The organism is Pikeienuella sp. (assembly GCF_046290545.1).
Classification (GTDB): Bacteria; Pseudomonadota; Alphaproteobacteria; order Rhodobacterales; family Rhodobacteraceae; genus Pikeienuella.
This window is the reverse complement of record NZ_JBKAGV010000016.1, coordinates 1-56,145: the sequence shown is the minus strand read 5'-3', so window position 1 is coordinate 56,145 and position 56,145 is coordinate 1. Positions and strand designations below refer to the sequence as shown.

Here is a 56,145-nt window from a genome sequence, read left to right as displayed (position 1 = left end):
CCGGTGCAGGAGATCGCCGCCTATCTCGACCGGAAGATCGAGATGGCGCGGGATTTCCCCGCCGAATCCCGCCTCTTCGCCAACGAGATGCTGCGCGGCGCGCCGAACATGATCGACGTGCTGGAAGGCGACCTTCGCGCGCTGGTGCGGGAAAAGGCGCAGGTGATCCGCGCCTGGTCCGCCGCCGGCAAGATCGCGAAGGTGGACCCCTATCACCTCATCTTCGCGATCTGGGCGACGACGCAGCACTACGCCGACTACGACGTTCAGGTGCGCGCCGTGCTGGGCGACGACGGGGAGGGGCGGTTCCATGACGGCGCGGCCTTCCTGCGCCGGCTCTTCCTCAACGGATTGAGGCCGCGCTGACTTTACCTCGCGGGTAATTGGCGCGCGGGGCGGGGCCCGATAGCCGGGGCGCGGATCGACCATCGAGAGGACACCATGACGCCGCTTCGCCTCTTCCTCGGCCTCCTCTTCGCCGCCATCGTGATCTACACGGCGCCGGTGGCGCTGGCCTACGGGGTGAACATCCTGCCGCTCTTCTTCGGAGAGATCTTCGCGATGAGCTGGCAGGGGCAGTTCAACTTCGATTTCTTCCTGATGCTGCTCCTCTCCGGGTTCTGGACGGCGTGGCGGAACGAGTTCTCGCCGGCGGGCCTCGCGCTTGCCGTGCTGGCCGTGTTCGGAGGGATCAGCTTCCTCGCCGCCTATCTCCTCACCCTCGCCATCCGGCTTGACGATGATGCGGCGGCGATGATCCTCGGCCCGCGACGGGCGGCGGCGCTGCGCTCGGGCGCCTGAGGTCAGCGCGAGAGGAGGCGCGGCGCGGGGCCGAGGGGGACGGGGCCGATCCTTGCGCGGCCTCCCTCGAAGACGAGCGTGACGTCCAGCCTGTCCTCCGCGCCCGAAAGCCGGGCGACGAAGCCGAGCCCGGCCTTCAGCGTCTCCGCAAAGGCGGGGGCGAGGACGCCGGCGGCGACCCCGGCGTCCAGCATCTCTCGCCAGTTCTCGGCGCTCACGTCGAATTCGCCCTCGGCGAAGCCCGCCGCATCCGCCTTCATCGCGCCGGTGACCGAGAGGCGGAGCGCGCCCCATTCGGCCCGCGCCTCCCGCAGCGAGAGCTGCGCGAGCTGCGGCGGGCCCGCGTCGATCGCGAAGCGGTCGAGCGGGCGGTCGAGCGCGGCGCGCCCCTCGAAGACCGCGGCCTCCATCGCCGGGGGGAGGGCGCCGGCGGGATCGAGGATCTCCCGCATGTAGTCGGGGAGGCGGAGCCGGAGCGCGTCGGCGCGGAACTCATAGGCGTTGTCCGGCCCCGCGTCGGGCGCGGCGCGGAGATGGACGGTCAGCCGTTCCACGCCCGCCGTCCAGCCCGCCTCCGCCGCCAGCGCGGCGCGTCCGATATCGAGCGAGGCGCGTTCGAGCGGGAGGGCGCTCGCCGTCCTCGTCTTGAGGCTGGCGCGCATCCCGTCCGTCCGGAGCGTGGCGCGCGCGCCGGGCGCGGCGAGGAGCTGCTCCGGCGGCCAGGAGATGACGAAGAAGGTCGGCTCGTAGATCACCTGCGCGATCTCGAGGATGGGGGCGGACCAGGCCCAGCCCGAACCCGGGTCCGCCAGCGCGGGCTCGGTCAGAGTGAGGTCGAGCCGGGAGGGGAAGCCGCGGACGGAAATCTCCGCCTCCGCCTGCCAGCCGGCGGCGCGGCGCGTATCCAGCCACGAGGCCAGCGCCGCTTCCTGCGCCCGCGCGGCGATGAGCCACCACACCCCCGCCGCCACCATCACGGTGACGATCAGCCCGGCGAGCAGCTTCAGTTTCCGCATGTGCGTTCTCCGACTGGCGGCCCGGATTGGCGCGCGTTAGAAGCGGACGATGACCGACGAAGCCGCCGATCTCTGGGTCTTCGCATACGGCTCCCTGATGTGGAAGCCGGGTTTCGCCTTTGCGGAGCGCGCGCGGGCGCGGCTTCCGGGCTATGTGCGGCGCTTCTGCCTCGATTCGATCACCTATCGGGGGACGCCGGATTATCCCGGCCTCGTCCTCGCGCTCGACGAGGCGCCGGGCGCGGCTTGCGAGGGCGTCGCCTATCGGGTGCCGGCGGAGAGCCGGGCGGAGACGCACGACTATCTCCGCGCGCGGGAGCTCGTGACCTATTCCTATCTCGAACGCGTCCTCCCGATCCGGATCGAGGACGGGCGGGAGGCGCGGGCGCTCGCCTATGTGATGGACCGCTCGCACGCGCAATATCGCGGCGGGCTCACGCCGGAGCGGCAGGCCGAGGTCATCGCCCGCGCGGCGGGGCCGGCGGGGACGAATCTCGATTACCTGAAGGAGACCGCGGCGCATCTCGCCGCGCTCGGCGTCGTGGACGAGGAGATCGAACGGCTGAGCCGCCTCGTCTCCGCGCTTGAGGAGGGGCAGACCGGATGATCGTCGTGACCGGAGAGATCGAGTTCCACCCGGAGGACGCATGGCCGGCCATGGCCGCCGCGCTCAAGATGATGGAGGAGACGGCGAAGGAGGACGGCTGCATCATCTACCGTTTCTATTCCGACATCGTGAACCCGCGCCGGTTCCGCATCTACGAGGAGTGGCGGGACGAGGCGGCGCTCGCCGCGCATTTCGACACGCCGCACATGAAGGTTTTCCGCGAGAAGACGGGCAAGCTCCGCGTGCTGGAGCGGCGGCTGGTGAAGATGAAGGCGACGGACGTGACGCCGCTCTGAGCGGATCAGAGCGCGGTCCAGCCCCCGTCCACCGAGATCGTCGTTCCCGTCACCTGCGCCGCATCCTCCGAGCAGAGGAAGGCGACGGTGCCGCCGATCTGCTCAACCGTCGCGAATTCCTTGGAAGGCTGGCGGGCGAGCATCACGTCGCGGATCACCGTCTCCCGGTCCTTCCCGTATTCCTTCATGGTCGCCGGGATCTGGGCCTCCACGAGCGGCGTGAGCACATAGCCGGGGCAGATGGCGTTGCAGGTGATGTGCTGGCCGGCCGCCTCCAGCGCCGTCACTTTCGTCAGCCCTACGATCCCGTGTTTCGCCGCGACATAGGCCGACTTGAAGGGCGAGGCGGTGAGGCCGTGGGCGGAGGCGATGTTGACGATCCGGCCCCAGCCCTTCTCCCGCATCATCGGCAGGGCGATGGCGGTCGTGTGGAAGGCGGAGTTGAGGTTGATCGCGATGATCCGGTCCCACATCGCCACGGGAAAGTCCGGGATCGGGGAGACATGCTGGATGCCGGCGTTGTTCACGAGGATGTCGACGCCGCCGAACGCCTGCGCAGCGGCCTCCACATAGCGCCGGCAATCCGCGCCGTCGCTCATGTCGGCCGGGATGTAGCGGACGTCCGATCCCGTCTCCGCCGCGATGGAGGCGGCGAGGTCGTGATCCTCCTTACGGTCGGTGAAGGAGTTGAGCGCGACCGCCGCGCCCCGTGCGGCGAGGCCGCGGGCGATGCCGAGCCCGATGCCGGAATTCGATCCTGTGACGAGGGCGATCTTGCCGGAAAGCGGGCGGTCGGTCATGTCGGGCCTTGAAGCTGGTCTCTGTCGCGGCGCACCATAGCGGCGGCGGCGCGAAGCGCAATTCGGAGGGCAGGCCAAAAAAAAACGCCCCCGCAAGCGAGGGCGTCAGTGCATTGAGGCAGGTTTCATACAGGCAAGAAACCTATCGAGCAGTGAGGTGAAGATGCGTCATCGGGGCCGCTTTGGCAAGCGTGAAAATCGCGGGACGATGGCTTCGCGTATGGGTTGCAAATTCCGAAAATCCTTATGGATTCTGGCGCTATGCGCCGTTCCTTTCGTGATGGATTCACCTTCCGCCGCGGGGGAGGGCGGGCTTGCGATGCACGGCGAACCGGCGCTGGCGCCCGGATTCGCGCATCTCCCCCATGCGAATCCGGAGGCGCCGAAAGGGGGCGCGATTCGCTTCGGGGAGGTCGGCGGCTTCGACAGCCTGAACCCCTTCATCGTGAAGGGGACGGCGCCCTGGCTTCTCCGCGGGCGGCTCTACGAATCGATGATGGGCCGGAACTGGGACGAGCCCTTCACGCTCTATCCGCTGCTCGCCGAAAGCTGGGAGATCGGGCCGGGGGGCGCCTGGGTCGAGTTCGCGCTGAACCCGGAGGCGCGGTTTTCCGACGGCTCCCCGGTGGAGGCGGAGGACGTCATCTCTTCCTTCGAGACGCTGGGAACGAAGGGGCGGCCGAATTTCCGCTCGATCTGGGCCAATGTGGCGCGCTGGGAACGGACGGGGGAGCGGGCGCTCCGGTTCCATTTCGAGCGGCCGGAGCGGGAGGCGCCGCTGATCCTCGCGCTCATGCCGGTCTTTTCGCGGGCGGGGCTGAGCGGGGATTTCGCGGAGACGAGCTTCGCGCCGCCGCTCGGCTCCGGCCCCTATACCGTCGGCGCCTTCGAGCCCGGCCGCCGCATCGCCTTCCGCCGCGACCCGGACCACTGGGCGCGGGCGCTGCCGCTGATGCGCGGGCAGCATAATTTCGACGAGGTGATCGTCGAGTATTTCCGCGATTCCAACGCGGTCTGGGAGGCGTTCAAGGCCGGGGCGATCGACGTCTACAAGGATGACGACCCGGCGCGGTGGGAGACGGGATACGATTTCCCCGCGGCGCGCGACGGGCGGATCGTCCAATCGGAAGTCCCCCACGGGCGGCCTTCGGGGATGCGCGGTTTCGTCTTCAACACGCGGCGCGACCTTCTTGCGGATATCCGCGTGCGCGAGGCGCTGACGCTGGCGCTCGACTTCGAGTGGATCCGGCGGACGATGCTTTCGGGCGCCTATGAACGGATCGAAAGCTATTTCGGCGGCTCGCCGCTCGCGCATTCCGGCGCGGCGGAGGGGCGGGAGCGGGCGATCCTCGCCCCGTATGCCGGCGCGCTGCCCGAGGGCGCGCTCGACGGCGCCGTTTCGCAGCCCGTCTCCCGCGGGGACGGGCGGAACCGGGAGAATCTCCGCCGCGCTGCGGAATTGCTGGCGGCGGCGGGCTGGCGGGCGGAGGGGGGCGTGCTGAAGGATGCGTCGGGCCGGCCCTTCGCCTTCGAGATCCTCCTCGGCCGGTCGGCGGACGAACAGGTCTCGGGCGCCTGGGCGGAGGCGCTGAAGCGGCTCGGGATCGAGGCGCGCATCCGGCTCGTCGACTCGGCGCAGTATCAGGCGCGGCGGAACGACTACGATTTCGACGTGATGGTGAACGAATGGGCGCTCTCGCTCTCGCCCGGCGTCGAGCAGCGCTTCTATTGGGGGGAGGCGGGCGTGGAGACGCCGGGCACGCGCAACTACATGGGCGTCGCCAACCCCGCGGTGGAGGCCGCGCTCGACGCGCTCGACGCGGCGGAGGACCGGGAGGGCTTCGAGGCGGCGGTCCGCGCGCTCGACCGGGCGCTCACGTCGCTCCGCCTCGTCGCGCCGTTCTGGCATGCGCGGACGAGCCGGATCGCGCATGATGCGGGGCTGCGCTTTCCGGAGCGGACGCCGCTCTATGGCGACTGGATCGGGTTCCTGCCTGAAGTCTGGTGGCGGGAGGGGTAGGGCGCGCCGCACATCGCCGCCAGCCGCGGCAGCAGCGCATCGATCACGGCGTGCGCGCGTTCGTCCGTCGCCCTGTCGCGATGCGCCGCGATTGTCGCGGGCGTGCGAAACAGTAGCGTCGCATCCTCGACAAGCGCGGTTGCAGCGGGAACCGCGTGGGCGGGAACGATCTCAGAGAGAACGGCGGACAGGTGCGCGCTCAGGTCCGCAGCATGGGCGCGGACGAGGTCCATATGGTCTCGCGCGAGTTCGAGATAGGCCAGAAACAGCGCCGGGTCATGGTCGAACCGCGCCCGTTTCATTCTCAGGGTCGCAAGGATCATGGTGCGCAGTCGCTCCTGCGCCGGGGCCTCGGACCGAGCGATGCGCTCGCACTCCGCTTCCACCGCCTCGAACCAACGCGATGCAAGGGCGCGGATCAGGTCCGCCTTGGTCGGAAAGAACCGGTGAGCATAGGATTGCGAGAGCCCCGTGCGGGCCGCAACGTCAGAGAGAACGAGCCGCCGCCCGGACGACTCGATCAGGAGCCGTTCCGCCTCCTCGATCATACGGCTCCTGATCTCGTTTGCGTCGGTCTTCGGTCTGGCCAATCAGATCCACCGCCTCACGCGCCAGGCATAGTCGTCGTAGGTCTTTCCGAAAGCGCGCCGCAACGCAGCCTCCTCATGAGGGATGTACCACAGGTTTGCTGCGACGAAGAAGGCCAGCGGCGCAAGCAGAGCGCACCAATGATTCACAAAGAACGCCGCCGCAAGGAGCAGCAGCAGAAAACCAAGATACATCGGGTTGCGCGTGAAGCGGAAAAGGCCGCCGGTGACCAGCCCTTTTGGCTCACGAAAGGTGTTGATCTCTGCGCCGGCGCGGCCGAACTGGATTCGGGCCATCAGTAGAGCCGCCAGCCCGAGCGGCAGGGGGACGTCCCAAGGCATCGGTCTGTCGGCCCGCATCGGCATTCCCTCTGGATGGTACAACCAGAGCAGGGCGAGTGGGGCGAGCAGCAGGACGAACAGAAGCGGGGGAAGCAGGCGCGGCATCGACGGCTCCATCAATTGATTCGAGATAAAAAATATCTTTTATTACTTCTAACGCAGCGTCAAGGGTGCTTCCGCGGCGGCACGAGACGAGCCTTCGGGTGTGTCAGGATCAGTCCACCAGCTCCGGTCGGCGCACGGCGAAACCGGCCTCTACCTCGGCGGTGGAGGGCGGGGAGACGAGGCCGGCCGAGATGACGAGCTTCGCCGCCTCCTCCACGGTCATGTCGAGGTAGACGACATCGGCCTTCGGCACGAAGAGGAGGAAGCCGGAGGTCGGGTTCGGCGTTGTCGGCAGAAAGACGCTCACCATTTGCGGCGTTCCGGCGCGCGCCGGGATCTCCCCCTTCGTGTCGGTCGAGACGAAGGCGATGGCCCAGAGATCCTTGCGCGGATACTCGATCAGGCAGGCATGCTTGAAGGATGTGGCGGACTGGCTGAGGATCGTTTCGGAAATCTGCTTCAGCGCGTTGTAGATGGAGCGGATGATCGGCATCCGCGCCACCATCCCCTCCCCGGCGCGCACGATCTGGCGGCCGAAGAAGTTCTTCGTCAGCCAGCCGATGAGCGCGGTAAAGGCGAGGAAGACGATGACGCCGAAGCCCGGCACGTCCGAGCCGAGATAGGTTCCCGGGTTGTAGCGCGCCGGGACCCACGGGACGATCGACTGGTCGATGAAGGTGATGACCGTCCACGCAAGATAGACGGTGAGGCCCACGGGCGCGACCAGCACGATCCCGGCGAGGAAATTGCCGCGCAGACGCTGAAGGATGCTCCGCCTCGGGGGGCGCTCGATCAGTCGCGGTTTGCCGTCGGGCCCCGTGGCCATTTCGCCTCCTTCGCAGATGCGGAATATCTAGTATCCGCGCGCCGGGTTAACAATGTTGAGGAGCGGTTCGCCGCGGATCATTCGCCCGATTTGCTCCACAACCACGTGCGCCGCATCCTCGGGCCGCGTCTCCGCCGCGATGTGGGGCGTGACTGTGACGCGGGGATGGCGCCAGTAGAGATGTTCCGCCGGAAGCGGCTCCGTCACGAAGACGTCGAGCGTCGCATGGCGGACCTGCCCGGAGGCGAGCGCGGCGAGGAGCGCGTCATCGTCGATCAGCGGCCCGCGGCCCGGATTGACGATGCAGGCGCCGCGGGGGAGGAGCGCCAGCGTCTCCGCGTTCAGCACATGCCGCGTCTCAGCCGTCGAGGGCAGGATCGTGACAAGGATTTCGGAGCGGGCGAGAATCTCCCTGAGTCCCGCCTCGCCGTGGAGGCAGAGCACGCCCTCCACCGCCTTCGGCGACCGGCTCCAGCCCGCCACGTCGAAGCGGAGCCGGGCGAGCATGGCGGCGGCGTCCGCCCCGAGCGCGCCGAGGCCGAGCACGCCGACCTTCCGGTTGCGGGAGAGAGGCGGCACGCTCGGCTCCCACCGCCCCTCGGCGCTCTGGCGGATATGGCGGTCGATGTCGAGGTGATGGCGGAGGACATGGCCGCAGATGTAATCGGTCATGCCCTCGGTCAGCCCCGGCTCCACCATGCGGCAGAGGACGGGCCCCACGGGCAGGGTCGGGTTGCCGAGAAAACTCTCCACGCCTGCCCAGATGCTCTGGATCACGCGGGCGCCGCCATAGGGCGCAAGGTCCTTCATCCCTTGAACCGGGTTCAGCACCAGCATCTCCACCTTCTCCGGCGGGATCGCCGCCGCGTCGAGATGCAGGGTGAAGGGGATGGAGAGTTCCGCCCCGATCCGCGTCAGGTGCGGCGCCCAGGCCGCCGCCTGTTCGGGCGAGGTGGAAAAGAGGACATGCGTCAAGACGTCAGCTCCTGCGATGGATATGCGCGCTCTGGATGAGGCCGAAGGCGAAGAGGAGCACAAGCATCGCCGAACCGCCATAGGAGACGAGCGGAAGCGGCACGCCCACGACCGGCATGAGCCCCACCACCATGCCCACGTTCACGGCGAAATAGAAGAAGAAGGTCAGCGTAAGCCCCCCGGTCAGCAGGGCGCCGAACCGGTCCCGGTTCGAGGCCATGGAGGCGAAGCCGAAGATCAGCACCAGCGCGTAGAGCGCGAGGAGAGACCCCGCGCCGATGAAGCCGAATTCCTCCGCCAGCGTGGTGAAGATGAAGTCGGTGTGCTTCTCGGGGAGGAAGTTGAGCCGGCTCTGCGTCCCCTCCATGAAGCCGCGGCCGGAGACGCCGCCGGAGCCGAGCGCGATGGTCGATTGCGTGATGTGATAGCCGGCGCCGAGCGGATCCTGGGAGGGGTCAAGAAAGGTCTCGATCCGGCGGAACTGATAATCCTTCAGGAGCTGCCATTCCGTCCCCCGCGAGGCGAAGACGACCGAGACGAGCCCGGCCGCGCCCGCGGCGCCCGCCGCGAAATACCAGAGCGAGACGCCGGCGAGGAACATCACGCCCACGCCCCCCGCCGCGAGCAGGATCGCCGTGCCAAGGTCCGGCTGCGTCAGCACCAGCGCCATCGGCGTGAGGATGAGGAGGAGGGGCGGCAAGAGCCAGAAGGGGCGGGAGACCTTTTCCGCCGGCAACCAGGCGTAATAGGCCGCGAGCGCGAGGACGAGCGCGACCTTCATCACCTCCGAAGGCTGGAAGCGGAGCGGCCCGAGCGCGATCCATCGCTGCGCGCCCATCCCCGTCACGCCCACGAACTCCACCGCGGCGACGAGCGCGAGCGCGCCGGCGTAGACGAGCGGGGAGACGGCCTTCCAGAACCGGATGTCGATCATCGCGACGATCAGGAGCCCGGCGAAGCCGACGGCGAAGCGCAGCATCTGCGGCCGCGCCCATGGCTCGAGGCTGCCTCCGGCGACGGAAAAGAGCATCAGGAAGCCCACCGCGGCGATGGCGGCGACGAGAAGCAGGAGCGCCCAGTTGAGGCGCAGAATGCGCGCCCAGAGGCCCAGGCGCTCCCCCTTTCGCGCGGGTCGGAGGGCGAGGCTCACGCGCGGTTCCGCGGCGTCTCGGCCGCGTCGTCCGGCGTGAGCCGTTCCTGTTCCCGCCGCTCCTCGATCTCGCGCCGCTCCTCGGGCGGATAGGCGCGGAGCGGCGGCTCCCCGCCATAGAGCGCGCGCATCATGATGTCCCGCGCGATGGGCGCGGCGGCGCGGGAGCCGCCGCCGCCATGCTCCACCACCGTCGCGATCGCGTAGCGTGGCTGCTCCCAGGGCGCGAAGGCGACGAAGAGCGCATGGTCCCGCCGGTTCCAGGGCAGGTCTTCGTTGCGGGTGACGCCGCGGGCGCGTTCCGCCATCGTGATGCGGCGCACCTGGCTCGTGCCGGTCTTTCCGGCCATCAGCATCGCCTCGTCGGCGATGCGGCTGCGCCAGGCCGTGCCGCCGGGTTCGGAGGAGACGGCGAACATCCCCTCCCGCACCAGCCGCAGATGCGCGGCGGAGACGCCGAGCGGCGCGGGCTCCGGCGCCGGCGCGGGCCGGCCTCCCACCGTGCGTACGAGCCGCGGCGCGACCATCCGCCCGTCCCCCCCCAGCCGCGCCGTCATCACCGCCAGCTGGAGCGGGCTGGAGAGGACGTAACCCTGCCCGATGCCGACATTGAGCGTGTCGCCGAGCTGCCAGCTCTCGCCATGCCGGGCGAGCTTCCACGCCCGCGTCGGCGCGAGACCGTCGCGCACCGCAGTCATTTCCAGCGCCGGCGCGGGGCCAAGGCCGAAGCGCACCGCCATTTCCGAGATCCGGTCCACGCCGACGCGCCGGGCGATCTCGTAAAAATAGACGTCGCAGGAGGACTTGATCGCTTCCTTCAGGTTCACGTGGCCGTGGCCGCCTCGCTTCCAGCAATGGAAGATCCGGTCCCCGAGCTTGTAGCCGCCGTTGCAGAAGACCGACTCGCCGGGGCCAGCGACCCCGGCCTCGAGCGCGGCGAGCGCGACGATCATCTTGAAGGTGGAGCCCGGCGGATACTGGCCGGAGACGGCCTTGTTCGCGAGGGGGCGGTATTCGTCCTCCAGAAGGGCGCTCCATTCGGCCTGGCTGATCCCGGTCACGAACTTGTTCGGGTCGAAGCCGGGGGTGGATGCGAGGGCGAGTATGTCCCCGCTCTCGATCTCCATCACCACGGTCGCCGCGCTCTCCCCCTCCATCCGTTCGAGAGCGTAGCGCTGGAGGTCGAGGTCTATGGTGAGGCCGATATCGGCGCCCGGCGCGCCGGGCCTGCGGTCGATCTCCCGGATCACGCGGCCGACGGCGTTGACCTCGATCCGGCTTGCGCCCGCGGAGCCGCGCAGCATGGGCTCGAGCGCGCGCTCCACGCCGTTCTTGCCGATGTGGAAATCGGGTATCTGGAAGAGCGGGTCGTCCGCATCCTCCCGGTCCTTGTCGACCTCGGCGAAGCGGGCGACGTAGCCGAGAACATGGCCGAGCTTGCTCCCCTCCGGATAATGGCGGCTGAGGCCGACTTCCGGGGTCACGCCGGGCAGGGCGGGGGCGTTGGCGTTGACGCGGGCGAAGGTCTCCCAATCCAGATTTTCGGCCACGGTGACCGGGACGAAGGCGCTCTTCGAGCGGATCTCGCGCAGGGCGCGGCTCCGCTGATGCGGCGGGATGTCGATGAGACGCGCCAGCTCGTCCAGCACTGCCTCCACGTCCCCCGCCTGCTCGCGCACCAGCACGACGCGGTAGTTCTGCCGGTTGAGCGCGAGGGGGCGGCCCTTCCGGTCGAAGATCTCGCCGCGCGCCGGAGGCAGGAGGCGGACGTTGATCCGGTTCTCCTCCGCCATCAGGAGGTATTCGTCCGCCGAATCGATCTGCAGCGCCTTCAGCCGCCAGAAAAGCGCGCCCATCAACGCCGCCTGCGCGCCGAGGAGGAGGGCGCCGCGGCGGCTGATGCGGGGCGGGGCGCCGGGGCGCGACGCGTCCTTCCTGAAGGAGAAGCGGCTCATCGCGCGCGCCCGATCAGGCGGTGATTCTCCACCGACTCGCCGCCGATCCGCAGGAGGTGGACGAGAAGCACACGGATCGCCAGCGCCGCCGCGAAGGTCGAAACCGCGCCGAGCGCCAGAACGGAAAGCGGCGGCGAGGGCGCGAAAAGCGCCGTCATCGCCACGAGATGGGCGAAGGGGAGGAGCAGCGAGAAGGCCGCCAGAGCCCCCGCCTCGGCGAGCGGGGAGCGGATGAAGCGATCCCGATGAAAGCGGAGATATTCCGCCGCCGCCCAGAGCGTGAGCGCGCCGAGCCCGGCCGGCCCGCCGCCCAGCACGTCCCGCACAAGGCCCAGCGCGAGGATGAGCGCCGCGGGCGAGGAGGACGGGCGGCGCACGACGAAACAGGCGACGACGCCGAAGAGGAGATCGGGCGCCGGCCAGGCGGCGGCCCGCGCGTCGATCGGCGCGAGGCCGATCAGGATCGCCAGCCAGCCGAGCGCGGCGAGCGCGGCCATGCCGGCGAGGCGGGCGGGGCGAGACGCGCTCATCGCCATCAATCCGCCCCCGCCTGACCGAGCAGGGGCGAATCCGGCGCGCCCGGCGCCGCGCCCTCCGCGTCGCCCGGCTCCGCCGGGCTCTCACGGGGGGCGATCAGCCCGCCCGGCGTGTCGATCCGCGTCGAGGGGCGGTAGAGAAGGATGCGCACGAATTCGAGCCGCTCGTAATCCGCCGCGACCTGCACCCGCGCGCCGTATTCGCCGACGACGGCGACGCGGCCCACGGGCAGGTCCGGCGGGAAGACGCCGCCATCCCCCGTCGTCACCACCTGGTCGCCGGGCGCGACGCCGGCGAGCGCGTCGAGAAAGCTTAGCCGGGGCGAATCCGAGTTCTCGCCCGAAAGAATCGCCCGCCGCCCGGAGGGCAGGACCTTCACGGGAACGCGGCTGTTGAAGTCGGTGAGGAGGAGCACGCGCGAGGCCCGCCGCCCGACGCCGACGACGCGGCCCACGAGTCCCTCCCCGTCCACCGCCGCGGCGCCGTCTATCACCCCGTCATCGGCCCCGATGTTGAGAAGCGCCGATTGCGCGAAGGGGCTGCCGCTGTCTGCGATCACCTCGCCGGCGACGAAGCCGGTGCGCGAGCCGAGGCGGAGATTGTTGAGCGCGCGGAGCTTCGCATTCTCCTGTTCGAGCTGCTGGGCCGTCTCCCGCCAGGCGCGGAGGCGCTGGATTTCCGCGCGAAGCTCCCGGTTGCGCTCATGGACGCGCGTGAAATCCCGGAAGTCCGCCGCCATGTCGGAGACCGCGCCGATCGGGTCCGCCGTCATCTCGACCGAGGGCGTGGCCCAGTCCGCGAGGTTCATGCGCAGGCGTTCGAGCCGCGGGCTGTCCGCCCGCCACAGGACGAGGAGCGCAAGCGAGAGGAGGATGAGCGCGACGATCAGGCCGCGGCGAAGGAGCCGCCCGAATTCCGCTCCGATGTCCTCCCGCTCCCGCGCGGCCATCCCTGTCCCTCCCGCGGGGCGCTTCGGCGCCCGGCGTCAGACGCTGTCCCTCAGAACATGCCTCAGCGCGGCCCGATGCTCCAGCGCCTTGCCCGTGCCGAGCGCGACGCAGTTGAGGCATTCCTCCGCGATGGTGACGGCGAGCCCCGTCTGCTCCCTGAGCGCGCGGTCGAGATCGCCGAGGAGCGCGCCGCCCCCGGTGAGCATCACGCCGCGGTCTACGATGTCCGCCGCCAGGTCGGGCGGGGTCGCCTCGAGGGCGACCATCACGGCCTCGACGATCTGCTGAACAGGGTCCTGAAGCGCGTCAGCAATCTGCGCCTGGGTGATCTCGATCTCCTTCGGGACGCCGTTGATGAGATCGCGCCCGCGAATCTCCATCGACTTGCCGCGGCCGTCATCGGGCGTGCGGGCGGTGCCGATGGCCTTCTTGATCCGCTCCGACGTGGCCTCGCCGATCAGGAGGTTCTGCTGGCGACGGAGATAGGAGATGATCGCGTCGTCCATCTTGTCCCCGCCCACGCGGATCGAGCGGGCGTAGACGATATCCCCGAGCGAGAGGACGGCGACTTCCGTCGTCCCACCGCCGATGTCGACCACCATCGAGCCGGTCGGCTCGCCGAAGGGCATCCCTGCGCCGATGGCGGCGGCGACGGGTTCCGGAATCAGCGCGGCCTTCCGCGCGCCGGCGGAGAGCACCGATTCCATGATCGCCCGCTCCTCGACCGCCGTCGCGCCATAGGGCACGCAGACGATGACCTGCGGCGCGGTGAAGAAGCCGCGGCGGTGCACCTTCCGGATGAAGTGCTTGATCATCGCCTCGGCCACGTCGAAATCCGCGATCACGCCGTCGCGCATCGGGCGGATCGCCTGGATCGAGCCGGGCGTGCGCCCGAGCATGAGCTTCGCATCCTCGCCGACGGCGAGAACCTCCTTCTTCCCGTCCTTGATGTGATAGGCGACGACCGAGGGTTCGTTGAGGACGATCCCCTTGCCCTTCACATAGACGAGCGTGTTGGCGGTGCCGAGGTCGATGGCCATGTCCGAAGAGAACATGCCGAAGAGGCCGTTGAACATTCTTGCTCGCCTTTTGGCCCCCGGGTTCGGGGAGCGGTTTCGTCGGTCGGCTTATAGGACGCATGCCAGGGGAGAGAAAGGGCCGCTCGCCGCCCCTCGACCCCGCCTTCGATCCGGCGCGTCCGCATCCGGCGCGTCACGGTATCGCAAGGAGAGTTAACAGAGTTTGACCAAGCGCGCCATTGCGCTGAAGGCTCCTCAGGCGAAGCGCGCAGGCAGTGCGGCGAGGCCGATCTCGAACAGGGCGCCGACGAGTTCGTCCGCCTGGCGCTCTTGCCCCTCCGGCGGCTCGAACCGGGCCGACCAGTAGACGTGGCAGCCGCCGTCTTTCTCCGCCACGCAGGCGAGAATCGCTCGGAAATCGGAGAGGGCGAGCGGACCCTCGACCGTCTCATAGGCGTAGCGGAGCGGCCCGGTCTCGATCAGACGGTCGAAATACTGCTCGCCCTCCGTCGTCGTGATCCGGCGATAGCGCTCTCCCTCGATTTCGGTCGCTTCCGATGAGGCGAACGCGGGATGCCAGCCCGCCGCATGCTCGAAATCGCCGATCTCGCGCCAAACGGTTTCCGGCGGGGTCGCGAGGCGGATCATCCGGGTCACACGGTCATGGGAACTGTCGGTCATCCGTGCAGCATAGCATGTCGCAGACGATTCCCCGAAGGATTCAGCCGCGCGCCAGCGCGTCCATCTTCCGCGCGAGGGCGAGGTCGAGCTGGGTGAGGCCGTTCGCGTCATGCGTCGTCAGCGTCACCTCGACGGTTCCGTAGACATTGGACCATTCCGGGTGATGGTCCAATTTCTCGGCCTCGAGCGCCACCGCGCTCATCCAGCCCCAGGCGCGCACGAAACTCTTGAAACGGAATGTCTTCTTCAGCGCGTCCCGCTCCGGTTCATGCGCCCAGGAGGCGGCGGCGAGGGCGGGGAGGGCGGCCTCCCGCTCGGCTTCACTCAGCTTCGCGGCCATGTTCGTCTCCCTTCCTGAAAGGCCCCCGGCTTCGCAGGTATTCGATCTCCTCGTCAACCGCCGCCCGCTCCCGCCCCAGATAGTCGGAGACGGCGCGGCGGAAGCGCGGGTCCGTGATGTGGTGCAGCGACCAGGTCGAAGTCGGAAGGTAACCGCGGGCGAGCTTGTGCGCGCCCTGCGCCCCGGCCTCGACGCGGGTGAGGCCGAGCTCCAGCGCGGCGTCGATGGCCTGGTAGTAGCAGGTCTCGAAATGCAGGAACGGGTGATGCTCCACGCAGCCCCAATAACGGCCGAACAGCGTCTCACGCCCGATGAAGTTCAGTGCGCCGGCGATCCAGCGGCCGCCCCGCTCGCACATGACAAGGAGCGCGTCATCCCTGAGCCGCTCCTGCGCGAGGTCGAAGAAGCGGCGGGTGAGATAGGGGCGGCCCCATTTCCGGCTCCCGGTGTCCTGATAGAAATCCCAGAAGGCCGCCCAGTGCTCCTCCCTTATGTCGTCCCCCGTCAGCCGGTGGATGCGCACGCCGTTCTCCACCGCCTTCGCCCGCTCTTTCCGAAGGTTTTTCCGCTTGTCGCTGGCGAGGTCGGCGAGGAAGTCCGCGAAGGTGGAGTAGCCCCGGCTTTCCCAGTGGAATTGCTGGTCCTGCCGGCGGAGGAGGCCGTATTCGCCGCCCCGCCGCCATTCCGCCTCGGTGCAGAAGGTGACGTGAAGCGAGGAGAGGCCGTTGGCCTCGGCCAGCCGGATCGCGCCTTGGAGGAGGGCGAGATCCGTCTCCGCCGGCGCACCGGGCGCGGTCAGCAGCCGCCGGCCGGTGGCGGGGGTGAAGGGCACGGCGCCCTGGAGCTTCGGGTAATAGTCCCCGCCCGCATGTTCGAAGGCGTGCGCCCAGTTGTGGTCGAAGACATATTCGCCCTGGCTGTGCGTCTTGCCGTAGAGGGGCATCACGCCGGCGAGCCGCCCGTCCGGCGTCGTCGCCTTCAGGTGCCGCGGCAGCCAGCCGGAGCGGCCGCCGACGCTGCCGCTTTCCTCAAGCGCGAGGAGGAAGCGGTGGGTGGTGAACGGGTCTTTCGGGCGCCCCCCGTCCATGGCTTCCGGCGCCGCGCATCCGTCCCATGCGGCGGCGGGGATGGCGGCGATCGCCGTCTCCACGTCGATGGAGAAGGCCGGCTCCTCGCTCAAGCCCGGTAACCCTCGAACGTCACGCTGTCCGCCACGCGGCGCGCCGCCGCCTCGTCCTCCGGCGAGCGAATCGTCCAGCAGAGGATCGGGAGCCCTTTCGCCTTCACGCGCGCCACCTCGTCATCGCCCAAGTCGTTGTGCTGATGAGAGATGAAGCCGCATCCGAGCGCGTCAAGGTCGTCCATCCGCGCCAGTTCCGCCCGCCGCTCGGGCGCGAGGCCGGACCAGTATTCCTCCCGGAACGAGCAGGTCGTCCGCCCGCGGGGAATCTCTGGCGCGGCGTCGCGGAGCGCGGCGACGGAATGGGGGTTGAAGGACATCACCGCCTTTTCGCCGTCATAGGCGGAGAGCAGCCGCGCCGCGCGCCGCTCCAGCCGCCCGTCCACCGGGCCCATGACGAGGCTCTGGTCCTTCGCCTCGACGAGGAGCGGCGCGCGGCCCGCGACGAGGGAGAGGAATTCGGCCAGTGTCGGGATCCCTTCGTCAGACCCCGTGAGCCGGATGCGGGAAAGCTCCCGCGCCGTCCGCTCCCGCACCGGCCCCGTCTCCCCCGTCAGCCGGTTCAGCTCATCGTCATGGAAGACCATCGCCTCCCCGTCCGCCGAGAGCTGAAGGTCAAGCTCGATGCCGTAGCCGGCCTCGATTGCGGCCTCCGCAGCGGCGCGGGAATTCTCGATCACGCCCGCCGCCCGATCATGCAGGCCGCGATGGGCGAGCGGGCGTTCGATGAAGGCCCGGGGAAGGGGCGGAGTCATTCGACCTCGATGATCGCCTCGACCTCGACGGCGACGCCGAAGGGCAGGTTGACGACGCCGACGGCGGAGCGGGCGTGGCGGCCCTTGTCCCCGAACACCTCGACGAGGAGGTCGGAGCAGCCGTTGACGACTTTCGGATGGTCAGGGAAGTCCGGCGTCGAGTTGACCATGCCGAGGAGCTTCACGACGCGCTTGACCTTGTCGAGATCGCCGGTCGCCACCTTCATCTGTTCAATGAGTTTGATCGCACAAGCCCTTGCGGCCTTGGCGCCATCCTCGGCTGTCATGTCCGCGCCGAGCTTCCCCTTGATGAGGCCGGACGCATCCTGGCTCACCTGGCCGGAGATGAAGACGAGGTTCCCCGTCCGCACGCTCGGCACGTAATTGGCGGCGGGGGCGGCGGGGGTTCCGATCTCGACGCCGAGATCGGCGAGGCGCTTTTCGATGGTTCCGGGCATTGGTCTCTCCTCCTTGGATTCGCTGGCGGAGACTTGCACGGGCGCGGGCCGGCGCGAAAGCGGAAAGGGCGCGGCGTTTCCGTCGCCGCGCCCGCTGTCGCTATGTCCTTCGCAGGCCGGCGCTTCAGGCTGCGGCCCGGCGGCGGCGGCGGGAAAGGCCGCCAAGCGCGCCGATCCCGGCGATCAAGAGCCAGGCGCTGGCCGGGAGCGGGACGGCTCCGACATTGCCGCCGCCCGCTGTGGAGAACCCGAGTGTGAGGCTGTCCCCATTCAGAAGCGTAAGCCCGCCGACGTCGATCAGCACATATTCTCCGCCGGCTGCGTCGCTGCCGGCCAGCAGCGTCGCCAGAAGGCCCGTCGGAGACGCCGGAAACGCGAAGTTGGCGAGCGCGTCGGTTCCGAACTCCGCGCCAGTCGCAAGGTCAAATGACCCGAAGCCTCCAGTCGCCGTTCCGAGGGAAAGGCCGGAGATGGTCGATCCGTCGCTGAAGTTCAGGCCGGCGAGCAGCAGGCAGTTGCAGGAATCGTCAGCGCCCGGGCTGCTCTCCGGACCGACTGGAAAGAATGTCGCGCTGAACTCATAGGTGAGGGTGACCGAGGATGCGTTGACATCGACCATGAAGCGGTCGCCAAAGCCAAAGCGGAATGCGTCCGTGGCGTCATCCGTCACCGTCAGCGGACTGGAGACCTCTGCGGTCGGTTCGATGGTCGTGTTCGGGAAGATCGCGAAACCGCTGATCGCATCGCCGACGAGTGTCGCGGAAGATGCGTGAGCGGCGAAGCCCAGACTGGCGCCGGCAAGCGCCGCCGCACGTAGAAGTCTCTTCATTGATATAACCCCCAAATTGCTGCAGTTGACACACAGACGCTCGCGCCAGATGCTCGTCACGAGGCAGGGCTCGACGCCAATTCTCTGAATTTCAGGATTTCGTAGCGGGCCGTAACTGGAAATCAAAGCATTTTATGCAGCATCTCCATTTTGGAGAGGCTAGAATGGGCATATCTTATTTACAGCTTAAGCGATACTTAATGAATTTGACCTTGGCGAAAGTCGCTCTCTCCGATCTGGAAAGGGGCCGGGCTCAGCACTCAGCCGCCCAGACTTGGGAAACGACGCCTTCCACCGGTCCTGTCTCGCAATAGCTGCGAATCAGCCGGTCGATCGCGCTTCGCGTCAGTCGATTGTGTTTGTCGGAGATTCCCAGCGAGGCCACCATTTTCCAGTGGCCGTACATGAGGCTCACGAAGAGAAAGGAAAGCTCGTCCGCCGACCGAAGGCTGAGCGCTGGATGCGCGAGCCGGAATTCATGCGAGATGACCTGACCGAGAAGCGTGTACTGCGAGCGGAGATTGGCGCGGACCGGCTCGGAGCCGGTCGCAAGGCTCATCATCGCGTCATACACCGCGTCATCCGCGGGCTTTGGCGAGCCTTCCAGAAGGTCGAAATAGAAGTCGAGGAACATTTCCAGCCGCCTTGGCCCGTCCAGCCGGGCAGCGTTGTCTATCAGCGCCTGACGATAGGCCTCGGCCAACCGGTCGCAGACAGCCAGCATGAGCGTATCGGCGTCCGGAAAATGATAGCGGACGGATTGCCTTGTCAGACCCGCAGCTCCGGCGATTGCGTCATAGGAAACGGGCGGCAACCCGGATCTTTGAATCACGTCTATCGCCGCAGAAACGATCATGGATTTTGTATCGCCGGATTGTTTCATCCCGAAACTCCAAGAATTACGTCCGTATCGAGAATTTTATAGTGACAGGGGCGTGAGTCCAGATCGCCTATTCGCTCTTGTTCCATAGGGGCTCCCTCGCCGCGGCCAGCGGTTCGGCGGATCGGGCGGGCTGGCTGTTCGGGCCGACCGGTCATGGCTCCCGTCTCTTGCGCCGCCGCGCATCCGGGTATTCGGTGCTGAGGCGAACGGAGAGGGCGAAACGATGCTGGACGCGGCGTCTGCGATGTCGGGGGTTTCCCTCGGGGTCTTTCTCGGGGCGGTGGTGATCCTGTTCGTCACGCCGGGCCCGAACATGATGTTCACCATCGCCTGCGGCCTCGCGGGAGGGCCGCGCGCCGGGCTTGCGGCCGGGTTCGGCGGGGCGGCGGGGATGATCGTCCACACCGCAGCGGTCGCCGCCGGCCTCGCCGCGCTCCTCCACGCCGCGCCGGGGCTCTATGACGCCGTACGGTTCGGCGGCGCGGCCTATCTGGTCTGGCTCGCGGTGGAGGCCTGGCGGGCGGGCGACGCGCTGGAGGCGCGGCTCGGGCGCGACGTTCCCTGGCGGGCCTTCCGCCGCGCCTTCCTCACATGCCTCCTCAACCCGAAGGTGGCGATCTTCATGCTCGCCTTCCTGCCGCAATTCGTGGACCCGGCGGCGGGGCCGGCTGCGCCGCAGATCGTGGTCCTCGGGCTGATCGTCGCCGTTTTCGCGCTCCTCTTCGACGGGGCCTACGGGCTCTTCGCGGGCGTGGCGGCGGACCGGCTGCGCCGCGCCTCGAAGACGCTGAATCGCATCAGCGCGATTGTGTTCGGCGGCCTCGCCGTCCGCATCGCGCTGGACTGACGGGGAGTCGCATGCCCGAGTTCGAGATCGCGACGCTCCTCGCCTTCCTCCTCGCGTCCGTCGCGCTCTACGTGACGCCGGGGGCCGACATGATGTTCATCAGCGCCAGCGGCGCCGCGGGCGGCGTGCGCGCCGGCCTCGCCGCAGCGCTGGGCGTGAGCCTCGGCAGCCTCTTCCATGTCGGCCTCGCCGCCGGCGGCGTCGCCGCGCTGATCGCTGCGTATCCGGCGGCCTATGACGCGCTGCGCTGGGCGGGGGCGGCCTATCTCCTCTGGCTCGCGTGGCGAAGCTGGCGCGCCCGGCCCGCGGCTTCGGGCGAGGGCGCGGGGCGCGCCCGCGCGGCCTTCGCGCGGGGGGCGCTCACCAACATGCTCAACCCGAAGGTCTCGCTCTTCGTCCTCGCCTTCCTGCCGCAATTCGCTGACCCGGCGCGCGGCCCGGTCTGGCTGCAGATCGCCCTTCTCGGCGCGCTCTTCGCCCTCGCCTCGATCCCGTTCAACTGCCTCTGGGGCGCGCTCGGCGGGGCGCTGGCGGCGCGCGTCCGCAGGGCGGGGCGGGCGCTGAACCGCATCGTCGCGCTCGTCTTCGCAGGGCTTGCGGCGCGGCTCGCTCTCGGCTGAGGCGCGCCGGGGCCACGGGGCGCCGCTTTCCGGCTGGACGGCTCGGCCCGGCCCGCGATAGAGCGGCGTCGACCCGAAAGGACTGTGCATGAAACTCTCGAACCGCATCCTGACGCTCGATGGCGGCGGCCCGCGCGGCGACGGCTGGTCCGTCTATTATCGCGCGCAGGACATGCTGGCGGCGGGGGAGCCGGTGACCATGCTCTGCATCGGCGAGCATGACCGGAAGACGGCGCCCTTCATCCTCGACGCGATGGAGGCCTCGGCCCGCGGCGGCAACACCGGCTATGCGCTCGCGCTCGGCCAGCCCGGCCTGCGCGACGCCATCGCGGAGCGCGTGACGCGGGAGACGGGGGTTCCGACAGGGCGGGCGAACGTGATCGTCACCACGGGCGGGCAGGCCGCGCTCTTCGCCTCCATGTGCGCGGCGCTCGACCCGGGCGATACGGCGCTGCTCGTCGATCCGTTCTACGCCACCTATCCGGCCACGGCGCGCGGCGCGGGGGGGCGCGTGCGCACGGTGAGGGCGCGGCCGGAAGCGGGATTCCAGCTCGAGCGCGCCGCGCTCGACGCGGCGGCGGAGGGCGCGCGCGCGCTTCTCATCAACACGCCCCATAACCCGACTGGCGCCGTCTATTCGCGGGAGACGCTGGAGGGGATCGCGGAGGTCTGCATCCGGCATGACCTCTGGCTGATCTCGGACGAGGTCTATTCCGGGCAGGTTCACGACGGCGAGCACATTTCCCCCCGCGCGCTGCCGGGCATGGCCGAGCGGACGCTCGTGGTCGGTTCGCTCTCGAAGAGTCACGTGATGACCGGGTTCCGGCTCGGCTGGGTGGTCGGGCCGGAGGCCGCCATCGAGGCGATGCGCTGTCTCGCCAACGGCACGACATATGGCGTCCCGGGCTTTATCCAGGACGCGGCGGAGACGGCGTTGCGCGAGGGTGCGGCGGAAGAGGTGGAGGTCGCCGCGCTCTACACCCGCCGCCGCAACCGGGCCGTCGCCGCGCTTGCGGGCTCCGCGGTCGCCGTCTCGCCGCCGCAGGGCGCGATGTACGTGATGCTCGACATTCGGGCCACGGGGATGGACGGCGAGGCCTTTGCGATGGCGCTGCTGGAGCGGGAGCGCATCGCGGTCATGCCCGGGGAGAGTTTCGGGGAGGCGGCGGCGGGCCATGTCCGCGTCGCGCTCACCATCGAGGACGATGCGATGGTCGCGGCGCTGAGCCGCCTCGCGCGGTTTGCGGAAAGGCTGAGGGAGGCGGCATGACGATCACGATTCTCGACGGCGGCATGGGGCAGGAGCTGATTGCGCGGGCCGGCTCCACGCCGACCCCGCTCTGGGCGACTTCGGTGATGCTGGAGCGGCCGGAGCTCGTCCGCGCCGTGCATGACGATTATTTCGCCGCGGGCGCGGAGGTCGCGACCGCGAACAGCTACGCTGTGCTGAGGGATCGTCTCTCCCCCCATGGACTCGAACACCACTTCCGCGACCTGCACGAGACCGCCTGCCGCATCGCGGCGGAGGCGCGGGACGCGCACGGGGCGGGCCTCGTCGCGGGCTCCCTCGGGCCGATCGGCGCATCCTATCGGCCGGAGCTCGCGCCGCCGGCGGATCAGGCGGCGGAGGTCTATGCCGAGATCGCGCGCATTCAGGCGCCCTTCGTCGATCTCTACATCTGCGAGACGATGGCCTCGGTGGAGCAGGCCCGCGGAGCCGTGATGGGCGCCTCCGTCGCAGGCAAGCCGGTCTGGCTTTCGATCACCGTGGCGGATGCGGACGGCGCCCGGCTTCGCTCGGGCGAGCCGGTGGAGGCGATCCTGCCCGTCGTCGCCGAGCTTTCGCCCGCCGCGCTGTTCGTGAACTGCTCGACTCCCGAGGCGGTGAGCGCCGCGCTGCCGCGACTGGCCGGGGCGGGCGTTCCGCTCGGGGCCTACGCCAACGGCTTCACGCATATCGCGGAGGCCTTCCTGAAGGACCGGCCGACCGTCGCCGCGCTCACCGCACGGCGCGATCTCGACCCCGCAGCCTATCTCGCCTTCGCCGAGTCCTGGGCGGCGGCGGGGGCGGAGATCATTGGCGGTTGCTGCGAGGTCGGGCCCGCCCATATCCGCCTCCTTTCCGCGACGCTCCGCCGCGCCCCGGAGCCTGCTGCAGCCTGAACAGTTTTCGCCGACGCTCTCGCATGCACGTATTGCGTGTGGTATCCGGCGACGCAGCTGCCGGGCGTATTGGCGAGGGGCGATGGGCGAGAGACAATTGCGGGACATTCTGGAGCGGTTCGAGACGCGGGTCTGGACGGAGCGAGACCCTGCGGCGCTCGACGAGCTTCTCGCCGCCGATGCGGTGGTGGACGGGCTCGACACCGAGGCGCAGGAAAGCGCCCGCGCCTTCGACGCCGTGCGCCGGCTCCTCCTCGAACAGTTCGACGACATTCGCGTGGTGATCGACCGGAGCATCGAGGAAGGCGAGTGGATCGCCGCCACAGCCGCCATTCTCGCCCGTCACCGCAAGTCGGGGAAGGACGTGGCGACGCGCACGCAGATGATGGTTCGCATCCATCAGGGCCGCGTCGTCGAGGGCCACAACATCATCGACTTCATGACCGCCTTCGAGCAGATCGGCCTCCTTCCGGAGCGGTCGCTCGATTTCTGCCTGATGGGCCGGCGCCCCCGCTTCTGAAGCCGTTCAGGCGCCGTCCTCCCGGGGCAGCGCGCCGCCGCAATGCGGGCAGATTCCAGACCCGGCAAGGCGGGAGGCGGCCTCTGCGTGCACTTCGGCCGCATCGTCGGTCGAGAGCCCGTATTCCTTTCTCCGCCGCTCCAGAGCCGGCGCGTCGCCCAGCGCGACGCGGCCGTCGAGCAGCGCCGCGAGATAGTCCCGCCGCATCGCGGCCCGGCGCGCCGCCATCTCGGCGGTGATTCCGCCTGCGAGGATGCCCGCCGGCAACGCCGCGATGCCGATGCCGATGGCCGTCACGAAGCCGCCGAAGACCTTCCCCGCCGCGGTCACTGGCGTCACGTCCCCGTAGCCGACCGTGGTGAGCGTGGCGATGGCCCACCACATCGCCGCCGGAATGGAGCCGAACGCGTCCGGCTGCGCCTCCCGCTCCACGAGATAGGCGCCGGTCGCGGTGAGAACGAGGAGGACGAAGAGGATCGCGAAGCTGACGAGAAAGGCCCCCGCCTCCCGATGCAGCACATGGACGATCATCGTGAAGGCGGGCGAATAGCGGGAAAGCTTGAAGATACGGAGCAGGCGCACGACGCGAAGCGCCCTGAGATCAGCCCCGAGAAAGAAGAGGAGATAGAACGGCGCGATCACGAGGAGGTCGATCAGCGCGCCCGGCGTGCGCATCCATCGCAGCCGCGCGCGCCATGGCGGGCCCTCCGCCCCCGGCGCCTCGACGGAGGACCAGAGCCGGAGCGCATATTCCGCCGTGAAGATGGCGATGGACACGGCCTCGAACGCGGCGAAGCTCGCCTCATGGTCCCGGTAGATCGAGGGCACCGTCTCGACGACCACCGCCAGCACGTTCACGAGGATCAGGCAAATGAGGAAGACGTCCACGATGCGCCCGGCCCTTTCGCCGTGGCGCGGCTCCAGCAGTTCGTAGCAGCGCCTGCGGATCGTCATCGCCGTTCCCTCCCGGGTCTATCCCCCGCCGAGCGCCGTGTTGACCGCCTCCACGGCGTCCATCGCGGCGCGCATGTCATCCCGGGTCATGTCGAACTGGCCCATCGTGACGCGGATGACGTAGCGCCCTTCATGCATCGTCTGGGTGAGGTAGGTCCGCCCGTCGGCGTTGATCGCCTCCAGCAGCGCCGCCGTCCGCTCGTTCCCGGCCTTGTGCGCGAAGGTGAAGAGCGCGAGGCGGCGGCCGGTGACGATCTCGAGCCCCTCCATGCCCGCGATCCGCGCCTCCGCCTCCTCCGTCCATTCCACGTGATCGCGGATGCGGCGACGGAGCCCTTCGAGCCCGTAGGCGCGGATCAGGAACCAGAGCTTCAGCGCGCGGAAGCGGCGACCGAGGGGAAGGGTCCATTCGGAATAGTTCACGATCCCGTCCGCCCCGCCCGTCTCCAGATAGGAGGGGCGGAGGCCGAGGGTGCGGACCTGTTCCGAAGGGTCCTTCAGGAACTGAACGGAGCAGTCGAAATTCGCGCCTAGCCACTTGTGCGGATTGAAGACGATGCTGTCCGCCCGCTCCACGCCCGCCCAGAGCGGGCGGAATTCCGGGCAGATCATCGCGGAGCCGGCCCAGGCGGCGTCAACATGGGTATAGAGCCCCTCCTGCTCCGCCACGTCCAGAACGGCGGAGACCGGGTCTATCGCGCCAATGGAGGTGCCGCCGACGCAGAGGACGATTCCGGCGGGCGCGAGGCCCGCCGCCCGGTCCGCCCGGATCGCCTCGCGGAGCGCGTCGGGGCGCATCCCGTAGTCGGAATCCGTGCCGATCTTCACGAGATTGTCCTGCCCGACGCCGGCGATCCAGCAGGCCTTGTCCACGCTCGAATGGGTCTGGGCGGAGGCGTAGATGCGCGGCTTCGCCTCCCCCGCCACGCCGGAGCGGATGCCGCGCCAGCCCATCGACCGCTCCCGCATCGTCAGCACGGCGCAGGTGGTGGCGGTGGAGGCGCTGTCCTGGATCAGGCCCTTGAAGCCCTCGGGGAGGCCGAGCGCCTGCCGGAGCCATTCCACCATCCGCGTCTCCATCTCCGTGCCCGCCGGGCTTCCTTGCCAGATCAGCAGGTTGGCGGAGATCGCGTTGGCGAGTTGCTCGGCGAGGATTGAGGCGGGGGCGGCGTTGGAGGGGAAATAGGCCATGAAGCGCGGATGCTGCCAGTGGGTCATCCCTTCCGGCACGATCCGCTCGAAATCGGCGAAGATCGCCTCCATCGGCTCCGCCGCCTCGGGCGGGCTTTCGGGGAGCTTCGCCAGCGTCGCGCCGGGGGCGAGCGGCGGGCGCACCGGCCGGTCGCGGATCGTGCGGTGATAGTCCAGCGTCCAGTCCACGGCGCGGCGGGCCCAGGGCCCGTAAGAGTCGAAATCCATCGCGCGTCCTCCTCGCGTGGTCCTAGCGCCGGCGTGAAGCCAAGTCACGCGGGGCCGGTTTGACATCGCGGCCCGGGCCGCTAAGGCTCCGCGCAATCCTTGTCACGGTGACCATGACAGCGCCCTATCGCCCGCCCGCGCCGAAGCCGAAATCCGCCGCCGCGGCCTTCGCCTCCGCCCTCCTCCTCGGCCCGCGGGATGTGCTCGCCCTCCTGCCCGAGCCGGCCTATGAGAGCTTCGTGAGCCGGGCGCCGATCGGCAAGCGGCCGATCTATATCGTCAATCACCCCAATCTCGCGCGCCAGGTGCTGGGCGAGCGCGTCGCCAATTATCCGAAGAGCGACCTGATGGTGGGCGCGCTGACGCCGCTGGTGGGGGAGGGCATCTTCATCTCGGGCGGGGAGACCTGGGCGCGGCAGCGCCGGATGATCGACCCGGCCTTCGCCCATATGCGCATCAAGTCCGCCTTCGACCAGATGGCGGAGGCGACGGGCGCCTTCTGCGCCCGGCTCGACGGCGCTTCGGGCGCGCCCGTCACGCTCGACGAGGAGATGAGCCGGCTGACCGCGGACATCGTCTTCCGCACGATCTTTTCAGAGCCGATAGAGGGGGCGGACGCTTCGGCCGTCTTCCACGCCTTCGCCGAATACCAGAACGCGGTGCCGCAGATCGAGCCGAAGGTGATGCTGGAAAGCCCGGCCTGGAGCCGGATCGAGCCGCCGGCCCGCGTCACCGCCATGTGCCGCGAGATCCGGGAGCGGCTCGGCGCGATGATCGACCGCCGTCTCGCGAGCGGGGAGCGGCGGGACGACATCGCGGGGGACGTGATCGCCGCGCGCGACCCGGAGACGGGGGAGGCGTTCGACCGCGAGGCGCTGATAGACCAGATCGCCGTTTTCTTCCTCGCCGGGCACGAGACCTCGGCCAGCGCGCTGACCTGGGCGTTCTTCATCCTCTCGCAGCAGCCCGCCCATCTCGCCCGCATTCGGGCGGAGGCGGAGCGCGTTGCGGGCGAAGGCCCGGTTCGGTTCGGGCATGTTCGGCAGCTTACCCATGCGCGGAACGTGTTCCGGGAGGTTCTGCGGCTCTATCCGCCCGTCTCGTTCATCACGCGCATCGCGCTCAAGGATGATGTCATCGGGCGGGAGACGATCCGGGCGGGCGGGCTCGTCGTCATCTCGCCCTGGCTCCTTCACCGGCACCGAAAGTTCTGGCGGCGGCCGGACCTCTTCAACCCGGACCGGCACCTGCCGGGGCGGATGAGCCGGGCGGCGGGGCTCGCCTACATGCCCTTCGGCCTCGGCCCGCGCGTCTGCACCGGGGCCGCCTTCGCGACGACGGAGAGCGTCCTGATCCTGGCCGAGACCTGCCGGCGCTTCGACCTCGAGGCGCTCTCCCCCGGCCGCGTCATGCCCGTCGGCAAGCTGACGACGCGGCCGAAGGAGCCGATCCGGATGCGGTTCAGGAGGCGCGGGTAGCGGGCCGGGCGAAAGCGCTTGAGCCGAGCGGCGCGGTCGGCCATCCTCTCGCCCGGAGTTCAAGCGGGCAAGATCATGCGTGTGATCCGTGGGACCATTGCGGCCTTCGCACTCGCCGGGGCCTTGCCCGGCGGCGCCGCCGCAGCGGCGGAGCCCTCGTTCGATTGTTCCGGCGTCGACGAAAGTAGCGCGGAGGCGATGATCTGCTCCGACGAAGCGCTCGCCGCGCTCGACCGTGAAGTCGCGCGACTCTACGCGAAGATTGAGGCGCAGACGACGGCGGAGGATTTCCGCACGATCCGCACCTATCAGCGCGGCTGGATCAAGGGGCGGAATGAAGCCTGGAAGGCGGCGGACCCGCGCCTCCATATCGAGACCGCGTATCGGGACCGGATCGCGGTTCTCTCGGTCCAGGCCGGCGAGGTCGAGGTTCCGCCGGCGGTGAGCTACAAATGCGACGGGGGGGAGTTCGAAGCGCTCACGGCCGTTTTCTACGACACCGAACCGCCCGTAGGCGTCTTTACACGGACGCCGGGAGGCGACTGGCCGCAATACATCGCCGCCGGGTGGGACGAGGATGGCGCTGTTCACTACAACATCGGCGGGCTCGACTTCATCGAGCGCGAAGGCGTGGCGGAGATGATCTGGGCCGGCCAGCCGATGCGTTGCGCGCGGCGCTGACGTTTCAGGCGGGCTTCCGCGCGCGGAGATGGCTCGGGCGGTGCTCGCCCCTGTCGAGGACGACGATCATCGCCTTCCATGTCACGATCTGCCGGGCGATCTCCTCCGGCCCGAGCGCCCCCTCGAAGGTCGCGCGCTCAGGGCCCTGGAGGCGCGCCAGTTCGGCGCGCGCCACCTCGCGATACCACGGGTTCCGGTCGGTGACGGATATGTCCGCGAAGCCCGCAGCCTCCAGCGCGGCGCGGTAGCGGGCGGGCGAGGCCATGCCGAAATCCAGCGCCTCCGCCTTCAGATAGGCTTCCATCTCCGGCGAGGGCGGGCCGTCATGGCCGATCAGCCAGTCCGAGGCGGCGAAGACGCCGCCGGGCCGCAGCACTCGGAAGACGTCGCGCGCAAGCGCCTCCTTGTCGGGGATGTGGACGATGGAATCCTTGGAGAAGACGAGGTCGAACGCGGCGCCGGGGAAGGGCAGGGGGCCGGGTTCGACCTGGATGATCTCCACCCGGTCCGACAACCCCGCCGCCTCCGCCCGCCTCCGGGCCGCGGCGCAGACCGGGGCCTCCACGTCGATCCCCGTCACCCGCGCCGCGCCGTAGTCTCGCGCGAGCGCGACCGTGATGCCGCCCGAGCCGCAGCCGATGTCGAGCGCCTCCAGCCCTCCGAGGTCGAGCCCCGCCAGCACGCGCGCCACCTCCTCGGCGCCGCCGGGGGAGAGGTAGCCCTCGCCCCAGAGCGCCTCGAGAAAGGCGATGTGCCGGTCGTCATAGAGGTCGCCGCTTTCGGACATGGGTCGCCTTTCTTCAGGATGCGGAGATAAGCTCGCCCGCGCGCCTTGCGGCGCCGAACCCGTAGCGCGCGACAAGGTTCCCGGCGAGGGCGAGCGAATCCCCCGGCCCGGACCAGACGGGGGTGAGATGGGCGCGGAGCCAGAGGCCGTCCGACAGGGCGTCGATCGCCGCCGCCATCTCCGCCCCCGCCGCCCGGTCGCCCCCCGAGAGCGCGGCGCAGGCGAGCGCGAGCGCCTCTCCGCGCTCCCGGTCATATTCCTGGCTGATGTCGGCATAGAGCGGCCTCGCGGTCGAATCGCCCCAGTAGGCGTGCCAGACGGCCAGCGATTGCCGGTTGAACACCGCCGGATCGAAATCCGCGCGCACGATGGCGGCGACCTGCGCCGCCGGGTCCGCGCCCGCGCCCTCGAAAGCGGCGCGCCATGTCTTCCGGTAAATCTCGTAGTGGTGCCGAAAGGCGGCGGCCAGAAGCTTGTCCTTGCTCTCGAAATAGAAGACGGCGACGCCCTGGCTCAGCCCCGCCTCCGCGCTGACGCTGGCGAGCGTGGTGCGCGCGAGGCCGTAACGGGCGACGGAGCGGAGCGTCGCCTCGATCATCTGGAGGCTGCGTTTCGCGGCGTTCTCCGCCCGCGGCTTTCTCGCCTTCGTCTGCATCGCCTCCCGCTCCTGGCCGGGGCCTCCCTCTCGCAGAGTCTACACTTCAGAGCGGACGCGATTGCAATGGGCGCTTTAGTTTATTTGAGCGCTCAGAAAAATATTGCGCGCCTGCCTGCCTCCCCGCTAGATGCCCGGGCGGGGGAGAGACGGATGAGTCAGGCGCGGAGCTACGACGCGATCATCGCCGGCGGCGGCCATAACGGGCTGACGACCGGCGCCTATCTCGCGCGGGCGGGCCTTTCCGTGCTCGTCGTGGAGCGGAGCGACATTGTGGGCGGCGCCGCGGTGAGCCGGGAGCTGGAGCCGGGCTGGACCTATTCCAACTGCTCCTATGTCTGCTCGCTCCTGCGCCCCGAGGTCGCCCGCGACCTCGACCTCGCGCGGCACGGATTGCAGGTCATTCCCTATACGGGCGGCGCGAGCTTCACCAAGGGCGGCGAGTATTTCGCCTATCACCACGATCACCGCGCTCTGGAGCGGGAGATCGCCCGGCTTTCGCCCCGCGACGTGGAGGGCTACGAGCGGTTCGCGCGGGCGGTGACGCGGCAATGCCGCTTCGTCCGCCCGCTCCTCCTGCGCTCGGCGCCGGACCCGGCCACCTTCCATCCGCGGGACCTCGGGGAGTTCCTGTTCCTCCTGCGAAGGCTCCACGACCTCGGGGAACGGGAGATGGGCGAGGCGATCCGGTTCTGGACGGCCTCGGTCGGCGATTTTCTCGACGGGTTCATCGAACACCCGCTGATCAAGGCGCATCTGGCGGGGAGCGGGATCATCGGCACGGGACTCGGCGTCTATTCGCCGGGGACAGCCTATGTGCTGCTGCATCACTACATGGGCGATCTCGACGGCGCGATCGGCGCCTGGGGCTTCGCCCGCGGCGGGATGGGCGCCGTCTCCGCCGCGCTCGCGGGGGCGCTCCGCGAGGCGGGGGGCGATATCCGGGTGAATGCGGAGGTTGAGCGCATCCTTGTGAAGGACGGGGTCGCCGCGGGCGTCGTGCTGAGGGGCGGGGAGGAGATTTTCGCGCCGCTCGTCGCCTCGAACATGGATGCGAAGCGCACCTTCCTCGGCTGCGTCGAGCCGGGCGCGCTGCCCGACGACTTCCTCGAAGCGATCCGCCGCTTTCGCATCCGCGGCTCCTCGGCGAAGCTCAACCTCGCGCTGGACGGACCGCCGGCCTTCCCTGCGGTGGCGGGGGACGCGCCGTTTCTCTCCGGCGATCTCCACGCCTCGGAGAGCCTTCTCGAGCTTGAAGCCGCTTATGACGACTGGAAGGAGGGGCGCTTCTCCGCCGCCCCCTATTTCGACATGCTGATCCCGAGCCGGATCGACCCGACGATGGCCCCTCCCGGCGCGCACATGGCCTCGATCTTCGTGCAATACGCGCCCTATGACCTTGAGCGGGGCGGCGCGCGAGACCCGGCGCATTGGGACGATGCGGCGCGCGAGGGGCTGAAAGCCGCCGTGCTCGACAAGATCGAGGCGGTGAGCCCCGGCTTCCGCGCGCTCATCCGCCATTGCGAGCTGCGGACGCCCGTGGACATCGAGCGGGAGGTGGGGCTCACCGAGGGCAACATCTTCCAGGGGGAGCTGACCTTCGACCAGCTCCTCTTCAACCGCCCGGTTCCCGGCTGGGCGCGGCATCGCTCGCCGCTTCCCGGGCTCTGGCTCGTCGGCTCCTCGGCGCATCCCGGCGGCGGCGTCATGGCGGCGGCGGGGGCGAATGCGGCGCGGGAGATCCTGCGCGACATGAAGCGCGGCGGGCGGGACGAAGCCGCCTTCCGCGCGGCGTGAGGCGAGGATGGCGGACCGTTTGAAGGCGGCGGTGATCGGGGCGGGCGTCAACGGCCTTGTCGCTGCGGCGGCGCTCGCGCGCGGGGGATGCGAAGTTACCGTGATCGAGCGCGGGGCCGCGCCTGGCGGCATGATGGCGCTCGGCCTTTTCGCCCGCGGGCCGCATCCCGCGGCGCTCAAAGCGCTCGGGCTGAAGCCCGGCGTTCTCGGCCCCGCGATCCCGACCGTCGCGCTCTGCCCATCGGGGCGGCATGTGCTTGTGGAGGGCGCCGAGGCGCGGTTCGCTGACGGCTCTGCGCATCCGGGCGCGGAACGCTGGCGCGCGCTGTCCCGGCGGCTGGACCGGTTCGCCGCCGCGCTCGCCCCTCTGCTGACCGGCGCCCCGCCGCCGATGCGGCTCCGGGCCGAGGGCTTGCCCGGCCTCCTCCGCTTTGCGCTTCGGCTCCGCCTGCTCGGCGCGCGGGAGATGCGGGAGTTGCTGCGGATCGGCCTTTCCAACGCCGCGGACCTTGCGGCGGACTCGCTGCCCGGAGGGCCGCTCGCCGGACTTCTCGCCTTCGACGCCGTGCTCGGCTCCCGCGCCGGACCAATGGCGCCGGGAACGGTCGTCCCCCTCCTTCTCCGCCGCGCGCCGCTCCGGCGCATGGAGGGGCTGGCTGCGCTCCTGTCAGCCTCGGCGGAGACAAAGGGGGCGCGCCTGCGCCTTGGCGCCGGCGCCGCCCGCATCCTCTTCGAGGCGGACCGCGCTGACGGCGTGCTTCTCGACGATGGCGAGAGGGTGGAGGCCGATCTCGTCCTCTCCAGCCTCGGAGCGACGCCGACGCTGGCGCTCGTCGGCGCGGCGCAATTCGACATCGAGGCGCAGCGGCGCATCCGGACGATCCGCGCCGTCGGAGCCGCCGCGCGCGTCGATCTCGACTTCGCCGCGCCGCCGCGCCTCCCGGGGCTAGACCCGGCGCATCACGGCGCGCGGCTCGTCCTCGCGCCCTCGGTTCAGGCCGTAGAGCGGGCCTATGATCCGGTTAAATACGGCCGCCTCCCGGCCCTTCCGGTCATGGAGGGGCGGATCGACGGCGCGCGGCTTTCGCTCACCGTGCAATGCGTTCCCCATGACGCGCCGCGCGACCGGATCGTCGCCGCGACGCTCGCCGCATTGGAGACGGTCGCGCCCGGCCTCGGCGGTGAGGTTCGCCATGCCGAGGCGCTGTCCCCCGCCGATATCGAGGCGATGACGGGCGCGCCCGGCGGGCACTGGCATCACGGGGAGATCGCGCTGGACCAGTTCCTGACGCTCCGGCCCGCGAACGGCATGGCGCGCCATGCGATGGGGCCGCCCGGCCTCTCCTCTGCGGCGCCGGCGCGCATCCGGGCGGGGACGTGACGGGCCTTCCCGGCCTCAACGGCGCCCGCGCCGCGCTGGAGTCGATGCGATGAGCCGCGCGCCCTCCCTCTCCGGCCCGCTTCCGGGACCGTTCCATCCCCGGCTCGAAGCCACCTCCACGGCGAAGGACTGGGCGGACTGGGCCGGCGTGCTCTCCCCCCGGAAGCTGGACGAGGCAGGGCGTGAGTATTTCGCGATCCGCAATCAGGCGGCGCTGATCGACATCTCCCCGATGCGGAAATACCGGATCGAGGGGCCGGACGCGGAGCGCGTGCTCAACCGTGTCGTCACCCGCGACGTCGCGAAGATCGCCCCCGGCCGTGTCGGCTATGCGCTCTGGTGCGACGAGGACGGGATGGCGATCGACGACGGCACGATCTTCCGCCTCGGGCCGGAGCGCTTCCGCCTCTGCTGTCAGGAGCGGATGCTGACATGGCTCATCGACGCGGCGGAGGGTTCCGACGCAGCGGTGAGCGACGAGACTGAGGCGCTGGCCGCGCTCGCGCTCCAGGGACCGACCAGTTTCGCCGTTCTGGAGGCGGCGGGGCTGGTGGTTTCGTCGCTCCGGCCGTTCGACCTCGCGGAGCCGGAGCCGGGCCTCCTCGTTTCGCGAACCGGCTTTACCGGCGATCTGGGCTACGAACTCTGGGCGGAGCCCGGCGGCGCGCTTGCGCTCTGGGACCGGTTGATCGAGGCGGGGCGGGTTTTCGGCATTCTCCCCGCCGGCATGGAGGCGCTCGACATGGCGCGGATCGAGGCGGGCTTTCCGATGACGGGGGTCGACTTCCAGTCCATCCACGCAGCGGAACGCCCGAGCCGGGGTCGCACGCCTTTCGAGCTCGGGCTCGGTCGGCATGTCGATTTCGCGAAGGGCCATTTCAACGGCCGCCGCGCGCTTCTCGCGCTGAAGGACGAGGCGCCCAAGCGGCGAATCATTACGCTGGATATCGAAGGCTCCAGAGCGGCTTCCGGCGCGCTCCTCTACCGGCGCGGCATGTTCGGCACTTGGCGCGAGGTCGGCCATGTCACCTCCGCGCTCTGGTCCCCCACCGCGAAGCGCAACATCGCGTTCGGGGAGATAGACGGAGCCGCCGAGGGCGCCGACCTCTTCGCGGAGATCTACCTTTTCAAGGAAGGCAAGTGGGAGCGGCGCATGGCCCGCGCCCGCCCCGGCCCCCGCGCCGCCTTCCGCCCCGACCGCGCGCGGGCGACCCCGCCCGCCCGACGCTGATGACAGGAGAGACCGATGAGCAGCCAGGCCTCGCGAGCCCCCACCACCCGCGCCATCCGCCGGTGGGACAACGAACACTTCCTCCATCCTTGGGAGAGCATGGGGGCGGAGGACGCGGACCGCATGGTGGCGGCGGAGGGCGAGGGGATCGAACTGATCGACGCAGAGGGCCGCCGTTACATCGACGGGCCGGGCGGCATGTGGTGCGTGCAGATCGGCTACGGACGAAAGGAAATGGCGGAGGCGATCGGCGCGCAGGCGATGCGGCTCGCCTATCACTCGCCATGGTCCTTCGCCTCCCGCCCCTCGGCGGAACTGGCGCGGAAGCTCGCGACGCTCGCGCCGGGGGACCTCAACACCGTCTTCTTCGCGACCGGCGGCTCCTCCGCCGTGGACAGCGCGCTGCGCTTCGCGCAGTTTTACAACAACCTCCGCGGAAAGCCTGAAAAGAAACGCTTTCTCTCCCGTGAGAAAAGCTATCACGGCTCCACCTATCTCTCGGCCAGCGTCTCCGGCAAGGAGCGGGACGGGTCCGTCCTCGACATCGAGAAGCGGCTGGTGCGGCTCCTGCCGAACATCAACCCCTCGATCCGGCCCGAGGGGATGAGCGAGGCGGAGTGGTGCGACGTGAAGATCGCGGATCTGGAGGCTGCGATTTCGGAGGAGGGGGCGGAGACCATCGCCGCCTATATCTCTGAGCCCGTAATGGCCTCCGGCGGCGTCGTCGTCCCGCCCGTCGGCTATCACCGGCGGAGCCGGGAAATCTGCCGCGCGCATGACATTCTCTACATCGCGGACGAGGTGGTGACGGCCTTCGGCCGGCTCGGCCACTGGTTCGCCTCGGAGGACGTGTTCGGCGTCGTTCCCGATATCATCACCTGTGCGAAGGGACTGACCTCCGGCTATCTCCCCCTCGGCGCGACGATCATCTCCGACCGGCTGATGAACGAGATCTACGCCGAGGGGCGGGAGGACGTGGCCTTCAAGAACGGCTACACCTATTCCGGCCACCCGGTCTGCTGCGCCGCCGCGCTGAAGAACATCGAGATCATCGAGCGGGAGATGCTGCTGGAGCATGTGCGCGAGGTTTCCCCGCATTTCCTCGCCCGGCTCACCGACCTCAGGCGGCACGAGATCGTCGGCGATACGCGCGGCCTCGGCCTTGTCGGTTGCGTCGAGGGGCGGCCCGCGCCGGGGATGAAGGAGAAGGAACGGCTCGTCGTCGACTTCGAGTTCGGCGCGCGGGTGGACGCGAAATGCGAGGCGATGGGGCTGATCGTTCGCCCGCTCATCAACATGTGCGTCTTCTCCCCGCCGCTCATCATCAAGCGGGACGAGATCGACCGCATGTTCGACATTCTCGACAAGGCCATCGGCCAGGTCGAGTCGGAGATGTTCTGAACGGTCATTTGTCGTCCCTCGGGCTCCGCGGCAGGCCGTCCGGCGTCTCGAACCAGGTTATGCGGCTTTCGGTCCAGATATGGCGGCGGGGCTTCAGAGAGTCGGGTTCGTCGAAGCAGCCCACGTTCGGTGAGGCGTAGGCCCCGATCCGGAAGGCGACTTGCGAGCCGCAGGTCGCGCAGAACTCCCGCCGGCCCTCCGCCGAGGAGGCGTAGATCGCGGGCTCACCCTTTATCCAGCGGAACGCCTCCGACGGATAGAGCGCCCAGACCTGCGCCGGCGCGCCGGAGGAGCGCTGGCATATGCGGCAATGGCACCAGCCTATGTCGATGGGCTCCCCCGTCGCCTCGAACCGGAGCGCGCCGCAGAGGCAGCCTCCGGGTCTGATCGTTTCCGTCATGACTCCCTTCGCGCTTCGACAATTCCAGCTTGGCGTCGGCGCGGGCCCGTGCAAGCTGAGCAAGCGGCGAAGCATAAAATTATATAAGCGCTCAAATAAAACTTGAGGGGGCGCCGCGCCGCGCCTAGCCTTCACGCATCGAGCCCGAAGGGCCAAAGACAGGGAGACCACCGCATGACCATCGCAAGGATAACCGCGATCTCCGCCGCCGCGCTCATCGCAGCGCAGGGCGCCTTCGCGGCCGACCCCGACCTCGTCGTCTTCGACTGGGCGGGATACGAGGACCCGGAATTCTACAAGGCCTTCATCGAAGAGCATTCCGGCCCGCCGACCTATTCCTTCTTCGGCGACGAGGAGGAGGCGTTCCAGAAGCTCCGCGCCGGCTTCCGTGCGGACCTCGCGCATCCCTGCTCGCAATCCGTGGTGAAATGGCGCGAGGCGGGCCTGCTGAAGCCGATCGACACGAGCCGCATCCCGGAATGGGAGAACGTGATGGCCGAATTCAAGGCCATGGAAGGCTTCGTGGAGGACGGCAAGACGTGGATCGTCCCGCTCGACTGGGGCGCGACCGGGCTCGTCTACCGCACCGACGAGGTGCCGCCGGAAGATGCGGCGACGCTGCAATCCTTCATCTCCCCGAAATACGAGGGCCGCGTATCGCTGCCGGACAATGTGGACGACGCCTATGCGCTCGGCTTCCTCGCCATCGGCGTGAAGGACTGGACGAAGGCGACCGACGCGGAGTTCGAGGCGGCGTCGGATTTCCTGCGCAAGGCGCATGCAAACACCCGCGCCTACTGGCAGGACAATTCGCAGCTTTCCCAGCTCATCGCCTCGGGCGAGGTGCTGCTGGCCTGGGCGTGGAACGAGACGCCGACGACGATGCAGGCGGAGGGGCATCCCGTCGCCATGAACCGCGCCGCCAAGGAAGGCTCCTCCACCTGGGTCTGCGGCTATGTGAAGCTCGACGGCGGCGAGGGGTCGGAGGAGAAGGCCTATGACTTCATCAACGCCTGGCTCGAACCGCGGACGGCGGATTACATCGTGAACGCATGGGGCTATGGCCATTCCAATGCGAAGGCGATGGGCGCGCTCGACCCGGAGGCGTTGAAGGCGGCGGGATTCGACGATTTCGAGTCCTTCTCGGGCAGCACGCTCTGGCAGTCCCCTCTCCCGTTCGAGTTGCGCGAGAAGATGATCGCCGAGTTCGAGCGCATCAAGGCTGGTTTCTGAGGCCGCGATGGACGGCGATGCGGGCCGGGCGACGGAGCGGGCGGAGGGCTTCAACGGCCTGAAGCGCGCCGCCGCCTCTCTGCCCGCCGCCTGGTATGGAGACCCGGCGCAGCATGCGCGGGAGATGGCGGCGATCTGGCGAAAAGGCTGGGTCGCCTTCGCGCGGGCGGAGGCGCTGGCCGCTCCCGGCGCCCGGCTTGCCGCGCCGCTCGCGGGGATGAACGTTCTCGCGCTCCGTGACGGGGCGGGCGCGCTCCGGGCCTTCCACAATGTTTGCCGCCACCGGGGGGCGGAGCTTTGCCCGGAGGGGGCAGGGCGGATCGCCGGCGGCCGGATTTCCTGCCCCTATCACGACTGGACCTATGCGGAGGACGGGCTGCTCCTCGCCACCGGCAAGGCGCGGGCGGTGGAGGGGTTCGACCGGGCGGGGCATGGTCTTGTCCCGCTTGGCGTCGCGGAATGGGGCGGGTTCGTCTTCGTCAACGCCGCTGGCGGGGGGCAGGGGGATTTCGCGGCTGCGCATGGCCCCGACCTTGCGCCGCTCGCGCCGTGGCGACCGGAGACGCTCGCCCCCGTCCACAGTGAGACGATCGACATAGATTGCGACTGGAAGCTCTTCTGGGAGAATTTCAACGAGTGCCTGCATTGCCCCGGCGTCCACCCCGCGCTTTCTGCGCTCGTTCCGATCTACGGGCGCGGGATCATGGAGCGGGAGGACGATCCGGCGTGGCGCGACCACGGGCCAGACGCGCCGCCGGCGCTGACCGGGCGGCTCCGGGAGGGCGCCGAAAGCTGGACGGAGGACGGGCGCGCCGCCGGCCCGCGCCTTCCGGGACTCGCGGACGATGATGCGGCGCGGGGGCAGACCTACGCCGTGATCCTCCCGTCCTTCTTCATGGTCGGCCATGTCGACCATGCCCGCCCCGTCCGCGTCCTGCCGCTCGGGCCGGGGCGGACGCGGCTGGAGGCGACGTGGCTCGCGCCGCCCGATGCCGGGATCGACGGCCCGGCGCTCGCCGCTTTCGCAAAGCGGGTGATGGCGGAGGATGCGGCGGCCTGCGAGGGGAACCAGCGGGGGCTCCGCGCCGCGCCGTTCGAGGCGGGCGTGCTGATGCAGGAGGAATACGAAATCGCCGCTTTCCACGGCTGGCTCCGCGCCCGGCTCGAGAGCTGAGACTTCAGGCGAGGAGTACGACCGACTCGGCGGACCAGCCGACGCGCACACGCGCCCCTTTCGTCGGCGACTGCCGCCCGGCGGCATTTCGCATCGAGACGGTGAGGGGACGTGTCATTCCGTCCAGCCTGACGGCGAAATCGGTCATGTAGCCGTAATAGACCACATCCTCGACCACGCCGTCCGCTGTGCGCTCGGCCGCCTCCCCCGGCTGGAGCAGGCTGAGGAGCTCCGGACGGACCCCGGCCGAGCGCGCCCCCGATGCGCCGCCCGGAGCCTGATCCGCGCGCAGCGCGACGCGGCCCAGCCCTTCGATCTCCGCCTCGATCCCCCCGCCGGAGGCGGCGGAGACGCGGGCCTCCAGAAAATTCATCACGCCGATGAAGGCGGCGACGCGGCGGCTGACCGGGCGGCGGTAGAGCGTTTCCGAATCCGCGACCTGCGCGATCCGCCCGTCGAACATCACGGCGATCCGGTCCGACATGATGAGCGCCTCCTCCTGATCGTGCGTCACGAGGATGAAGGTGATGCCGACGGCGCGCTGGAGCCGGCGCAGCTCCGCCTGCATCTGCTCGCGGAGCTTCTTGTCGAGGGCGGAAAGCGGCTCGTCCAGCAGCAGGACGCGGGGGCGCATGACAAGCGCGCGGGCGAGGGCGACGCGCTGGCGCTGCCCGCCCGAAAGCTTGCCGGAGGGCCGCGCGCCATATCCGGCGAGATCGACCATCGCCAGCGCCTCCTCCACCCGGCGCGCCGCCTCCTCCCGCTTCAGGCCGAGGCGGCGGAGGCCGTAGCCGACATTCTGCGCCACATCGAGATGCGGGAAGATGGCGTAGCTCTGGAACACCATGTTGGTTGGCCGCCGGTTGGCCGGCACGCCCTCCATCGAGGCGCCGTCGATCCTGATCTCGCCGCCCGTCGGCTGCTCGAACCCGGCGATGCAGCGGAGGAGCGTGGTCTTGCCGCAACCCGAGGGGCCGAGGAGGGAAAAGAACTCCCCCTCCCGGATCTCGGCGGAGACGCCATGGAGCGCGGTGAAGGCGCCGAAGCGCTTCTCCACCCGGTCGAGCGCGATCAGCGGCGCGCTCATAGCCAGCCCTCCGAGTCGACTCCACGCCGGGCGCGGCGGCGGAACCATTCCGCCGCGATGAGGAGAAGGAGCGAGAAGAGGAGGAGGAGGAAGCCGAGAGCCATCACGCTCGGCAACTTCGAGGTGAAGCGGAGCTGGCTCCAGATATAGACCGGCAGGGTGGCGTCCGACCCGGTGAGGAAGAAGGCGATGATGAACTCGTCCAGCGAGAGGGTGAAGGAAATGAGGAGGCTCGCCACGATCCCCGGCGCGACGAGCGGGAGCGTGACGCGGAAGAAGGTGCCCGCCCGGCTCTCCCCGAGGTCGAGCGACGCCTCTTCGAGGCTCTGGTCGAGCGCGAGAAAGGCGGAGGAGAGGATGGCGACGGCGAATGGCGTGCAGATGAGGACATGACCGAGCGCGACCGTCCAGAGCGAGAGCGGCATGCCGAGCTGGACCAGCACGATCAGCAGGGCGACGGCGATGATGATCTCCGGCAGGACGAGCGGCGCCATGATGAGGCCCATGATCGGCCGCTTCGCCGGAAAGCGGCTCCGCGCGGCGGCGCGCGCCGCGAAGATGCCGAGCGCGGTGCTTATGAGCGCGGCGGCGACCCCGACCTTCAGGCTGTTCCAGACCGCGGCATGGAGCGCCGGCGTCTCCCAGAGCTGGGTGAAGGCGGCCGTGGTGAAGCCCGAGAGCGGGAAGGCGATGATCGCGCTGTCGTTGAAGGCGAAAAGCGGGAGGAGGATCACCGGGGCGTAGAGGAAGAGGAGATAGAGCAGGGCGTATCCCCTGAGCCCCATGCTGCGCCCCGCCGCACTCATCGCGCAGCGCCCCCGAAGCGCCGCGCGACGAGGAGAAGCGTGAGCGAGATCGCCGCGACGATCGCCATCGAGGAGACGGAGAGCGCAGCGCCGAGCGGCGCATCGTTCGCCTTGCCGAACTGCACCTGAATGATGTTGGCGATCATCAACCCGTCCGACCCGCCGACGAGCCGCGGCGTCACGTAATCCCCTACGGTCGGGATGAAGACGATCAGCCCCGCCGCGAGCACGCCCGGCATGGCGAGCGGCAGCGTGACGCGGAAGAAGCGGCGCAGCGGCCCGTCCCCGAGATCCTCCGCCGCCTCGAGCAGGCTCCTGTCGATCCGCGAGAGGGCGACGTAGATCGGCAGGATCGCGAAGGGCGCCCAGGCATGCGTCAGCGTCAGGATCACGGCATTGACGTCGTAGAGGATGAAGGTCAGCGGCTCCTCGACGAGGCCGAGCCAGATCAGCGCGCTGTTGAGGACGCCGTTGTAGCCGAGGATCACCTTCCAGAGGAACACCCGGAGGAGGTAGCTCGTCCAGAACGGGATCGTGATGAGAAAGAGCCAGAGCGCGCGGTTCCGCTTCACGTGGAAGGCGACGAAATAGGCGATGGGGAAGGCCAGGATCACCGTCAGAACGGTGACGATTCCGGAAATCGCCAGAGAGCGGAGCATCAGCAGGCGGTAGAGCGGGTCCGTCCACGCTTCCCGGTAATTGGCGAACGTGAAGGTCCTGTCGAGTTCCAGATAATTCTGCGTCCAGAAGCTGAGAAGAACGACGAGCGCGAGCGGCGCGGCGAGGAGGACGAGCGCGTAGAGGAAGGTTGGGCTGACGAGCAGGAGCCCCTGAGCCGCCTCGCCGCGGAGGAGGAGGCCGATGCGGCGCCGGGGCCGCGCCGGGCTTTCGTATGCGGCCGGCGCCGCGCGCTCGCCCGCGGCGCTCACTCGGCTTCGATCCTCTCGGTCGCCAACCTCTCGTTCACGGCCGCCATCTCCTCCGCCCTCGGCTCCACGTCCAGTGTTACGACGGGAAGAAGCGCGCGCAACTGGTCATGGTGGCTCTTCACGCCGTATTCGAGATCGGAGAGGATCACGCCGTCATAGGCGCTCGATTTCGTCGCCTCGGCCGCCCAGATGGTGAGCTGCTTGTCCTCTTCCGCCGTGATCGCGTCGATCCGGCCGGAAAGATAGCGCGCGGCGCGCCATTCCCGGTTTTCGTCAGGAAGCCGGTAGGTCGCGCCGCGGACGCGGGATTCGCCGGCGGAGACCGGGAATTCCTGGTAGAAGTTCACACTGTCCGGATAGAAGCTGACTACGGCGTTGGGGAAGATTCCAATATAGAGCCAGGCGCGGCGATGGCTCTCCGGCAGCCAGTCCGCCTCAGGCAAGATCTTCTTGTAGCGTTGCACGCTCCAGAGCCGCCCTGCGCCAGGGTTGAACGTGGCGAAGGAGCGGGAGGTGCCGTCCACGAAGGGCTCGTCGTAGTAATAGCGCCCATAGAGCTCATGGAGGCCCGGATGGGCCATGGCGACGTGGTAGCCCTCGTTGTCCACGTCCCGCACCGCCTTCCAGTTCACCGGCGCCGGGTCTGACCAGAGCGGGCCGTCCGTCGCGGCCAGCGCCTCCGGCCGGTACGGCGCGATCTCTTCCTCGTGCCGCGCCATGAGGTCGGCGACGGAAGGCTGCGGCCCGGGCGCAAAGCGCACGAAGACGAGGCCATGCCAGATCTCCATCTCCAGGGGCTTCAAGCCCCATTCCACCGGGTCGAGCTCCGGCAGGCTGCGCGGCTGCGCGACGCCGCGGAGCCGCCCCGTCAGGTCATAGGTCCAGCCGTGGAAGGGGCAGACGATCGCGCCGCTGACATTCCCCCGCTCCCCCGCCACGACGCGGGAGCCGCGATGGCGGCAGAGATTGTGAAAGGCGCGCACCGCCCCGTCCCTCCCGCGGATCACAAGCCCGCGCTCTCCGGCGACGTCGAGCGTCATGAAGTCCCCGGGTGCCGGCACGTCGGCGACGTGGCATACGATCTGCCAATGGCGGCGGAAGAGCTGATCCGTCTCCAGTTCGAGCAGGGCGTCGCTGGAATAGGTCCAACCGGGAAGTCCTGACCGGTTCCAGCCGTGAGGCGCTTCGGTCGGGTTGGGTCTGGCTTCGTTCATTCGGTGCGTCTCAATTTATCTGAACGCTCAAATAAAAACACCAGGAGACGCTCCGGCGCAAGGGCGAAGCGGGGCTCTGCGCGAACCTGATCCGGAGCCGAGGTCGGCGCGGCTTCAGAGGGGAGCGGCGGACCCGGCGGACCAAAGCGGTTGGACTTGAACCGAGACCTCCCGGCATCGGGAGGCGAGACGCTTCGGGTCAGGCAGGCTCGAGCCCCGGACGGACCTGTTCGCGATGGCCGTGCACCCTGCCTCGCTCCCGGGCGCCTGTACGCCCGACGGCGGCTTGTCAGACCGGCGGGACGGGACGCTGGGCCTTTCGCTCTTCCAGAGCCTCGGGCGCCGCGACGGGCGGCGCGGTTTCGGCCGCTTCGTCGTCGAGCCGGACCCGCGCCACGAAGGAGAAGCGTCGACGCTGCGCCAGGATCGGCTTCTCGACGAAATGCCAGGAAAATGCGGCAAAAACTCCGATCGCCACCAGACTGATCGCCAGATTTTCGACATATCCGAGGCCTGGCGCGACATGGACGACAAGTTGCTGGATGGGAAAGCCGTAGAGATAGATGCCGTAGGAGTAATCCCCCTGCTTGAACAGCTTGGGAAGCCAGATCCTGCTGACCCCCAGATAGGCCGTCAGATAAACGACCGCCGGGCCGTAGACGAGGTTCATCAGGGGGTAGATCGTGGTTTCCGGCTCGAAGAGGCCGCCGACGACGATGAAAGCGGCGGATGCGAGCGCAAGGATCGGCGAATAGGGAATCCTGTCGCGGTATAGAAACACGGCTATGCCAAGAAGGAAGCCGACATAGAGACGCGAAACCTGTGAATGCATCAGGCGATAGACTTTCTCGCCGATGAAGCCCTGGTTCAGGGTGCCGCCCGTAGCGGCGTCGTAGCCCACCAGGAAAAGTCCGGCGGCGACCGTCGCCGCCCCGGCCGCCAGGACCAAGCCGGGCCGACGCAAAGTGCCGAAGATGATGAAACCCGAAATGATGACATAACAACCGATCTCGTGCGGGACCGTCCACAGGTTGATGTTGACGATCCGCATCGGGTTTTCGACGAACACTCCGGGAAGGTAAAAGTGTACGATCCCTATCGAATTGCTCAGATAGACCCAGAACTCGCGGGAAGAAAAATACTCCGAGAGCGGAATGACCGTAACGAGCGGGCCCAGCACCAGCGCGCACAATACGACCTCGACGGAGAGCGCCGGCACAATTCGGAGCCCGCGGTTAATCAGGAAGTTTCTCAGGCTGAGCCGCAACGCGCTGCCGGTGATCAGGAACCCGCTGAGCGCGAAGAAAGAGGTCAACAGTGTGTATTTGATCATCCAGAGCAGCGGAATGCTCCGCTCGTCCACTTCCGGCATGGCGATCGGGAGCACGTGATAGGCGACGATTCCGGTGGCGAGAAAGATTCGAAGAAAGTCAAAGCCGTGACCGACGCCGCCGCTCTCCGCCAGTCGGTCGCCGATCGTCGTCCGCCGCCGGGCTCGGTTCATAGTCTGAGTCCCCTTCAGTTCCACAACGGCGAGCGTTCTCACAATACATCCCGCCGATTACTGAACGATGGACTGCCGAGAATACAGCGTCAAGGCGACAAGACCGACCAGTGGCGGCGCCCGTGCGCCGGCGTGGCCGGTCACATCCGCCAAGCTCGTGCAACCGCCCGGACGGCCCGAGGCCATGACCAGGCGGATTGCGAAGTCATTGCGAGAAAGGGGGCAATCGCTTGGGCGGCAAGCCGCGCGAATGCGTCGAAGATCATGAATCGGCTTGAAGTTTTTCACACATCGTTTCGCCAGAATGGCGCGGCGTCGATCGGGCGCAGGTTCGACGTCTCGATTTCGAATGCAGAGCGTGTCGCCGGAGCCGAGCAGCGCCGCCCCGGTCGGCCGTCTGCCGGGCGATGATGCATGCTTCGCATCCGGTGTTCACGAACAGCACTCGCTTCATGGCGGCGCCTTCGAGAAGCTCGGCATGCGCCATGGCTCCTCGACGTGGGCGACTGATGTCATCGAAGTTCCGCCCGACCTTCTCACCCTGCACGGCGCGCCCGACCGCGTCAGGTATGGCGACAGCCTGACGTTCGTTGCGTGGTGGGGGGGCTGAGTCACCGCCGCCGGAGCGAGGACGGGCTGCATCGCACCCGGCAGCTCCCGGGAAACTGATAATCCGGGAGATTTGGAGCGACGCTTGTCCTCCTACACGGCTACACCGGCGCATCCTGCTTCTGAGGCCTGGCCATCTTGCAATACGCGCCCGATCTCGGTAACCGACGTATGACGGAGAGGTGGCCGAGTGGTCGAAGGCGCACGCCTGGAAAGTGTGTAGGCGGGGAACCGTCTCGAGGGTTCGAATCCCTCTCTCTCCGCCACTTGCCCTCGCGAAAGCGTTCTCCCGATCCGGCTGTGGCCGGATTTTCTCGTTGTTTTCGAGGGTTATGCGGGAGGGGCTGAGCACTGGCCCCGGCGCCGGGAGGCCCGGAAGCGGTCTCTCAGGGCCGATATTCTCCGGACCTGTTGCCTGCGCCGTTTTGGTGAATTTTCTTCAAGGTACTGGAAAGACATCAGAAATTGAGCGTCGCCGCTATGCACTTCGATGTCAGTGGCGTTCACCAAAAGCTCCTGAGATCCAACGCCCGTTCACCAATACTTGGCGCATCAAGGTATCCTTTGTCTTTCGCAGAAATGGCCGTCGATCCCGCGACTTCCTGATTGTGATATCGGACTCTTTTGTTCATTGTGACCCAAAGCAGGGAGCACTGCCATGAAGGCCATGTCCGCACGGGACGCGAAGCATCAGTTCGGCCTGCTCATCGACACCGCACGAGCCGAACCGGTGGTGATCGAGAAACACGGCCGCCCGGTTGTGGTGGTCGTGGCCGTGGAAGAGTTCGAACGGCTGACGACGCTGAGTGACGCAGCGACTGTCAAGCAGCGGGAAAGTTGAGGGTAAGAAGTAGTGGCCAAGCAGGCACAAAAGGATGGATTGCCGGCTGACCTGACCGGGCTTGGGGGCTCGGCTGGGGATGGGCAGCTGGGCGACCCCCCCGGCAGCGGGGCAGGCGAGTATGATGAGGTCAAGCAGGCGCGAAAATTTGTGGATCTGTTTTCTGGCTGTGGAGGGCTTTCCCTCGGGCTTTCCCTGGCGGGGATGCGTGGCCTCTTTGCAATTGAGCGCGACGAGATGGCATTTGAGACGTTCTCGACCAATTTCATTGGAGATGACTCGCCAGAAGCTTACCGCTTCATGTGGCCGTCATGGTTGGACCAACGGGCGTGGGGTATTGATGAGGTCCTCGGAGAGCATAAGGAACAACTCGAGCAACTGAGCGGTGAGGTCGAGGTTCTAGCCGGTGGTCCCCCCTGTCAGGGATTCAGCTTCGCTGGACGGAGAATAGAGGACGATCCCCGGAACCTACTCTTCAACAAGTATGTTGAAGCTGTTGAAGCCCTGCACCCGAACGTGCTGGTCCTTGAAAACGTGCCAGGCATGCAGGTGGCCCATAAGAGTGGAGCGGTGGTTGACCTGCAATCGGGGCGCTCGCCGCGAAAGCAATCCTTTTACGAGAAGTTGGCTGCTAGTCTCGATACTGCCGGCTATGTGGTGAAAGCCGAACTCTTGGACGCGTCCCGCTTCGGAGTGCCGCAGAAGCGTTCCAGGCTTATCGCCATCGGCATACGAAAAGATCTTTCGCCATTTCTTGCTGGTGGCATTGATCGCGTCTTTGCCTTGCTAGAAGAAGCAAGGTGTCAGCAGCTGCGGGAGTTCGGGATAGGCGAGGTCATCTCTGCCGCAGATGCGATCTCCGACTTGGAGATTGGAGATCGCCCAATGGTTTCCTGCACAGATGCCCAATCGCCGCGTGGTTTTTTTGAGGCTACTCCCCGCTCAGCTATGACTACCTACCAAGAGCTCATGCGTCAGGGCGCCTCGGGCACTCCTAACAGCATGCGGCTAGCGCGCCATCGAGATGAAGTTCGCCAAAGGTTTGCCCGGATACTCCTGGAATGCCGCAAGGGCGTCCGGATGAACGATGAGGCGCGCCTCGGATATGGTCTCAAGAAGCACCGAATATACCCGATGTCCCCGACTGAACCGGCGCCGACGATTACGACCCTGCCTGACGATGTACTGCATTATTCAGAGCCAAGGATCCTTACTGTGCGAGAAAGTGCTCGCATTCAGTCATTCCCTGATTGGTTCGTGTTTAAGGGTAAATACACGACGGGGGGCGACCGGCGGACACGTGAGTGCCCACGGTACACTCAAGTCGGCAATGCCGTACCACCTTATCTGGCGCGTGTGATCGGGATGGCGGTATCGCAGGCGCTAAAGGAAATTGAGCTTGCAAAGGCAGTCATTGCAGGAAGCGAGCTGCGCACCGTATCGGCAGCGGAGTAGCGCATGACTGAAGGTATGCTTGCACCGCGATTTCCAGCTCAGCTTCTTGACTGGGCCGGCAACCGGTCAGGAGGCGTGCGCCGTCCCTTCGATGAGTCTAGTGGCCGACCGGGCGAACGAGTTTTCAAGACGAACCTTCTGGCCAAGCTCGAACAGTGGTGCGCCGAAGTTGGCAGGGGAGTCCCAGAGGCACCACGCGTGGTCCTGCTCGTAGGCGGTCCCGGCAACGGGAAGACCGAGGCGATCGAGACGACTATGGGATGGATTGACGCCTCGCTTAATTGCGGAGGTACCCTAATAGGGGAACTTGCGAGCAGATTTAGTCCTACAGAAGGCAAGGTGCCTCGTGTAGTCTCCGTCGACGCAGGTCGACTGGCTCGCCCACCACGCGGAGGCCTTGCACTGTCGATCGTGCAAGATGCCTCCGTTGTTGCCGGTGCCACGGGCAAGTCAGCAGCTGAGCTGTTGCTTCAGGAACTTGATAGCGCGCTCGCCGACGGCACGACGGGGCTGTATCTTTGTTGCGTGAACCGCGGTGTGCTAGACGATGCGCTTATATTGGCCGCGGAAACAGAGCAGCCTGTATTGCGCAGATTGCTGGAAAGTGTAACCCGGGCGGTCAGCCTTCTTCCCGACGCGCCATCATGCTGGCCCCTTGGTGGATACCCGGGCATCGCCGTGTGGCCGATGGACATGGAGTCTCTGCTGGTTTCCACGGATGACGGGGATCCGCCTCCAGCTGAGCACGTCCTCCGACAGGCGGTCCAAACGAGCTTGTGGCCCGTTTATGGCGAGTGCGAGGCTGGTCAGCGATGCCCATTTTGCACCAGCCGGGAACAGCTCTCGCACCCCCGCGAGCAAACAGGATTGCTCGCAATGTTGCGCTGGTATGAACTTGGCAGCGGTAAGCGCTGGAGCTTCCGTGACCTCTTTTCTCTGTTCTCGTATCTGCTCGCAGGCCACCGCCACGAGACGCGGGAGACAGACCTCAAGCCGTGCGCCTGGGCCGCAAACATGTCCGTTGCAGACGAGCAGGCCGTCCGCAAGGCCAAACCGTCGCCGAGGACCTCCTCGGCTATCTTCGAGCTAGTTGCTGCCCAGTACCATCATGCGCTTTTTCACCTTTGGGACCGAGAGGCCGGGCCGTCATTGCTTAAGGACATCAAGGAGCTTGGGCTTCAAGACAACAACACCGCAATGGGATTGCAGTGGTTCTTGAGCTCCAGGCGATCTCCTTACCTGCCTACTATGATCGAAGGGGTGTTGGATAGCTTCTCGAGCGTTCTCGACCCAGCTCTCGCTTCCCCCGACACCACTGTCGACGTCAGTCGCAACACGAGCTACCGGCTCCGCGACATCGATACGCGCTTTAGCCGCTCAGTGGCCGAGGGCTTGGAGCATGTTCGCAAGTCGCGAATCCTAACGGCGCTTGAGGTCGAGCTCCTGCGCCGACTAGTCGAGCTGGATACCTTTCTTTCTCGGCAGGATGTTCGCAAGAAGCGCCCCGCGACTGCGACCCGGGTCCAAAGGGTGGTGCGCGACTTCTCCTGTCGGCTGGTGCGAAGGTCAATCGGGGCTCGCACAATGACCGTCCTTGATGCTTCCGTCCTGCGTGAATTTCAGGCTGTCGTGGAAGACAAAAAGGACGACAGCCTGTTCGAAGTAGCACGTGAGATTGAGCTTTTGCTCAACAAAAACCAGGAGTTTGAGGTCTCCCTGACCACAACCTTTGGCCAGCCGCTTCCTCCTTCGAACGTGCAGGCCTTGCTCGTCGTGCCGAGGCGGCACGTGCAGCCCGCTAACGCCGCCGCGGACGGGCGACCAGCGGCTCCATTGCGCTTTCTCGAGGTGGGAGAGGGTAATTCGGCGCAAGACGTCGCCTTGACCTACGACTTGTTCAAAGCGGTCAAGGATATCGAGCGAGGCATGTCCTATGCCTCACTTCCGCGTTCAGTGCTCGCACTACTCGACACCACAGGCGCACGCCTCGCGGGCCCAATCGTACGGGATGCTAATGTTCTTCGTCGTGCCGAAATCCGGTTAGGGAACGGCGTAACGATTGAGAAAAGGCGCTTAGGATTCGGCATGGTCGGCAGGAGCAATCGCCCATGAGCCTCGCGGACTTCCGGGACGCTCCCTGGGGCAAGTCGCATGCTGCTTATGGCAAAGGCGCGCTGGCAATGTCGCCAGCCCCGGAGTATGCGACTTCCGAAGTGGTCCTCTCGTCACTCTATCGGGTGATCGGGCTGCCCGGAGTAAGCGAGCGTTCTGTGCCCCCGCAAGGCACCAGGCTGCAAGCGCAGATCAGGAAAGCGCGCGAAAGGGCATCCAAACCATCCAGCGGGACGCTCGATCCGGACGCTTTCGACACCCTGCTGAACGCGGTACTCGAGAGTCCCAAACGGTCGAACCAGTCCGCCAAACGCTTCCTACAAGTCACACCTCTAGTGCCACAGCTGGCCCTGTTTTCAGGTTCGCCAAGGCTAGCAGGTAACCCGTGGACTCCCGGAACTCTGGTCCGACGAATGATCTGGCTGGGTTCACCAAACCGATCAGCAGCGGAAGAGACGTGGAAGTATTTGTTTGAAGCGCTTGCAGTCTGCGACGATGACGACATCTTCGCTCGCTTCCTTCAATCGGAGGTGGAGGCATGGCTGCCGGAGCCCAACTGGGAATTCGTGCCGGCTCCGCCTGAAGCGATGCCAGACTGCCCGGATGTAGGCGGCGGGGCGTTTCCTGCACGCCAGTTTGTGCAGGATCTCAATTCAGTCATCGCGGCAAAGGACCTCCTGACCCGGCGGCAGTGGACAAGCCTCCTTGAGGCCGTACTGCGCCTCGGAACAGTGGCACACGTCGTATGGCTCTGCGAGGTGCACTCGCGCGTCTGGACGTGCCTTTCTGAAGCGCTGAATGGTACTGGACCAAAATCCGCGGCCGACGCCCGTGCACGCGTGTATCCTGATCGGTTTTCGTTTTTGCCGCTTTCGAACAAGCCCCTACCCGGAATCCGGGACAGCATCTCCCGGTACCTCACGGCCAGACTAGGAATCAACGCGACCCTTTGGGCTCTGGAGGAAGCCGGGGCGGCGCCAGCCAATGTGCTAGGATCTGCCAATGGACTAGCAGAGGTATGCGACCAGGTTCGTAGCTTTTGTACGGGCGCTCGCTCCTCGGAAATCCGCGATACGGTTGATGATCTTGTCGACCGTGAGACTAGAACGCTCCTATGCCGCAAGGGCATAGGGTCGAACATAAACGAGTTTGTCACCTACAGCCTTCAACAGCGCCAGACAGCCAACCCACGCCTCAGAGGCTATGATCAGGGATACTTGCTGCGCAAGCAAGGACCACACACAAATAGCCCATGGATTGTCTCGCTCGGCCCGGTCGCGATTATTGCCCTCGTTCATTGCTCGCTCGCTGGCGTCGCGGGTCCACGCTCGGTGCATAGGCTAGCGCAACACCTAGCCCAGTACGGCGTCGCGATGGACCATCGCGACATCCCCCAGAACGAGCTTGGCCACCAACTCCGGATGCTAGGTTTGGTTCTGGATAGCCCCGACGCTGAGAGCGGCATGCTGCTGGTCCCGCCTTTCCGCCCAAACACCATTAAAGGGGCCACCGAATGAACAGGTTAGCATCGGCACTGGCAGATCGCATCCGATCGCGGATCGGTGCTGGCGCAACCACCGAAGACGCCCGCGAAATACGCCTGATATTCCTTGGGCCGCCGCACGAACTGATGTTTCAAGTTTTCGAAGATCTCACCAGGCAGCCGGATAGCATAGAGTTGAAAGACTTGCCGTTTCTCTTGCAAGTCCCGCGCGAAGAGCTTCCAGAGGGCAATCCAGCCGTTGGGGTATCTGGCTGGTGCGACGAGGATCACCTTCTTGATCTTCGCAACTTGCCAAGGTCAGCGAGCTTCGTCGCGCTCATACCCCCTGGCGAGCACAGCATCCTGTCGGTCGGCAGCACCACAGACAAGTTCGGCGTTGCTGAAAGCAACAACGGCGGGAACACGACTTTTGAAGCTTGGTGGGACGACAGCTTCATCCAAAGCCTTGTAGTGCAAGCGTTATCCCAGGCTGGCGTGCCCGACGCGCTTGTCGAGGACGGCAGGCGGCTAGTGGAGGCTGCAGCGCGGGCGGCCGACGAAGTAGAAGCCGGGAACTCACCCCGCGAGGGCGCATGGCGGGTACTTTCGCGTCTGTTTTCCATCAATGCCGCCTCAGGTCTCCAGCCTGGCGTGGCCATCAGCCTTGCATGCGGCTTCCCGCCGATGCGCAACGGCGTGCTTGCTGCCAGGGAACAGATCGGAACACTCAAAAGTATTGCCGAGGCAATGTCAGAGGGCTTTCGAAGGAGCGTCGAGCGGCTGTCAGACGGCGCGAGTGATGAGGACCAGAGACATCTTGCGGCTTATCTGGAGCACGTCCGCTCAGGTTGTGAGGTTGCCACTACGTTCGAACGGGCAACGCCTGCCTACTACCGCCCCGCAGGACAACTTGCCTTGCCGGCGGCGCCTGATTGGTGGGTCGCTCTCGACGTCGAGAAATGGACTGAATTGTTGGCAGAGGGATCGCCTGACGGTGATCCTGACGGTGACATCGCCATGACCTGCAGCAATTCGCTGGCGGCGTTAGGCAAGTCCATGCCCGTGATCGTGTCTGGTCAGGTAGATCTGCAGATAGAGACAAACGGCGGCGATCCAAACGGTGGTCGGATCGGGGTTAACCGTACGCCTGCTGCAGGCAATGGATTGATCGGGGACGTGGCCTCAGGCAGCGTCGAAACTCTATCCGACCCGACACCGCCAACCCACAAGCTGCCGCTGACCTACAGGGCGATGGCGCAGGGCTTCAAGCCCGCGTCAATCAAAGTTGTTTCGCTCGCCACATGGCAACCAGGAATTGTTGTGGCCTGCCGGCTTGCCCGCAAGTTTTCACCACCTCGCAAGCCCGCGAAGCGTGGCAGGGGCGCGGGAGCTGACTGGGAGGCAGGCCTCAGCGTGCCGGGACCTGGGCGGTACGAGTTGCTCGTTTTTGTTTCTCCTGGCGTTACTGTCGATGTGTCTGCCCATGTCTCGGCCGATCAGGGAGATGGGAATGCAAGCACACCAACACTTGTCACCCTCCGGCAGGCAACGCCCGAAGTATACCGGTCGGAAATCGAAGCCGATGGCAACTGTCAGCTTGACCTGCATTTCTCGCGCGTGGGGAAAGATGGCAAACTCGCGCGCGAGACCTGCCGCACATTTATCACTTGTGATGATGTCCCAGAGGTGGGCTGCCGAAGCGAGTTCGAACGCCTAATCAAGGTTAACCGGCGCCAGTTGGAAGGCTTCGATGCCAAGGCTGTTATCACAGTGAACCGTGCCGTCAGATCAACGATGCTTCAAGACTGGATTCTTTCCCCTGAAGCGATCCGGTCGTCATACCAGCCGATTGTTCTGGCGGAAGACTATGGAGAGCACTGGTCGCCGCCCAACTGGAACACCGGCAGCGGACCAATACTTTCTCGCGGAGCGTTCATTCAAGACTCCCGTCCGGCGCCAGTTGAATTCAACCCTCCACCCGAATTTCTGGATGCCCGAGAGGAGATTGCGGAATACATTCGCGGCGACGGAGACCAGTCGGGAGTGTTCGAGACTGCACGATTGGGCGAGTGGGCGCTGCGTGACGATCAGTTTGCATCGGCAGTTGAAAAATACGTGGATGCCTACCATAGGTGGATCGCGTCAGATCCAGAGGTTGCTTGCTGGGCAGACGTCATTTCAATATCGAGTTTAGACCCCAGCGGGCGGAGCCTCGCGCGCGAGCCGGTCGCAATCTTGCTCTCGCCCATGCACCCAATGCGCGTAGGCTGGCATGTCGCGGCCCAGCGCATCCTCGTCGAGGCGGACGAGGCTGGGAAACCTTGCCCAGCTGCAAGCGTCCTAGATCCCGATTGCGTGCCAGATATTCTGTCTCTCCACCTTCGGTCGCCCGCCGGTGTTGACCAGGTAAACTTTTTAGCGGTCGAGAACGGCACTGACTACTGGTCTGTTCTTTGGAACGGGCGAGAGCTCGAGAAGCTGCCGGAGCGCTCGCTGGCAGCACCATTCGGCGATGTCTTCGGCATCAAAGTCGGGGGAATCTCTGTTGGGTTCAGTGCCGCGCAAGTCATGCGCGCCCTCGACGACGTGTCCGACTTGCTTTCGGCGAAGCCTGTCGTAGCAGTTGCAGTCTCGAGCGCGGGCGGAACTACGGACGCGTGCAATGAAGGGCTGGTGGAATGGTGTACCTTGCGGTTTCAGGAGGATTCCCGGAGGCCAAGGAGTAGGTCCGTCGGCCCCAGGTTCGTAGAGGTGTTTGACGACCGCCCGCATGGTTCACGGCCAGATGAGGCGACGCTCTCGAACCTGTCGGAGGACACCGGCAATAGTGTCCGGTGGTATTCCGGCCAACCCGCAGGCGCAGTACCGGACCTTGGCATCATCGCCCAGTTGGATATGTCTGAGCCCCGCTCAGAAAGCATGGACGGCCGTACGCCTCTCAGCGCTGGGGGGATGATCAGGCATCGCGTCAGAAGGCAACTGCCGGGTGCGTTCCTCGCCGAGTCTCGCCAGTCGACTACATCCGAACCCACTGGCGATATTCTGCTCGACAAGGTTGCGGCCCTGCTTTCCGCGGTGGAGAACCTAGGGTCACTCCGTACGGGCTTGCAGTTCGCGCCAAACGTTCACGAGATCCAGCATATGCTCAGGGAGCGCCGTACCGACTTCGTCGCGGTGTCATCGGCGGCAATCGACCCAGCTTGCTTCCTCGGTGGCTGGCTCGACGGTGCCTATCTTTGGGACTTCGACCTACCATCTTATTCCCATAGAGCGGGTGACACGAATGGCTACTACCTTTTGTCCCAGGTTACCGACGCGGACCGGGACTCGCTGTCGCTCGCTCTTGCGCGGCTGCCTGGCTGCGACCAACTGGACCCGGAGAAAGTGCAGGACGTCCTTTTGGAGGTCGCGCGGCGCGGTATCCCGACCATAAAGGGCCTCGCGGGCGACGACAGCGGGGCAACGGGGGACCTCGGAATATTCGTGGGCGTGCGTCTCCTTCAGGACCGCTTCCGAGGCGACCATCACATAGGCGACGGACTTTTGCCTGTAATTGGGGGAACGGCCGAGGACGCCACTATTGCGATTGTCGTGCCCGTCGATCCGTTTCGCGGCTACATTGGGGACCTTTGCCGAGCTCTCGGAAAGGAACGGGGCGACCTAACGCAACTTCGGCCAGACCTTGTCGTTGTTGGCATCGATCTCTCGGGTGGAAATGTCCGGGTTAAGATCACGCCGATCGAAGTCAAGTGCCGGCCAACTTCCCGTTTCAGCGCCAACGAGGCAGTCGAGGCGCTCGATCAAGCAAAAGCGCTGTCACACCTCCTGTCCGCAATGCAGCGCCACGACGAACAGCCTCGGCTGTGGGCCATTGCTTACCAGCACTTGCTTCTTTCGATGATCGGTTTTGGGCTGCGCGTGTACAGTCAACATCCTGACGTCGTCGGCCACACTGCACGATGGTCCGAGTTCCACGAGCGAATTGCCCGCGCAATCCTCGACGGAAGCAACTGCGTGGAGGTCGATACTCGCGGGCGACTGATCATTCTGGACGACAACCCCTCGAGCAAGCCGCAGGACTTCGACAACGATGGCTTTGAGGAGACCATAGTAATCGGTCGCGGGGACGCCGGTGAGGTAGTGGCTGGCGACCCGGCTGCGTTCTACGATACGGTTCGAGCGCGTCTGGACGACTGGCAGCTAATGCCAGGCCCAGTGCCCGAAGCTGAAACTCGGGCCACCGCAGATGCTCCCGAGGAGGCAGCGCCTGCCGGGGTTCAAGATCAGGTCGGGGTGACTAGTGAGGATCTCGAGGTCATGCCTTCGCCCGCCCAACCATTGCGCGGAGAAGGCGACCAACGCCCCCCAGAGCCCGTGAGCAAGGGTGTCATACTTGATGTCGGGAAGACGATCGATGGCTTTCGCCCCCGCGACCTCGAGCTGAACATATCGGACACTCGCCTCAACCAGCTCAACATCGGTGTAGTGGGCGACCTCGGCACTGGCAAAACACAGCTGCTGAAATCCCTGATCGCCCAAATCGCGTCGTCAGGTCCAGAGAACCGCGGGCATCCACCGAGATTCCTCATCTTCGACTACAAGCGGGACTACAGTAGCGACGACTTTGTCGCCGCCACTGGCGCGCGCGTCGTCCGGCCGCACCGCATACCCCTGAACCTATTCGACACTCGTACTAGCGGCGACGTCCCTGCACCGTGGTTTGATCGATTCCGGTTCTTTGCCGATGTGCTCGGAAAGATCTATTCTGGGATTGGCACTGTGCAGCGTGACAAACTGAAGCGTGCGGTCAAGGAAGCCTATGATGGAGCAGCCTCAAACATTCCACCTACACTGCGCGAGGTGCACACCGCCTACCACGAAATTGTCGACGGTAAGCCCGACTCCCCGATGTCGATCATCGGCGACATGCTCGACATGGAGATTTTCGAGGAAGATCAATCAAGAATTGTACCGTTCGACACTTTCCTCGACGGAGTCGTCGTTATAGCGCTGGACGCTCTTGGTCAGGACGACCACAGCAAGAACATGCTGGTCGCCGTACTACTGAACATGTTCTATGAGAACATGCTCCGGACCCCCAAGCGGCCATTTCTTGGTAAGGATCCGCAGCTGCGAGCAATCGATTCCTACTTACTTGTTGACGAAGCCGACAACATCATGCGCTATGAGTTTGACGTACTGAGAAAGCTACTGCTTCAGGGGCGTGAATTCGGTACCGGTGTAATCTTGGCCTCCCAGTACCTTCGGCATTTCAAAGGAGGTGGCACCGACTACCGGGAGCCACTACTAACTTGGTTCATTCATAAAGTCCCCAACGTAACAACAGCCGAACTGTCGGCTCTGGGCCTGACGGCTACCGCTGCCGAAATGGCGGAGCGCATAAAGGGCCTGGGGAACCACCAATGCCTTTACAAGTCCTTCGATAGCCCAGGCGAATTCATACGGGGCTACCCATTCTTCGAGCACATACGGACCCGGGTAGGTGGTGAGCAGTAGGACGACGCGGTGGTCGATTTCTTGAGCCCTTCGGAGCGATCGGAGCGAATGTCGCGGATCCGCTCATCGAACACTGCGCCGGAAGTTGCACTGCGTCGCGCAATGCATGCCATAGGCTTCAGGTTCAGGCTCCACAGCAAGGGCTTACCAGGCAAGCCTGATATCGTCCTGCCGCGCCATAAGACTGTCATCTTCGTCCACGGCTGCTTCTGGCACCGCCATAGCGGTTGCAAGATCGCCACTACGCCAAAGACCAATACTGAGTTTTGGGTAGAGAAGTTCGACCGAAATGTCGTGCGCGATGCGCGGACTAGGGAACAGCTCGAAGGGCTGGGATGGAGGGTAATCGTCGTCTGGGAGTGCGAGCTGAGTTCCGCAAATCAGGTGGCTGGGGCTGTGCGCAGAGTCGTGGATGAAATTTGCCCGGAACGATTCGTGGGAGCTCCGGCGGGAAACTAAGCCGTATCCATCTGAATGGCCCCTGAACCCCAGGCCTCGGCTAAGCGCGGGCCGGTCGCTGCTCCCACCAGTCCAATGGGAACGGCTCCAACACCCGTGCCAGTGTCACCTCTGGTCCCTGTGACCTGCCACTGAGTTTTTCCTCCATCTGAGATTAGAGTCTGGCCCTTGATCGAAGGTAACCGGCCGCTCTTGGCCGCCTGCATTTTCGCGGTCTGATCTGCGATGAGACGTCTCTGAGGACGTCGACAGCGACGTCCATTGGATCAGGGGCGT

53 protein-coding genes and 1 tRNA gene (1 of these 54 only partly in view) are annotated in these 56,145 nt (G+C 66.9%); 26 read left to right on the top strand and 28 right to left on the bottom strand.

Translation table 11 applies throughout. The features are described 5' to 3' along the window. Positions 1-366, top strand: the 3' portion of a protein-coding gene (locus ACE37J_RS15485; protein ID WP_409712527.1) for a TetR family transcriptional regulator C-terminal domain-containing protein. The gene continues 246 nt to the left of window position 1, outside the view; 366 of the gene's 612 nt are visible here — the last part of the coding sequence; its start codon lies off the left edge, out of view; it ends in the stop codon at positions 364-366. 75 nt (positions 367-441) lie between these two features. After that, on the top strand, positions 442-801 hold the full coding sequence (locus ACE37J_RS15480) for a hypothetical protein (protein WP_409712525.1): 360 nt from the start codon (positions 442-444) through the stop codon (positions 799-801). Positions 802-803: 2 nt separating this feature from the next. On the opposite strand, the gene ACE37J_RS15475 is transcribed toward ACE37J_RS15480, so the two are convergent. Further along, positions 804-1,817: a DUF2125 domain-containing protein gene (locus ACE37J_RS15475; RefSeq protein ID WP_409712523.1), complete on the bottom strand. Its 1,014-nt coding sequence runs from the start codon at positions 1,815-1,817 to the stop codon at positions 804-806. 49 nt (positions 1,818-1,866) lie between these two features. Between ACE37J_RS15475 and ACE37J_RS15470 the strand changes: the two genes are divergently transcribed. Both ACE37J_RS15470 and ACE37J_RS15465 read left to right on the top strand, forming a co-directional pair. Beyond that, positions 1,867-2,424, top strand: a complete 558-nt coding sequence (locus ACE37J_RS15470) for a gamma-glutamylcyclotransferase (RefSeq protein WP_409712521.1) — start codon at positions 1,867-1,869, stop codon at positions 2,422-2,424. Continuing rightward, positions 2,421-2,720, top strand: a complete 300-nt coding sequence (locus ACE37J_RS15465) for a putative quinol monooxygenase (RefSeq protein ID WP_409712519.1) — start codon at positions 2,421-2,423, stop codon at positions 2,718-2,720. The genes ACE37J_RS15470 and ACE37J_RS15465 overlap by 4 nt, the downstream gene beginning before the upstream one ends. Before the next feature lie 5 nt (positions 2,721-2,725). Here the strand turns inward: ACE37J_RS15465 and ACE37J_RS15460 are convergent, their stop codons facing one another. Further along, positions 2,726-3,520, bottom strand: coding sequence for a 3-hydroxybutyrate dehydrogenase (locus tag ACE37J_RS15460; RefSeq protein WP_409712517.1), 795 nt, complete (start codon positions 3,518-3,520; stop codon positions 2,726-2,728). 280 nt (positions 3,521-3,800) lie between these two features. Between ACE37J_RS15460 and ACE37J_RS15455 the strand changes: the two genes are divergently transcribed. Then, positions 3,801-5,540, top strand: coding sequence for an extracellular solute-binding protein (locus tag ACE37J_RS15455; protein WP_409712515.1), 1,740 nt, complete (start codon positions 3,801-3,803; stop codon positions 5,538-5,540). Here the strand turns inward: ACE37J_RS15455 and ACE37J_RS15450 are convergent. The 16 genes from ACE37J_RS15450 to ACE37J_RS15375 all read right to left on the bottom strand — a co-directional run bounded on the left by ACE37J_RS15450 (position 5,489) and on the right by ACE37J_RS15375 (position 19,112). Next, the gene (locus ACE37J_RS15450; RefSeq protein WP_409712513.1) at positions 5,489-6,130 is read right to left on the bottom strand and encodes a hypothetical protein; all 642 of its coding nucleotides are present in this window, start codon (positions 6,128-6,130) and stop codon (positions 5,489-5,491) included. The two genes, ACE37J_RS15455 and ACE37J_RS15450, sit on opposite strands and share 52 nt — an antisense overlap. Then, complete coding sequence (locus ACE37J_RS15445) at positions 6,131-6,574, bottom strand: methyltransferase family protein (RefSeq protein WP_409712511.1); 444 nt, start codon at positions 6,572-6,574, stop codon at positions 6,131-6,133. A gap of 109 nt (positions 6,575-6,683) precedes the next feature. Next, a complete protein-coding gene (locus tag ACE37J_RS15440; RefSeq protein ID WP_409712509.1) occupies positions 6,684-7,400 on the bottom strand; it encodes a DUF502 domain-containing protein in 717 nt (238 codons plus the stop codon). Between the two features lie 27 nt (positions 7,401-7,427). Further along, on the bottom strand, positions 7,428-8,375 hold the full coding sequence (locus tag ACE37J_RS15435) for a 2-hydroxyacid dehydrogenase (protein ID WP_409712507.1): 948 nt from the start codon (positions 8,373-8,375) through the stop codon (positions 7,428-7,430). Positions 8,376-8,379: 4 nt separating this feature from the next. After that, on the bottom strand, positions 8,380-9,525 hold the full coding sequence (gene rodA, locus ACE37J_RS15430) for a rod shape-determining protein RodA (RefSeq protein WP_409712505.1): 1,146 nt from the start codon (positions 9,523-9,525) through the stop codon (positions 8,380-8,382). Next, positions 9,522-11,480 carry a penicillin-binding protein 2 gene (gene mrdA, locus ACE37J_RS15425; RefSeq protein WP_409712503.1) on the bottom strand — a complete coding sequence of 653 codons (1,959 nt, stop codon included), beginning with the start codon at positions 11,478-11,480 and terminating at the stop codon, positions 9,522-9,524. The genes rodA and mrdA overlap by 4 nt, the downstream gene beginning before the upstream one ends. Continuing rightward, positions 11,477-12,010, bottom strand: coding sequence for a hypothetical protein (locus ACE37J_RS15420; RefSeq protein ID WP_409712501.1), 534 nt, complete (start codon positions 12,008-12,010; stop codon positions 11,477-11,479). The genes mrdA and ACE37J_RS15420 overlap by 4 nt, the downstream gene beginning before the upstream one ends. Positions 12,011-12,015: 5 nt before the next feature. Beyond that, positions 12,016-12,966 carry a rod shape-determining protein MreC gene (gene mreC / locus ACE37J_RS15415; RefSeq protein WP_409712499.1) on the bottom strand — a complete coding sequence of 317 codons (951 nt, stop codon included), beginning with the start codon at positions 12,964-12,966 and terminating at the stop codon, positions 12,016-12,018. Between the two features lie 36 nt (positions 12,967-13,002). Further along, complete coding sequence (locus ACE37J_RS15410) at positions 13,003-14,043, bottom strand: rod shape-determining protein (protein WP_409712497.1); 1,041 nt, start codon at positions 14,041-14,043, stop codon at positions 13,003-13,005. A 198-nt stretch (positions 14,044-14,241) separates the two neighbouring features. After that, entirely contained in the window at positions 14,242-14,667 is a 426-nt protein-coding gene (locus ACE37J_RS15405; protein ID WP_409712495.1) for an SRPBCC family protein, read from the bottom strand. Between the two features lie 40 nt (positions 14,668-14,707). Then, positions 14,708-15,007: a 4a-hydroxytetrahydrobiopterin dehydratase gene (locus ACE37J_RS15400; RefSeq protein ID WP_409712493.1), complete on the bottom strand. Its 300-nt coding sequence runs from the start codon at positions 15,005-15,007 to the stop codon at positions 14,708-14,710. Then, complete coding sequence (locus ACE37J_RS15395; protein ID WP_409712491.1) at positions 14,988-16,187, bottom strand: GNAT family N-acetyltransferase; 1,200 nt, start codon at positions 16,185-16,187, stop codon at positions 14,988-14,990. Before ACE37J_RS15395 ends, ACE37J_RS15400 begins: the two co-directional genes overlap by 20 nt. Beyond that, positions 16,184-16,942, bottom strand: coding sequence for a glycerophosphodiester phosphodiesterase family protein (locus ACE37J_RS15390; protein WP_409712489.1), 759 nt, complete (start codon positions 16,940-16,942; stop codon positions 16,184-16,186). Before ACE37J_RS15390 ends, ACE37J_RS15395 begins: the two co-directional genes overlap by 4 nt. Further along, entirely contained in the window at positions 16,939-17,400 is a 462-nt protein-coding gene (locus ACE37J_RS15385) for a RidA family protein (RefSeq protein ID WP_409712487.1), read from the bottom strand. Before ACE37J_RS15385 ends, ACE37J_RS15390 begins: the two co-directional genes overlap by 4 nt. 124 nt (positions 17,401-17,524) lie before the next feature. Beyond that, positions 17,525-18,289, bottom strand: coding sequence for a VPLPA-CTERM sorting domain-containing protein (locus ACE37J_RS15380; RefSeq protein WP_409712485.1), 765 nt, complete (start codon positions 18,287-18,289; stop codon positions 17,525-17,527). Positions 18,290-18,482: 193 nt separating this feature from the next. Beyond that, entirely contained in the window at positions 18,483-19,112 is a 630-nt protein-coding gene (locus ACE37J_RS15375) for a TetR/AcrR family transcriptional regulator (protein ID WP_409712483.1), read from the bottom strand. 244 nt (positions 19,113-19,356) lie between these two features. Here ACE37J_RS15375 and ACE37J_RS15370 point away from each other — a divergent pair, with 244 nt between their 5' ends. The 5 genes from ACE37J_RS15370 to ACE37J_RS15350 all read left to right on the top strand — a co-directional run bounded on the left by ACE37J_RS15370 (position 19,357) and on the right by ACE37J_RS15350 (position 23,262). Continuing rightward, a complete protein-coding gene (locus tag ACE37J_RS15370) occupies positions 19,357-19,959 on the top strand; it encodes a LysE family translocator (RefSeq protein ID WP_409712481.1) in 603 nt (200 codons plus the stop codon). A gap of 11 nt (positions 19,960-19,970) precedes the next feature. Continuing rightward, positions 19,971-20,579, top strand: a complete 609-nt coding sequence (locus tag ACE37J_RS15365; protein ID WP_409712479.1) for a LysE family translocator — start codon at positions 19,971-19,973, stop codon at positions 20,577-20,579. Positions 20,580-20,667: 88 nt separating this feature from the next. Continuing rightward, complete coding sequence (locus tag ACE37J_RS15360) at positions 20,668-21,849, top strand: pyridoxal phosphate-dependent aminotransferase (protein ID WP_409712477.1); 1,182 nt, start codon at positions 20,668-20,670, stop codon at positions 21,847-21,849. Further along, on the top strand, positions 21,846-22,742 hold the full coding sequence (locus tag ACE37J_RS15355) for a homocysteine S-methyltransferase family protein (RefSeq protein WP_409712475.1): 897 nt from the start codon (positions 21,846-21,848) through the stop codon (positions 22,740-22,742). The genes ACE37J_RS15360 and ACE37J_RS15355 overlap by 4 nt, the downstream gene beginning before the upstream one ends. Positions 22,743-22,824: 82 nt before the next feature. Beyond that, a complete protein-coding gene (locus tag ACE37J_RS15350; RefSeq protein ID WP_409712473.1) occupies positions 22,825-23,262 on the top strand; it encodes an ester cyclase in 438 nt (145 codons plus the stop codon). A 6-nt stretch (positions 23,263-23,268) separates the two neighbouring features. Here the strand turns inward: ACE37J_RS15350 and ACE37J_RS15345 are convergent, their stop codons facing one another. Both ACE37J_RS15345 and ACE37J_RS15340 read right to left on the bottom strand, forming a co-directional pair. Continuing rightward, entirely contained in the window at positions 23,269-24,216 is a 948-nt protein-coding gene (locus ACE37J_RS15345) for an ion transporter (protein WP_409712471.1), read from the bottom strand. An 18-nt stretch (positions 24,217-24,234) separates the two neighbouring features. Further along, complete coding sequence (locus ACE37J_RS15340) at positions 24,235-25,635, bottom strand: pyridoxal phosphate-dependent decarboxylase family protein (protein ID WP_409712469.1); 1,401 nt, start codon at positions 25,633-25,635, stop codon at positions 24,235-24,237. Positions 25,636-25,748: 113 nt separating this feature from the next. Between ACE37J_RS15340 and ACE37J_RS15335 the strand changes: the two genes are divergently transcribed. Together ACE37J_RS15335 and ACE37J_RS15330 are read left to right on the top strand one after the other, a co-directional pair. Beyond that, a complete protein-coding gene (locus ACE37J_RS15335) occupies positions 25,749-27,113 on the top strand; it encodes a cytochrome P450 (protein WP_409712910.1) in 1,365 nt (454 codons plus the stop codon). 75 nt (positions 27,114-27,188) lie between these two features. Then, entirely contained in the window at positions 27,189-27,794 is a 606-nt protein-coding gene (locus ACE37J_RS15330; RefSeq protein ID WP_409712467.1) for a lysozyme inhibitor LprI family protein, read from the top strand. A 4-nt stretch (positions 27,795-27,798) separates the two neighbouring features. Here the strand turns inward: ACE37J_RS15330 and ACE37J_RS15325 are convergent, their stop codons facing one another. Further along, on the bottom strand, positions 27,799-28,581 hold the full coding sequence (locus tag ACE37J_RS15325; RefSeq protein WP_409712465.1) for a methyltransferase domain-containing protein: 783 nt from the start codon (positions 28,579-28,581) through the stop codon (positions 27,799-27,801). A gap of 13 nt (positions 28,582-28,594) precedes the next feature. After that, entirely contained in the window at positions 28,595-29,236 is a 642-nt protein-coding gene (locus ACE37J_RS15320) for a TetR family transcriptional regulator C-terminal domain-containing protein (RefSeq protein ID WP_409712463.1), read from the bottom strand. 153 nt (positions 29,237-29,389) lie between these two features. Between ACE37J_RS15320 and ACE37J_RS15315 the strand changes: the two genes are divergently transcribed. The 4 genes from ACE37J_RS15315 to ACE37J_RS15300 are packed head-to-tail and all read left to right on the top strand — an operon-like array spanning position 29,390 to position 35,046. Then, complete coding sequence (locus tag ACE37J_RS15315) at positions 29,390-31,033, top strand: phytoene desaturase family protein (protein WP_409712461.1); 1,644 nt, start codon at positions 29,390-29,392, stop codon at positions 31,031-31,033. A 7-nt stretch (positions 31,034-31,040) separates the two neighbouring features. Continuing rightward, positions 31,041-32,414, top strand: coding sequence for a phytoene desaturase family protein (locus ACE37J_RS15310; protein ID WP_409712459.1), 1,374 nt, complete (start codon positions 31,041-31,043; stop codon positions 32,412-32,414). A gap of 49 nt (positions 32,415-32,463) precedes the next feature. Further along, positions 32,464-33,645, top strand: coding sequence for an aminomethyltransferase family protein (locus ACE37J_RS15305; protein WP_409712457.1), 1,182 nt, complete (start codon positions 32,464-32,466; stop codon positions 33,643-33,645). Between the two features lie 15 nt (positions 33,646-33,660). Then, positions 33,661-35,046 carry an aminotransferase gene (locus ACE37J_RS15300; protein WP_409712455.1) on the top strand — a complete coding sequence of 462 codons (1,386 nt, stop codon included), beginning with the start codon at positions 33,661-33,663 and terminating at the stop codon, positions 35,044-35,046. Positions 35,047-35,050: 4 nt separating this feature from the next. Here the strand turns inward: ACE37J_RS15300 and ACE37J_RS15295 are convergent, their stop codons facing one another. Continuing rightward, complete coding sequence (locus tag ACE37J_RS15295; RefSeq protein WP_409712453.1) at positions 35,051-35,446, bottom strand: GFA family protein; 396 nt, start codon at positions 35,444-35,446, stop codon at positions 35,051-35,053. A gap of 174 nt (positions 35,447-35,620) precedes the next feature. Between ACE37J_RS15295 and ACE37J_RS15290 the strand changes: the two genes are divergently transcribed. Together ACE37J_RS15290 and ACE37J_RS15285 are read left to right on the top strand one after the other, a co-directional pair. Beyond that, positions 35,621-36,679, top strand: coding sequence for an extracellular solute-binding protein (locus ACE37J_RS15290; RefSeq protein ID WP_409712451.1), 1,059 nt, complete (start codon positions 35,621-35,623; stop codon positions 36,677-36,679). A 7-nt stretch (positions 36,680-36,686) separates the two neighbouring features. Next, the gene (locus ACE37J_RS15285) at positions 36,687-37,853 is read left to right on the top strand and encodes an aromatic ring-hydroxylating oxygenase subunit alpha (RefSeq protein WP_409712449.1); all 1,167 of its coding nucleotides are present in this window, start codon (positions 36,687-36,689) and stop codon (positions 37,851-37,853) included. Between the two features lie 4 nt (positions 37,854-37,857). On the opposite strand, the gene ACE37J_RS15280 is transcribed toward ACE37J_RS15285, so the two are convergent. The 5 genes from ACE37J_RS15280 to ACE37J_RS15260 form a co-directional block, all read right to left on the bottom strand. Beyond that, a complete protein-coding gene (locus ACE37J_RS15280; RefSeq protein ID WP_409712447.1) occupies positions 37,858-38,940 on the bottom strand; it encodes an ABC transporter ATP-binding protein in 1,083 nt (360 codons plus the stop codon). Next, a complete protein-coding gene (locus ACE37J_RS15275) occupies positions 38,937-39,725 on the bottom strand; it encodes an ABC transporter permease (protein WP_409712445.1) in 789 nt (262 codons plus the stop codon). Before ACE37J_RS15275 ends, ACE37J_RS15280 begins: the two co-directional genes overlap by 4 nt. A gap of 17 nt (positions 39,726-39,742) precedes the next feature. Further along, positions 39,743-40,609 (bottom strand): ABC transporter permease, encoded by an 867-nt coding sequence (locus ACE37J_RS15270; protein ID WP_409712908.1) that lies wholly within the window; start codon positions 40,607-40,609, stop codon positions 39,743-39,745. 62 nt (positions 40,610-40,671) lie between these two features. After that, the gene (locus ACE37J_RS15265) at positions 40,672-41,889 is read right to left on the bottom strand and encodes an aromatic ring-hydroxylating oxygenase subunit alpha (RefSeq protein WP_409712443.1); all 1,218 of its coding nucleotides are present in this window, start codon (positions 41,887-41,889) and stop codon (positions 40,672-40,674) included. A gap of 289 nt (positions 41,890-42,178) precedes the next feature. After that, positions 42,179-43,393, bottom strand: coding sequence for an acyltransferase family protein (locus tag ACE37J_RS15260; RefSeq protein ID WP_409712441.1), 1,215 nt, complete (start codon positions 43,391-43,393; stop codon positions 42,179-42,181). 349 nt (positions 43,394-43,742) lie between these two features. Here ACE37J_RS15260 and ACE37J_RS15255 point away from each other — a divergent pair, with 349 nt between their 5' ends. From ACE37J_RS15255 to ACE37J_RS15220, 8 genes are all read left to right on the top strand, one after another. Next, positions 43,743-44,003, top strand: coding sequence for a hypothetical protein (locus tag ACE37J_RS15255; protein ID WP_409712439.1), 261 nt, complete (start codon positions 43,743-43,745; stop codon positions 44,001-44,003). 175 nt (positions 44,004-44,178) lie between these two features. Further along, positions 44,179-44,268, top strand: a tRNA-Ser gene (locus ACE37J_RS15250). 392 nt (positions 44,269-44,660) lie between these two features. Continuing rightward, complete coding sequence (locus ACE37J_RS15245; protein ID WP_263390395.1) at positions 44,661-44,843, top strand: type II toxin-antitoxin system Phd/YefM family antitoxin; 183 nt, start codon at positions 44,661-44,663, stop codon at positions 44,841-44,843. A 12-nt stretch (positions 44,844-44,855) separates the two neighbouring features. Beyond that, positions 44,856-46,298, top strand: coding sequence for a DNA cytosine methyltransferase (locus ACE37J_RS15240; protein WP_409712437.1), 1,443 nt, complete (start codon positions 44,856-44,858; stop codon positions 46,296-46,298). A 411-nt stretch (positions 46,299-46,709) separates the two neighbouring features. Further along, positions 46,710-48,410 (top strand): hypothetical protein, encoded by a 1,701-nt coding sequence (locus tag ACE37J_RS15235; RefSeq protein WP_409712435.1) that lies wholly within the window; start codon positions 46,710-46,712, stop codon positions 48,408-48,410. Beyond that, positions 48,407-49,927: a hypothetical protein gene (locus tag ACE37J_RS15230; RefSeq protein WP_409712433.1), complete on the top strand. Its 1,521-nt coding sequence runs from the start codon at positions 48,407-48,409 to the stop codon at positions 49,925-49,927. Before ACE37J_RS15235 ends, ACE37J_RS15230 begins: the two co-directional genes overlap by 4 nt. Beyond that, positions 49,924-55,410, top strand: coding sequence for an ATP-binding protein (locus ACE37J_RS15225; protein ID WP_409712431.1), 5,487 nt, complete (start codon positions 49,924-49,926; stop codon positions 55,408-55,410). Before ACE37J_RS15230 ends, ACE37J_RS15225 begins: the two co-directional genes overlap by 4 nt. A 9-nt stretch (positions 55,411-55,419) precedes the next feature. Further along, positions 55,420-55,869 carry a very short patch repair endonuclease gene (locus ACE37J_RS15220; RefSeq protein ID WP_409712429.1) on the top strand — a complete coding sequence of 150 codons (450 nt, stop codon included), beginning with the start codon at positions 55,420-55,422 and terminating at the stop codon, positions 55,867-55,869. Positions 55,870-56,145 lie beyond the last annotated feature (276 nt).

Excerpts from the sequence above, each read along its gene's own strand:
- ACE37J_RS15420 (WP_409712501.1), bottom strand. The coding sequence starts at position 12,010 with ATGAGCGCGTCTCGCCCCGCCCGCCTCGCCGGCATGGCCGCGCTCGCC.
- ACE37J_RS15455 (WP_409712515.1), top strand. The coding sequence starts at position 3,801 with ATGGATTCACCTTCCGCCGCGGGGGAGGGCGGGCTTGCGATGCACGGC.
- ACE37J_RS15360 (WP_409712477.1), top strand. The coding sequence starts at position 20,668 with ATGAAACTCTCGAACCGCATCCTGACGCTCGATGGCGGCGGCCCGCGC.
- ACE37J_RS15230 (WP_409712433.1), top strand. The coding sequence starts at position 48,407 with ATGAGCCTCGCGGACTTCCGGGACGCTCCCTGGGGCAAGTCGCATGCT.
- ACE37J_RS15465 (WP_409712519.1), top strand. The coding sequence starts at position 2,421 with ATGATCGTCGTGACCGGAGAGATCGAGTTCCACCCGGAGGACGCATGG.
- ACE37J_RS15290 (WP_409712451.1), top strand. The coding sequence starts at position 35,621 with ATGACCATCGCAAGGATAACCGCGATCTCCGCCGCCGCGCTCATCGCA.
- ACE37J_RS15245 (WP_263390395.1), top strand. The coding sequence starts at position 44,661 with ATGAAGGCCATGTCCGCACGGGACGCGAAGCATCAGTTCGGCCTGCTC.
- ACE37J_RS15405 (WP_409712495.1), bottom strand. The coding sequence starts at position 14,667 with ATGACCGACAGTTCCCATGACCGTGTGACCCGGATGATCCGCCTCGCG.
- ACE37J_RS15335 (WP_409712910.1), top strand. The coding sequence starts at position 25,749 with ATGACAGCGCCCTATCGCCCGCCCGCGCCGAAGCCGAAATCCGCCGCC.
- ACE37J_RS15400 (WP_409712493.1), bottom strand. The coding sequence starts at position 15,007 with ATGGCCGCGAAGCTGAGTGAAGCCGAGCGGGAGGCCGCCCTCCCCGCC.
- mrdA (WP_409712503.1), bottom strand. The coding sequence starts at position 11,480 with ATGAGCCGCTTCTCCTTCAGGAAGGACGCGTCGCGCCCCGGCGCCCCG.
- ACE37J_RS15295 (WP_409712453.1), bottom strand. The coding sequence starts at position 35,446 with ATGACGGAAACGATCAGACCCGGAGGCTGCCTCTGCGGCGCGCTCCGG.
- ACE37J_RS15280 (WP_409712447.1), bottom strand. The coding sequence starts at position 38,940 with ATGAGCGCGCCGCTGATCGCGCTCGACCGGGTGGAGAAGCGCTTCGGC.
- ACE37J_RS15460 (WP_409712517.1), bottom strand. The coding sequence starts at position 3,520 with ATGACCGACCGCCCGCTTTCCGGCAAGATCGCCCTCGTCACAGGATCG.
- ACE37J_RS15440 (WP_409712509.1), bottom strand. The coding sequence starts at position 7,400 with ATGGCCACGGGGCCCGACGGCAAACCGCGACTGATCGAGCGCCCCCCG.
- ACE37J_RS15350 (WP_409712473.1), top strand. The coding sequence starts at position 22,825 with ATGGGCGAGAGACAATTGCGGGACATTCTGGAGCGGTTCGAGACGCGG.
- mreC (WP_409712499.1), bottom strand. The coding sequence starts at position 12,966 with ATGGCCGCGCGGGAGCGGGAGGACATCGGAGCGGAATTCGGGCGGCTC.
- ACE37J_RS15325 (WP_409712465.1), bottom strand. The coding sequence starts at position 28,581 with ATGTCCGAAAGCGGCGACCTCTATGACGACCGGCACATCGCCTTTCTC.
- ACE37J_RS15275 (WP_409712445.1), bottom strand. The coding sequence starts at position 39,725 with ATGGGGCTCAGGGGATACGCCCTGCTCTATCTCCTCTTCCTCTACGCC.
- ACE37J_RS15225 (WP_409712431.1), top strand. The coding sequence starts at position 49,924 with ATGAACAGGTTAGCATCGGCACTGGCAGATCGCATCCGATCGCGGATC.
- ACE37J_RS15285 (WP_409712449.1), top strand. The coding sequence starts at position 36,687 with ATGGACGGCGATGCGGGCCGGGCGACGGAGCGGGCGGAGGGCTTCAAC.
- ACE37J_RS15255 (WP_409712439.1), top strand. The coding sequence starts at position 43,743 with ATGCAGAGCGTGTCGCCGGAGCCGAGCAGCGCCGCCCCGGTCGGCCGT.
- ACE37J_RS15470 (WP_409712521.1), top strand. The coding sequence starts at position 1,867 with ATGACCGACGAAGCCGCCGATCTCTGGGTCTTCGCATACGGCTCCCTG.
- ACE37J_RS15410 (WP_409712497.1), bottom strand. The coding sequence starts at position 14,043 with ATGTTCAACGGCCTCTTCGGCATGTTCTCTTCGGACATGGCCATCGAC.
- ACE37J_RS15385 (WP_409712487.1), bottom strand. The coding sequence starts at position 17,400 with ATGCCCGGAACCATCGAAAAGCGCCTCGCCGATCTCGGCGTCGAGATC.
- ACE37J_RS15480 (WP_409712525.1), top strand. The coding sequence starts at position 442 with ATGACGCCGCTTCGCCTCTTCCTCGGCCTCCTCTTCGCCGCCATCGTG.
- ACE37J_RS15315 (WP_409712461.1), top strand. The coding sequence starts at position 29,390 with ATGAGTCAGGCGCGGAGCTACGACGCGATCATCGCCGGCGGCGGCCAT.
- ACE37J_RS15355 (WP_409712475.1), top strand. The coding sequence starts at position 21,846 with ATGACGATCACGATTCTCGACGGCGGCATGGGGCAGGAGCTGATTGCG.
- ACE37J_RS15310 (WP_409712459.1), top strand. The coding sequence starts at position 31,041 with ATGGCGGACCGTTTGAAGGCGGCGGTGATCGGGGCGGGCGTCAACGGC.
- ACE37J_RS15475 (WP_409712523.1), bottom strand. The coding sequence starts at position 1,817 with ATGCGGAAACTGAAGCTGCTCGCCGGGCTGATCGTCACCGTGATGGTG.
- ACE37J_RS15365 (WP_409712479.1), top strand. The coding sequence starts at position 19,971 with ATGCCCGAGTTCGAGATCGCGACGCTCCTCGCCTTCCTCCTCGCGTCC.
- ACE37J_RS15340 (WP_409712469.1), bottom strand. The coding sequence starts at position 25,635 with ATGGATTTCGACTCTTACGGGCCCTGGGCCCGCCGCGCCGTGGACTGG.
- ACE37J_RS15265 (WP_409712443.1), bottom strand. The coding sequence starts at position 41,889 with ATGAACGAAGCCAGACCCAACCCGACCGAAGCGCCTCACGGCTGGAAC.
- ACE37J_RS15345 (WP_409712471.1), bottom strand. The coding sequence starts at position 24,216 with ATGACGATCCGCAGGCGCTGCTACGAACTGCTGGAGCCGCGCCACGGC.
- ACE37J_RS15305 (WP_409712457.1), top strand. The coding sequence starts at position 32,464 with ATGAGCCGCGCGCCCTCCCTCTCCGGCCCGCTTCCGGGACCGTTCCAT.
- ACE37J_RS15375 (WP_409712483.1), bottom strand. The coding sequence starts at position 19,112 with ATGAAACAATCCGGCGATACAAAATCCATGATCGTTTCTGCGGCGATA.
- ACE37J_RS15300 (WP_409712455.1), top strand. The coding sequence starts at position 33,661 with ATGAGCAGCCAGGCCTCGCGAGCCCCCACCACCCGCGCCATCCGCCGG.
- ACE37J_RS15320 (WP_409712463.1), bottom strand. The coding sequence starts at position 29,236 with ATGCAGACGAAGGCGAGAAAGCCGCGGGCGGAGAACGCCGCGAAACGC.
- ACE37J_RS15390 (WP_409712489.1), bottom strand. The coding sequence starts at position 16,942 with ATGACTCCGCCCCTTCCCCGGGCCTTCATCGAACGCCCGCTCGCCCAT.
- ACE37J_RS15445 (WP_409712511.1), bottom strand. The coding sequence starts at position 6,574 with ATGCCGCGCCTGCTTCCCCCGCTTCTGTTCGTCCTGCTGCTCGCCCCA.
- ACE37J_RS15330 (WP_409712467.1), top strand. The coding sequence starts at position 27,189 with ATGCGTGTGATCCGTGGGACCATTGCGGCCTTCGCACTCGCCGGGGCC.
- ACE37J_RS15260 (WP_409712441.1), bottom strand. The coding sequence starts at position 43,393 with ATGAACCGAGCCCGGCGGCGGACGACGATCGGCGACCGACTGGCGGAG.
- ACE37J_RS15370 (WP_409712481.1), top strand. The coding sequence starts at position 19,357 with ATGTCGGGGGTTTCCCTCGGGGTCTTTCTCGGGGCGGTGGTGATCCTG.